Annotated in this window: 47 protein-coding genes and 1 riboswitch (2 of these 48 only partly in view); of the genes, 29 read left to right on the forward strand and 18 right to left on the reverse strand. The window is 38.3% G+C overall.

Translation table 11 applies throughout. The features are described 5' to 3' along the window. The 3 genes from LRP84_RS06675 to LRP84_RS06685 all read right to left on the reverse strand — a co-directional run. Positions 1–1,218 carry the 5' portion of a C40 family peptidase gene (locus LRP84_RS06675; protein ID WP_230574353.1) on the reverse strand. 291 nt of this gene lie to the left of the window's left edge, so 1,218 of the gene's 1,509 nt are visible here — the first part of the coding sequence; its start codon is at positions 1,216–1,218; its stop codon lies beyond the left edge, outside the window. A 210-nt stretch (positions 1,219–1,428) separates the two neighbouring features. Beyond that, positions 1,429–2,301 (reverse strand): D-amino-acid transaminase, encoded by an 873-nt coding sequence (locus LRP84_RS06680; protein WP_230574354.1) that lies wholly within the window; start codon positions 2,299–2,301, stop codon positions 1,429–1,431. Positions 2,302–2,606: 305 nt separating this feature from the next. Beyond that, complete coding sequence (locus LRP84_RS06685) at positions 2,607–4,541, reverse strand: LTA synthase family protein (RefSeq protein WP_230574355.1); 1,935 nt, start codon at positions 4,539–4,541, stop codon at positions 2,607–2,609. Between the two features lie 589 nt (positions 4,542–5,130). Here LRP84_RS06685 and LRP84_RS06690 point away from each other — a divergent pair. Then, a complete protein-coding gene (locus LRP84_RS06690) occupies positions 5,131–5,493 on the forward strand; it encodes a YkvA family protein (RefSeq protein ID WP_230574356.1) in 363 nt (120 codons plus the stop codon). 77 nt (positions 5,494–5,570) lie between these two features. Continuing rightward, positions 5,571–6,065: a metal-binding protein gene (locus LRP84_RS06695; protein ID WP_230574357.1), complete on the forward strand. Its 495-nt coding sequence runs from the start codon at positions 5,571–5,573 to the stop codon at positions 6,063–6,065. A gap of 361 nt (positions 6,066–6,426) precedes the next feature. Here LRP84_RS06695 and LRP84_RS06700 read toward each other — a convergent pair whose 3' ends face one another. Next, a complete protein-coding gene (locus LRP84_RS06700) occupies positions 6,427–6,960 on the reverse strand; it encodes a hypothetical protein (protein WP_230574358.1) in 534 nt (177 codons plus the stop codon). A gap of 336 nt (positions 6,961–7,296) precedes the next feature. Beyond that, the gene (locus tag LRP84_RS06705) at positions 7,297–7,470 is read right to left on the reverse strand and encodes a hypothetical protein (RefSeq protein WP_230574359.1); all 174 of its coding nucleotides are present in this window, start codon (positions 7,468–7,470) and stop codon (positions 7,297–7,299) included. 705 nt (positions 7,471–8,175) lie between these two features. Between LRP84_RS06705 and LRP84_RS06710 the strand changes: the two genes are divergently transcribed. Beyond that, a complete protein-coding gene (locus LRP84_RS06710) occupies positions 8,176–9,837 on the forward strand; it encodes a lactate permease LctP family transporter (RefSeq protein WP_230574360.1) in 1,662 nt (553 codons plus the stop codon). Positions 9,838–9,890: 53 nt separating this feature from the next. On the opposite strand, the gene LRP84_RS06715 is transcribed toward LRP84_RS06710, so the two are convergent. Both LRP84_RS06715 and LRP84_RS06720 read right to left on the reverse strand, forming a co-directional pair. Continuing rightward, positions 9,891–10,577, reverse strand: a complete 687-nt coding sequence (locus LRP84_RS06715) for a YwrJ family protein (protein ID WP_230574361.1) — start codon at positions 10,575–10,577, stop codon at positions 9,891–9,893. A 65-nt stretch (positions 10,578–10,642) separates the two neighbouring features. Continuing rightward, positions 10,643–12,001, reverse strand: coding sequence for an arsenic transporter (locus LRP84_RS06720; protein ID WP_230574407.1), 1,359 nt, complete (start codon positions 11,999–12,001; stop codon positions 10,643–10,645). 204 nt (positions 12,002–12,205) lie between these two features. Next, positions 12,206–12,321, forward strand: a riboswitch (TPP riboswitch). A 199-nt stretch (positions 12,322–12,520) separates the two neighbouring features. Here LRP84_RS06720 and thiC point away from each other — a divergent pair. Both thiC and LRP84_RS06730 read left to right on the forward strand, forming a co-directional pair. Beyond that, positions 12,521–14,281, forward strand: coding sequence for a phosphomethylpyrimidine synthase ThiC (thiC, locus tag LRP84_RS06725; RefSeq protein WP_230574362.1), 1,761 nt, complete (start codon positions 12,521–12,523; stop codon positions 14,279–14,281). 142 nt (positions 14,282–14,423) lie between these two features. Further along, on the forward strand, positions 14,424–14,732 hold the full coding sequence (locus LRP84_RS06730) for a hypothetical protein (protein WP_230574363.1): 309 nt from the start codon (positions 14,424–14,426) through the stop codon (positions 14,730–14,732). A gap of 60 nt (positions 14,733–14,792) precedes the next feature. On the opposite strand, the gene LRP84_RS06735 is transcribed toward LRP84_RS06730, so the two are convergent. The 3 genes from LRP84_RS06735 to LRP84_RS06745 all read right to left on the reverse strand — a co-directional run bounded on the left by LRP84_RS06735 (position 14,793) and on the right by LRP84_RS06745 (position 18,939). Beyond that, on the reverse strand, positions 14,793–16,151 hold the full coding sequence (locus tag LRP84_RS06735; protein ID WP_230574364.1) for an arsenic transporter: 1,359 nt from the start codon (positions 16,149–16,151) through the stop codon (positions 14,793–14,795). A 420-nt stretch (positions 16,152–16,571) separates the two neighbouring features. Next, positions 16,572–17,591 (reverse strand): cytochrome d ubiquinol oxidase subunit II, encoded by a 1,020-nt coding sequence (locus LRP84_RS06740; protein ID WP_230574365.1) that lies wholly within the window; start codon positions 17,589–17,591, stop codon positions 16,572–16,574. Then, positions 17,584–18,939, reverse strand: coding sequence for a cytochrome ubiquinol oxidase subunit I (locus LRP84_RS06745; RefSeq protein WP_230574366.1), 1,356 nt, complete (start codon positions 18,937–18,939; stop codon positions 17,584–17,586). Before LRP84_RS06745 ends, LRP84_RS06740 begins: the two co-directional genes overlap by 8 nt. Positions 18,940–19,228: 289 nt before the next feature. On the opposite strand from LRP84_RS06745, the gene LRP84_RS06750 reads away from it, so the two are divergent. Continuing rightward, positions 19,229–19,372, forward strand: a complete 144-nt coding sequence (locus LRP84_RS06750) for a hypothetical protein (protein WP_098310977.1) — start codon at positions 19,229–19,231, stop codon at positions 19,370–19,372. 193 nt (positions 19,373–19,565) lie between these two features. Here the strand turns inward: LRP84_RS06750 and speD are convergent, their stop codons facing one another. The 3 genes from speD to LRP84_RS06765 form a co-directional block, all read right to left on the reverse strand. Beyond that, positions 19,566–19,937, reverse strand: a complete 372-nt coding sequence (gene speD, locus LRP84_RS06755; protein WP_230574367.1) for an adenosylmethionine decarboxylase — start codon at positions 19,935–19,937, stop codon at positions 19,566–19,568. 24 nt (positions 19,938–19,961) lie between these two features. Beyond that, on the reverse strand, positions 19,962–20,969 hold the full coding sequence (locus tag LRP84_RS06760; protein ID WP_230574368.1) for a spermine/spermidine synthase domain-containing protein: 1,008 nt from the start codon (positions 20,967–20,969) through the stop codon (positions 19,962–19,964). A gap of 679 nt (positions 20,970–21,648) precedes the next feature. Next, positions 21,649–22,839 carry a chromate transporter gene (locus tag LRP84_RS06765; protein ID WP_230574369.1) on the reverse strand — a complete coding sequence of 397 codons (1,191 nt, stop codon included), beginning with the start codon at positions 22,837–22,839 and terminating at the stop codon, positions 21,649–21,651. Positions 22,840–23,076: 237 nt separating this feature from the next. On the opposite strand from LRP84_RS06765, the gene LRP84_RS06770 reads away from it, so the two are divergent. Then, positions 23,077–23,487, forward strand: coding sequence for a CHRD domain-containing protein (locus LRP84_RS06770; protein WP_230574370.1), 411 nt, complete (start codon positions 23,077–23,079; stop codon positions 23,485–23,487). 197 nt (positions 23,488–23,684) lie between these two features. On the opposite strand, the gene LRP84_RS06775 is transcribed toward LRP84_RS06770, so the two are convergent. Then, entirely contained in the window at positions 23,685–24,449 is a 765-nt protein-coding gene (locus tag LRP84_RS06775; RefSeq protein WP_230574371.1) for a polysaccharide deacetylase family protein, read from the reverse strand. Positions 24,450–24,601: 152 nt separating this feature from the next. After that, entirely contained in the window at positions 24,602–25,672 is a 1,071-nt protein-coding gene (gene tagO / locus LRP84_RS06780; protein WP_230574372.1) for a UDP-N-acetylglucosamine--undecaprenyl-phosphate N-acetylglucosaminephosphotransferase TagO, read from the reverse strand. Positions 25,673–26,150: 478 nt separating this feature from the next. On the opposite strand from tagO, the gene galE reads away from it, so the two are divergent. The 3 genes from galE to wecB all read left to right on the forward strand — a co-directional run bounded on the left by galE (position 26,151) and on the right by wecB (position 29,948). After that, positions 26,151–27,137 carry a UDP-glucose 4-epimerase GalE gene (gene galE / locus LRP84_RS06785; protein ID WP_230574373.1) on the forward strand — a complete coding sequence of 329 codons (987 nt, stop codon included), beginning with the start codon at positions 26,151–26,153 and terminating at the stop codon, positions 27,135–27,137. A gap of 295 nt (positions 27,138–27,432) precedes the next feature. Beyond that, positions 27,433–28,758: a UDP-glucose dehydrogenase family protein gene (locus LRP84_RS06790; RefSeq protein WP_230574374.1), complete on the forward strand. Its 1,326-nt coding sequence runs from the start codon at positions 27,433–27,435 to the stop codon at positions 28,756–28,758. Between the two features lie 74 nt (positions 28,759–28,832). After that, positions 28,833–29,948, forward strand: coding sequence for a non-hydrolyzing UDP-N-acetylglucosamine 2-epimerase (wecB, locus tag LRP84_RS06795; RefSeq protein WP_230574375.1), 1,116 nt, complete (start codon positions 28,833–28,835; stop codon positions 29,946–29,948). 160 nt (positions 29,949–30,108) lie between these two features. Here the strand turns inward: wecB and LRP84_RS06800 are convergent, their stop codons facing one another. Continuing rightward, on the reverse strand, positions 30,109–31,263 hold the full coding sequence (locus LRP84_RS06800; RefSeq protein WP_230574376.1) for an LCP family protein: 1,155 nt from the start codon (positions 31,261–31,263) through the stop codon (positions 30,109–30,111). A gap of 23 nt (positions 31,264–31,286) precedes the next feature. Continuing rightward, positions 31,287–31,928, reverse strand: coding sequence for a YigZ family protein (locus LRP84_RS06805; RefSeq protein ID WP_230574377.1), 642 nt, complete (start codon positions 31,926–31,928; stop codon positions 31,287–31,289). A gap of 484 nt (positions 31,929–32,412) precedes the next feature. On the opposite strand from LRP84_RS06805, the gene LRP84_RS06810 reads away from it, so the two are divergent. The 16 genes from LRP84_RS06810 (at position 32,413) to LRP84_RS06885 (ending at position 51,573) form a co-directional block, all read left to right on the forward strand. Continuing rightward, entirely contained in the window at positions 32,413–33,255 is an 843-nt protein-coding gene (locus tag LRP84_RS06810) for a DegV family protein (protein WP_230574378.1), read from the forward strand. A 114-nt stretch (positions 33,256–33,369) separates the two neighbouring features. After that, positions 33,370–33,684 carry a winged helix-turn-helix transcriptional regulator gene (locus LRP84_RS06815; RefSeq protein WP_230574379.1) on the forward strand — a complete coding sequence of 105 codons (315 nt, stop codon included), beginning with the start codon at positions 33,370–33,372 and terminating at the stop codon, positions 33,682–33,684. Between the two features lie 250 nt (positions 33,685–33,934). Further along, positions 33,935–34,204 carry a hypothetical protein gene (locus tag LRP84_RS06820; protein ID WP_230574380.1) on the forward strand — a complete coding sequence of 90 codons (270 nt, stop codon included), beginning with the start codon at positions 33,935–33,937 and terminating at the stop codon, positions 34,202–34,204. Positions 34,205–34,564: 360 nt separating this feature from the next. Beyond that, positions 34,565–35,782, forward strand: a complete 1,218-nt coding sequence (locus LRP84_RS06825; RefSeq protein WP_230574381.1) for a C40 family peptidase — start codon at positions 34,565–34,567, stop codon at positions 35,780–35,782. Positions 35,783–35,912: 130 nt separating this feature from the next. Beyond that, a complete protein-coding gene (locus LRP84_RS06830; RefSeq protein WP_230574382.1) occupies positions 35,913–37,259 on the forward strand; it encodes an ATP-dependent helicase ComFA in 1,347 nt (448 codons plus the stop codon). Continuing rightward, positions 37,259–37,966 carry a ComFC family protein gene (locus LRP84_RS06835; RefSeq protein WP_230574383.1) on the forward strand — a complete coding sequence of 236 codons (708 nt, stop codon included), beginning with the start codon at positions 37,259–37,261 and terminating at the stop codon, positions 37,964–37,966. The genes LRP84_RS06830 and LRP84_RS06835 overlap by 1 nt, the downstream gene beginning before the upstream one ends. Before the next feature lie 536 nt (positions 37,967–38,502). After that, positions 38,503–40,101 carry an esterase/lipase family protein gene (locus LRP84_RS06840; protein WP_230574384.1) on the forward strand — a complete coding sequence of 533 codons (1,599 nt, stop codon included), beginning with the start codon at positions 38,503–38,505 and terminating at the stop codon, positions 40,099–40,101. A gap of 122 nt (positions 40,102–40,223) precedes the next feature. Continuing rightward, complete coding sequence (cspD, locus tag LRP84_RS06845; RefSeq protein ID WP_230574385.1) at positions 40,224–40,421, forward strand: cold-shock protein CspD; 198 nt, start codon at positions 40,224–40,226, stop codon at positions 40,419–40,421. A gap of 362 nt (positions 40,422–40,783) precedes the next feature. Further along, positions 40,784–41,326: a ribosome hibernation-promoting factor, HPF/YfiA family gene (gene hpf / locus LRP84_RS06850; RefSeq protein ID WP_230574386.1), complete on the forward strand. Its 543-nt coding sequence runs from the start codon at positions 40,784–40,786 to the stop codon at positions 41,324–41,326. 388 nt (positions 41,327–41,714) lie between these two features. Continuing rightward, complete coding sequence (secA, locus tag LRP84_RS06855; RefSeq protein WP_230574387.1) at positions 41,715–44,231, forward strand: preprotein translocase subunit SecA; 2,517 nt, start codon at positions 41,715–41,717, stop codon at positions 44,229–44,231. A gap of 208 nt (positions 44,232–44,439) precedes the next feature. Next, a protein-coding gene (prfB, locus tag LRP84_RS06860; RefSeq protein ID WP_230574388.1) for a peptide chain release factor 2 occupies positions 44,440–45,541 on the forward strand; the annotation gives its coding sequence in 2 pieces (ribosomal slippage) (positions 44,440–44,511 and positions 44,513–45,541; 1,101 coding nt in all). Between the two features lie 576 nt (positions 45,542–46,117). After that, a complete protein-coding gene (gene cccB, locus LRP84_RS06865) occupies positions 46,118–46,447 on the forward strand; it encodes a cytochrome c551 (RefSeq protein WP_230574389.1) in 330 nt (109 codons plus the stop codon). 493 nt (positions 46,448–46,940) lie between these two features. Then, positions 46,941–47,627: a cell division ATP-binding protein FtsE gene (ftsE, locus tag LRP84_RS06870; protein WP_302850578.1), complete on the forward strand. Its 687-nt coding sequence runs from the start codon at positions 46,941–46,943 to the stop codon at positions 47,625–47,627. Next, on the forward strand, positions 47,617–48,510 hold the full coding sequence (gene ftsX / locus LRP84_RS06875) for a permease-like cell division protein FtsX (RefSeq protein WP_230574390.1): 894 nt from the start codon (positions 47,617–47,619) through the stop codon (positions 48,508–48,510). Before ftsE ends, ftsX begins: the two co-directional genes overlap by 11 nt. A 123-nt stretch (positions 48,511–48,633) precedes the next feature. Beyond that, entirely contained in the window at positions 48,634–50,067 is a 1,434-nt protein-coding gene (locus LRP84_RS06880; protein ID WP_230574391.1) for a S41 family peptidase, read from the forward strand. Positions 50,068–50,370: 303 nt separating this feature from the next. Continuing rightward, complete coding sequence (locus tag LRP84_RS06885; protein WP_230574392.1) at positions 50,371–51,573, forward strand: PDZ domain-containing protein; 1,203 nt, start codon at positions 50,371–50,373, stop codon at positions 51,571–51,573. A gap of 326 nt (positions 51,574–51,899) precedes the next feature. On the opposite strand, the gene LRP84_RS06890 is transcribed toward LRP84_RS06885, so the two are convergent. Continuing rightward, complete coding sequence (locus LRP84_RS06890; RefSeq protein WP_230574393.1) at positions 51,900–52,814, reverse strand: LysR family transcriptional regulator; 915 nt, start codon at positions 52,812–52,814, stop codon at positions 51,900–51,902. Positions 52,815–52,936: 122 nt separating this feature from the next. Here LRP84_RS06890 and LRP84_RS06895 point away from each other — a divergent pair, with 122 nt between their 5' ends. The 3 genes from LRP84_RS06895 to gnd all read left to right on the forward strand — a co-directional run. Continuing rightward, positions 52,937–53,683, forward strand: a complete 747-nt coding sequence (locus LRP84_RS06895; protein WP_230574394.1) for an SDR family NAD(P)-dependent oxidoreductase — start codon at positions 52,937–52,939, stop codon at positions 53,681–53,683. Positions 53,684–53,962: 279 nt separating this feature from the next. After that, positions 53,963–57,142 (forward strand): bifunctional cytochrome P450/NADPH--P450 reductase, encoded by a 3,180-nt coding sequence (locus LRP84_RS06900; RefSeq protein ID WP_230574395.1) that lies wholly within the window; start codon positions 53,963–53,965, stop codon positions 57,140–57,142. A gap of 314 nt (positions 57,143–57,456) precedes the next feature. After that, positions 57,457–57,671, forward strand: the 5' end (the start) of a protein-coding gene (gnd, locus tag LRP84_RS06905; protein ID WP_230574396.1) for an NADP-dependent phosphogluconate dehydrogenase. It continues 1,195 nt past the right edge of the window; the window shows 215 of its 1,410 coding nt (coding positions 1–215); it begins with the start codon at positions 57,457–57,459; its stop codon lies off the right edge, out of view.

Consider the following 57,671-nt stretch of genomic DNA (forward strand, 5'->3'; position numbering starts at 1 on the left):
AGAAGTGCCGCCCCATACGTATGGAACACCTTCCATTGATCTTGCGTATGAAAGTAGTGATGACATATCACCAGAGTTATTGCTTGTATTGTTGTTATTATTTCCATTATCCGGTTTTTCAGCTGGTTTATTTTCTTGTCCGCTGCTTACAGGTGTTTTAGATAAGTAGCGAGTGCCTACATATCCAGTGCGGCCATTATAGTTAATTTTGCTCCAGCCGTATTCGTCTGCAAGTACTTGTACTTTTTGTCCTTGTGGTAAGGCTCCGATTACACCGTAGTTTGAGCCAGCGCCGCTGCGTACATTTAGTGCGCTTGCATTAACGTAATATTCTCCGCTTCCTTGCGATGGAGTTTCATTGCTTGTTGCTGGCGGAGTAGGTGTAGAAGTGCCGTCTTTTACAAATTTCACAAATTCGCTGCTAACATAACCAATTTGTCCATTATGCTTCACTTTGAACCAGCCATTTTCAGCGCCAATAACGTTTAACTTTTGTCCGTTTAATACGCCGCCAATGATACTGTTGTATGTAGCTGGGCCTGTACGAACGCGTAAAGATGTTGCGTTTACAACGTAAGTACCGCCAGGTTGGACTGTAACATTGTTGTTATTATTTTGCTGTTGGTCATCCTGTGCAGCATCTGTATTAGAGCCGCCTTTTGTTACATAATCTTTGCTAATGTAAGCTGTTTGTCCGCTGTAGTTAATTTTGAACCAATCTTGTACTTCGCCAACGACTTGTACAACTTGTCCTTTATGTAGAGAACCTAACTGTGTATGTGATGTGCTAGGGCCTGTACGAACACGAAGGGAAGATACATTTACTGTATAGTTTCCACTTGCTGGTTGAACAGTTGTGTTATCGTTTGGTTTAGAAGGGGTATTCGTATTGCCCGCATTTACAAACTCACCGCTAACATAGCCGACTTTTCCATTGAGATTAATTTTATACCAGCCATTTTCTTGTCCAATTACGTTTAGTGTTTGTCCTTCGTATACGCGAGACATGATGTCATTAGAAGTGCCAGGACCCGTACGAACGCGTAATACATCCGCGTTTACTGTGTACTTTGTTGTGTTTTGTGATGTTGCTTGAGCCGTTTGAGCTGTTTTTGCTGCAGGTTGTTGTACGGTTTCAGCTGCCTGAACCGTATCCATTGTCGGTGCTACAGCACCTGCAACAGATACTGCAGCAAGACCGGCAAGATATTTTTTCATAGTTTGTCGATTCCTTTCTGCCTGTATTTTAAGGTAATGAAAAATTTACCAACTATAAAAATTCTAAAATGGTTGTCGATTGATGTCAATACTTATGAAGAAATCCGAATATCCTAAAAAGGGATAACAAAAAAAAGAAAGGTGCAAAAATACACCTTTTTTTGGTTTTGTATCCATATATTCTCATTTTTGAGGTGTAATTGTCCGCTTTTAAGGCCAAAGGACGTTGGAAGTAGAAAAACTTTGCATAAATGTTTTTTGTAACAATTTTGTGATAGGCCCGACTTGTCCGTTTTGAATAGCAGTCCCATCGAGGTGTGTCACTGGCATCACTTCAAAGGTTGTTCCTGTAAAGAAACATTCATCTGCTTTGTATACATCATGAACACTAAACAATTCTTCTTCCAGAGGAATATGTAATGTATGGGCAAGCGATATAATATATTGCCGAACAATACCGTTTAAAATGAGATGATTGGCAGGGTGTGTATATAGCGTTCCATTCTTCACAAGAAAGAAGTTAGAGTGGCTTCCTTCAGTGACGATGCCGTTACGAACGAGAAGAGCCTCTTTGCAGCCTTTTCGCTCTGCTTTTGTACTAGCTAATACATTGGGTAGTAAATTTAGTGACTTAATATCGCAGCGCAGCCAGCGGATATCAGGCTCCGTTATGGCGCGAATTCCATACTCAATCCATAAAGCAGGGCGTTCTTTTTTGCGAATGTATGCATAAATAGTTGGAGTTGCATCAAAGGAAAAGGCATGAACACGCGGCTTGACACCTCGTGAAATTTGGAGATAAATGATGCCGTCTTCTTGAAATTGATTTTTTTCCAGCAGTTCGTATAGGAATGCGATAAGCTCAGCTTTTGAGAGAGAAAGGGTGAGCTCCATTTCTTCCATAGAGCGGTATAATCTTGTTATATGTGGATCTAACAAATGCAAGGTCCCTTTATAAACACGAATTACTTCATATACGCCATCACCAAACTGTAGACCGCGCTCTTCTAAGTCAATATGAGGTTGTTCGTTTGTTGTATCAATCATTTTTCCATTCCATAATATAAAGCGTTCATATTTCATGTTTTTCTCCTTCCTTTCCCAATTATTGTCTGCACATACAAATTCGAAGGCCGGAAGAAAGAATCCTGCTTTGCAACAAAAAAACAACGTTCTATTACAGAACGTTGCATAAGGAGGGTAGCTTGTATAATAGGGACAAAGCTTACATGTTTTATTATAAAGATGTTTCATAAATTTTATGTAAAATTTTAGTGAAGGCTGTGTAATGATTAGTCAGCGTGTTTCTTGAAAGCTGTTTTTGCATAGTGTGTGTTCATGTCATATGATCGATATATTGATGTTATAAATAGAAAAAAAGACGCTAATTACTTAGCGCCTTTTTCTTTATTATTTTCTTTAATGGTTGTTTTGATTGTACCTGTTTTTACTTTGTTACCATCGTAGAAACGCAGTAAGTCACCTTCAATAATTTGATCTGACATGCGCAACTCATTTTGTGCGCGGTCAATCATTGCTTGTGCTTCGGCTTTTGGCACTTCTGCAACTGCACCTGTCGTACGGTTATAGAATGTATTATTTGTGTAAATGTATTGATCTGTAACGAAGCTTCCATCACGTAATACGACAAATGGTTTGCGCTCTGGTGCGAATAAATCATGACCAAAGTTAATGTCGTTCGTTGTATCAACACCTAGTAAATGAAGGATTGTTGGTTTTACATCAATTTCTCCAGCAGGTGCTGTAATTGTTTTTCCTTCTTTTTGACCAGGAACGTGAACGAAGAATGGTGTACGTTGTAAGTTCATACGATCAAATTCTGTAATTTCTTCTTTTCCTAAGAATTGTGCCATTGCACGGTTATGGTTGTCAGAAATACCGTAGTGGTCACCATAGAATACAATAACAGAGTTATCGTAAAGGCCCTCTGCTTTTAAATCTTCAATAAAGTGTTTTAACGCTTCATCTAAATAACGAGCTGTTACCATGTAATTGTCAAATACATCGTCACCAGAGTTATATGGCTCAATTAATTTCGTTGCTTCATCATAGTCAAATGGATAGTGGTTTGTTAACGTAAGGAAACGTGTATAGAACGGTTGCTTAATATTTTTTAACATATCCACTGATTGATCAAAGTACTCGATATCTTTTAAACCCCAACCTAGCTTTGTTTCAGGGGTAACCTTGTAATCTAATTCATTAAAGTAACGATCGTAACCAAGTGCTGGGTACACCATGTTACGGTTCCAGAATGTTGCGTTGTTTGCATGGAATACAGCTGTGTAATAGCCTTGCTCATGCAAGATTTCTGGCGTTGCAACAAATTCATTATTACCATGCGTAAAGAATACAGCGCCGCGATCTAATGGATATAAAGAGTTATCTACAAGAAACTCTGCATCAGATGTTTTACCTTGACCTGTTTGGTGATAGAAGTTTTCAAAGTAATAGCTTTCTTTCGCAAACTGGTTTAAGAATGGTGTCACTTCTTGTCCGTTTACTGTCGCACCAATTAAGAATTGCTGCATGGACTCAAGAGATACAACAATTACGTTTTTCCCTTCTGCTACGCCGAACATATTTGGATCTGGCTTTTCTTGCATTGTTTTCACATAGTTCTCTGCTTCTTGCAGCTTACTGCCATCTGCAAATGCTTTTTGTGAACTTGATTTTGCTTGTAGGCCAAGGTCGTACACTTGGTGTACGTATAAGCCTAAGTTTTTGACAAGCATTACGCGGTCAAATGAGCGTGTTAATAATTCAGGACGCTCTGCTTCTGCAAGTCCTAAGTTTGCAAAGAAAATGGCAATTGTTGATACGAAATATAGTGATCGCATTGGACGTGAAACACGCTCTGTTTTTGCATAGTCTTTCTTTTTCTTTAAAAGGACTGCGAAGAAGATAATATCGGCAAAAGCGACAACAATTTTGTAGTTAAGGAGTTCTTTCACACTGGAGCCAAGACTACCGAAGTTTGACGTTTGTCCAAGTACAGGTAATGTCACAAAGTCGTTATAGAAACCGTAGAACATTACGTTACCAACAAGAATGATGGTAAGGACAAAGTCAATTCCAAGTGCAATATAGTTTCGTTTTTTCCCTTTTGCAAATAATGCAAGACCCACTAGAAATAATGATGAAGCTAATGGGCTAATAAATAAAATGAATTCTTGCATGAAAGATTCTAGTTTTAAGTCAAAGCTAGTACGTGTAATAATGTACGTTTTTAGCCACACTGTGATGGCAATAAAGAATGTAAATCGCACGTTTTGAAATTGTAATTTCAAAGATTCCTTCATCCATTTCACCCTTTCTCTATCAGGCTTGGTCGATTTTTGAGAGAAACCTGCTAAAATAAAAAATACATAGTTTTCTTTGCCATGGATAGAGTTTTTTCTTTATACATCTATATATGACTTGAACTATGCATACCCTTTTGTTTTCCTGTCATTTTGTATTGTTCCATAAGAACAAAGCCATTTTGTATTATACAACAAAATTTGGCTATTAGGAACACACTCGCATCTTACATTTTTTGTCTTTTTTTCCATTATAGCTGACAGTGAAAACTTTAACATTGGTTTATATGCTCGTCAACTAGAAAATATAACAAATATGGGAAAGAGTCCGTAGAAACGAGGACTTTTTATATTGAGAAAAATTTAAAAATCAGCACCAAACACTTGTTCTTTTCCGCTTGTTTGTTATAATAAGAATGCATGATAAGTAACGTTGCCAAGCTAGAATCTACATTATATTGTATGTGTGTGAAGTTTGCTTATGTTGTAAAAGAATTCGGCATAATAGAAATAAAGTAAAATTTCCATCAGTGGGTGTCTTACTGCCCGCGAATAGCGGGATAAAAGAATAACAAGGGGAGATTTCATGATGAAGGAGAAATTTTCGGTCGAAGCGTTTTGGAATAAAGTAAAACATGCAGCAATTAAGGCGGGACATTCCGTTATTTATGCCAGTTTGTTGCTGTTTTATGTATTGCAGAAACCAGGTGTTCCAAAACGAGTGAAGCTTACGATTATTGGTGCTCTTGCGTATTTTATTGCACCGATTGATGCTATTCCGGATTTTGTAGCTGGACTCGGTTATACAGATGACTTAGGCGCATTAACGGCTGCGCTCGTACAAGCTGCCATGTATGTAGATGAAGAAGTGAAAGAACAAGCGCGTACAAAGCTGGGAGAATGGTTTGGTTCTGATGTGGATACGTCACTTATCGATCAAAAATTAGATTAATGCAGTAAGACGTCTATTGGTGTTTCTTTCATTAATGGACAGTCGGACGAGTTAGGATCGAACGGAAGGAATTGGATATGCCATCAGGAAAAACACACACGAAGATAAACTTAGTTTCTCTTCCCATTGTATTATTTATGCTCGGTTCTTACGGGCTAACGAATTTTGATTTTCTTCTTACGTTTGCGATTGGATTTATTGTTGGGACGTATTTTTTAACACCGGATTTGGATATTCATAGTTCTGCTTACCGCAAATGGGGGTTATTTCGCATCTTTTGGTATCCATATCAAGTTGTGATGCCGCATCGGTCACCGCTTACGCATACGATTATTATTGGTGATTTGATTCGTCTTCTTTATATGTTAATCGTTTTCTCACCGTTTTTATATATTTTAAATCAAACAGTGTTAGAGGGAAAACTGATAGAGATTGCAAAGGAGCATGAAGTGGCAATTGTTATGTTTGTACTGGGCGTGATAGCTGCTAGTGCATTACACATTATCGCGGACGGTGTAAATACAAGGCGTAAAAAAATGATGCGCCGCAAACGAAGAAAAAGAAGATGGTAAAGGTACTCGCAGCGTGCGAGTACTTTTTTCTTATATATATAAAGATGGTGAGATTTTCCTTTATCCCGCATTAACGGGCAGTAAGACCCTCACCTCAAGATGCAGAGAGAACTAAGAAGGTAGGTGGGGGATAACTGCCCGTGCCCGATTGGTTCAACTAACCTTCTGGGAAAAAAAACGCTCCCAGAAGGAAGTTTCACTTTACCCCGCCCAAACAGCCGGTAAGAAGTTAGGCAAGGAAGAGAGCCAAACCGTCTGTAAGGGCCCGATTGGTTCAACTAACCTTCTGGGAAAAAAACGTTCCCAGAAGGAAGTTTCACTTTATAGTTTTTGCACTGAAAACTACAATCAAAAGCTCTTCTTAAGAAACCTTTGATAAATTATAATGTATGGTTTGTTTGAATTTTTGCCTGTTTGAGTTAAAGCATTTTTCAATTCCAAGGTAGCGGTCTAAACTTAAAACGTAACTGCGTTTTAAAAAGAATAATATTCCAAATGCACTTGTATACAGTGTAAGACTTGTTAAATTCATATTACCTGAGAGAATAAAATTAATATGCATAAAAAGACAAATACAAACAGAAGGAATAATCATTAATCCTACTATCATACATATACCAACTACAATCTGGACGATAGGAATCGTATAGTTAAAGAACATAATATGTTTTAGGGCTATGTATTGAATGAAATCATGATAAAATTCTGGAACATTTGGTTTTTCTAGTGCCATTATTAAGTAATTTTTAAGAAAAATCCCAGGTTCACTAAACCAATGTTTTTCTGTAATCTTTGTTATTCCTGCCAAAAGCCATCCAATCCCAAAAAAAACGCGCATTAAAGTAACTAATAATTGAAATAATTGCTTTTCCAGACGCCTTGATAATACATTCATAACATTAAACATCTCCAATCTTGTAAGGGGAAAAGAAGTACCCTTAAATATTGATAACGATTATCATTATCGAAATTAAATTTAACAATTATGATAACTATTTTCAACGGAAAATGTAGGATAATTTGCAAAAGGTTAGGAAGTGAATTCCCGCTTCAAGATTCGAGAGAGAAGTGAAGGGAATTTTCATACATGTAATGTCATTCCAGTTCTATCAATTAAGCTTAGATCGGGCGAATTGTAATGGAATGAAAGCAAGACCGTCAAAAGACGGTCTTGCTTCTTATTTTTCTTTAATTAATGATGCCAACAAATACCCAAACAAATTATCTCGTATTATCTAGCTGTGACATCTTTAGCTGCTTCAGAAATACGGTCAACTGTTGCTTTTCCAGCATCTTCAACAGCATCAACTGCATTTTGTACTGCATCGCTTGCTACTTCAATTCCACGTTTTGTTTTATTACGCCCTTCATCAATAGCAGATTGATTTCGATTTTGTTCAGCCATTTGTTACCCTCCTAAAATTGGTTTTCGATCTTAGTATAAGAAAATGTCATTTTACTATTCATACATTAGAAATATTTCTAATCATTCGGGTTGTGTGAACAAAAAACCTCTTCAGAATACGTTTATCCCGCTATTTGTAGGCAGTAAGACTCCCACCTCAAGATGCAGAGAAAAGCAAAGAAGATAGGTGAGGGATGAAGAAAATCCCACTGATGAAAGTTTTACTTTATCCCGCCCAAACAGCCGGTAAGAAGTTAGGCAAGGAAGAGAGCCAAACCGTCTGTAAGGACCCGATTGGTTCAACTAACCCTCTGGGGAAAAACGCTCCCAGAAGGAAGTTTCACTTTATCCCGCCCAAACAGCCGGTAAGAAGTTAGGCAAGGAAGAGAGCCAAACCGTCTGTAAGGGCCCGATTGGTTCAACTAATCCTCAACGAGAAAACCATTCGTTGATGAGAGTTTCACTTTATTTTAGAAACTTGTAATCATATCACATTTTGTGAAAGAATGAACAAAGAAAATGTGAAAAAAATTCGAAAATAGGATTGTAAATAGGGAAAAATATGATAAAGTAGAATTATCAAATATTTATGAAAACGTTTTCTGTAAACGTTTTATTTTTTGGACCTAAAGGTCTGATGACCTGGTTGTCCACTTATAGGATTATAAGTACATGAAAAAGAGACATTAGAAGGGAAGAGAAACTATGAGCACATGGACACAAGTTTATGATCCGCTAGGTAACATTTGGCTTTCGGCAGCAGTTGCAATGATTCCAATTGTATTTTTCTTCTTAGCGCTAACAGTTTTTCGTATGAAAGGCTACGTTGCAGGGTTCATTACAGTTTTATTAACAGTTATAATTGCACTTTTTGTTTATAAAATGCCATTTACGATGGCGATAGCAGCAACGGGCTATGGGTTTGCTTATGGATTATGGCCAATTGCGTGGATTATTATCATGTCAGTATTTTTATACAAAATCTCAGTAAAAACGGGACAGTTCGATGTCATTCGTGCATCTGTTCTTTCTATTACAAATGATCATCGTCTACTTGTCATTTTAATCGGCTTCTCATTCGGTGCATTTTTGGAAGGAGCAGCTGGATTTGGAGCACCAGTAGCAATTACAGCAGCGCTTCTTGCAGGACTTGGTTTAAACCCGTTATACGCAGCGGGGCTTTGCTTAATTGCAAATACAGCACCGGTAGCATTCGGAGCGATGGGTATTCCAATTTTAGTAGCGGGTCAAGTAACAGGTATTGATCCTCATAAAATAGGAGAAATGGCTGGACATCAATTACCGCTTCTATCATTATTTGTTCCATTCTTTATTGTATTCTTAATGGATGGATTAAAAGGTGTAAAACAAACGTGGCCTGCATTACTTGTAGCAGGCGGTTCGTTCGGGATTACGCAGTTTATTACAGCAACATATCTTGGACCTGAACTCCCGGATATTACATCAGCACTAGTGAGCTTAGTGAGTTTAGCGCTATTCTTAAAAGTATGGCAGCCAAAAGAAATTTACCGTTCTGGAAAAGGACAAGCAGAAGCAGCGGCGACGGTAGATGCTGGTTCTACAATGAATTTAACAGCAGGAAAAGTTTTGAAAGCGTGGTCACCTTTTATTATCTTAACGATAATGGTTGTAATCTGGAGCCAAAAGTTCTTTAAAGCTTTATTTGCTCCAGGCGGTGCACTTGAAAGCTTAGTGTTTAAAATTCAAATTCCGGGTCTGCATAATTTAGTGATGAAGGCAGAGCCAATTGTTAATAAACCAACACCATATGAAGCTATATTAAAGATTGATATTTTATCGGCAACAGGCACAGCAATTTTGATTGCATGTATTATCACAATGTTTGTTTTGAAAATGAGTCCAAAACAAGCAGTGGTCACATTTAAAGAAACATTGCAAGAATTGAAAATGCCAATTTTATCGATTGGATTAGTACTTGGTTTTGCTTTTATGGCAAATTACTCAGGACTTTCATCGACATTGGCATTAGCGTTAGCAGGAACGGGGAAATTCTTCCCATTCTTCTCGCCATTCCTTGGATGGCTCGGGGTATTCTTAACAGGATCAGATACATCTGCAAACGCATTGTTCTCAAATCTACAAGCAATTACAGCGCAGCAAGTAGGCGTAAGCGAAGTATTGCTTGTTGCGGCGAATACAACGGGCGGTGTAACTGCTAAAATGATTTCACCGCAGTCCATTGCAATCGCATGTGCGGCAGTTGGACTTGCTGGGAAAGAATCGGACTTATTCCGTTTTACAGTGAAGCATAGTTTATTCTTCGTAACAATCATCGGTATTATCACATACATTCAAGCTTATTATTTAACTTGGATGATTCCTTAATAGAAAAAGGGGTGTCTCTTATGATGAGATACCCCTTTTTGTTATTTTTGATTTTAGCATGGAAGATGTACGGTTTTAACGTGATGTAAATTAAAATGAAAACGCTGATTACGTGCTGTAATGAGTTCAATTTGGTTGTCGGTTACTTCAGCTAATTTGCCAATTTTAAAATTCTGTATGCCTAAATCAAGTAAAACGATATGTTGTTTTAGTTTTTTCATTTGCTCAGAAAATGTACGTGCAAGTGTAATCTTTGAAGCTGGTGATAAGAGTTTTTCATTTTCTAGTCCGTAAGGCGTTTCTGCTTCCTTATACGGAACGATATATTTTACGTGATGAAATGGGATGTATAACATTTGATAGACAGGTGAGAGGAAGATAAAATAGTCATTCATAATATGGGTAACATATCCATGTAAGAAGTGTTCATGTGATAGCGCAAGTTCAATAAATTGTCCTTTTGCCACTTGCAATGTTTTTCGTAGTGAAATAGTGGATTCACTTGATATTATGTCTGGCGGTAGTAAAGATTCTGGAATTGTTAGGTTATCAAATAATGAAGAATCGATGTTTGGGGTTAAATGTTGAATGTGTAAACTGGAGATATACATGTACTTTTCTCCATCATACAATACAATAATGTCTGAGCCTTTATCAATCATAATCCCTTCAAATGGAAGAAGGTCCCCGGATAGTGTCACTTGTATGGGATGATTAATATATTTTTGTAAATGAAGCATAATAATCACCTTTCTTGTAATTACATAATCTCCTCCTTCTAACATAGTGGAAGGAGGGAGATGTTTTAGGGTGCGAAGATTAATTTAACCCAATAATATAAACATAGTAGTGTAAAAATGACGGTTGGCGGAATGACAAGGAATGTAGTTTTTATATAGGTACCCCAACCGATAGTTACTTTTCCTTTTTTCACAATATACATCCACATTAAGCTTGCTAGTGTACCAATCGGGAGTAATAATGAACCCATGTCACTACCGATGATGTTTGCAAGATAAATGGTTTTCAATGTAATAGGATCTAGTCCCATTTCGGTGAGTTCAATTGTGCCAATCATTAAGGCAGGATGGTTATTAAAAATGTTAGAGAGGATAGAGATTAGGCCCCCCATAACAAAAGTGGCATGAAATAAACTATCAGCGACGAGTGGTTGAAATGTAGTGACGAGCAGTTTGGTTAAACCGATGTTATTAAGTCCATACACAATCACATACATAGAAAATGCGAAAATTAAGACGTACCAAGGGGTTTTTTTAATCATATCATGAGGTGGGATGCGCAGTTTGTACCATCTCCACCCGAGTAAAATAACGGAGCCAATGACTGCTACAATGGCGATAGAAAACTGAAAGAAAGATGCGATAAATAAGCTGATGCGAACGCACAAAACAAATAATAGAATTCTAAGCATAAACTTTGTTCGCTTACGATTTTCATCAATTGCGGGACGTGGTTGCAGTGGGTGAAAGGATTTTTTAACGAAATTTTCATCTAAGTATGTCGACAAGACCGGGAGTTTTTCAGGGATTTTTTTCCGAAAAACAAGGAATAATAGAAACGACATAAAAAGGAGCCCTAACGTAGCGGGAACAAACATCATGGCTGTGTGCATGTATAAATCCATATCAATAATTCTCAGGGCGATTAAATTCACAATATTGCTTACACCAATCGGCGCGCTTGAGGCAGTGGCGATGAGTGCACCACTTAATAAGTAAGGTATTTTTTGATCATTTTTGAGTCGCAAATGGTGTAATAAAAGCAGTAAAATGGGAGTTGTAATTAAGATGCTACCATCGTTATTGAAGAATAATGTCATGAGAAAACAAAGAAGATTTGTATACCAAAAGAGGCGAATACCAGAGCTTTTTGCTTTTTTAGCAAGTTGAACGGCGTACCAATAAAAAAAACCGAAACTCTCTAATACGATCGCCATAACAATGGTAGCCATAATTGTTATGGCGGCGCCCATAATCTTTGAGCTAATATCACCCAAGTCGGCAAGAGAAACTGTACCGCTTAAAATGACAATCACTGCACCAACTGTTGCTGGAATTGCTTCATTCATTCCTTTGGGACGCCAAAAGATGATGAGCGTGGTTCCGAGAAAAGCGAGTATGGTTATTGTATATTGTAGGTTTATCAACTCTTTCACCCCTGTTCTTATAGTGAAAAGTTCGCATAAGACATACGTCCTGCACTGGCTTATATTCTATATGTATGAAGTGTGGGTTCGGCTTGTACTAAGTGAAATACCCATTTTTTGAATAAGGAAAAGAAATGATATAAATACCTTTGCATTTTTTAGACAATGATGTATGATAAGAGCGTAGTGAAAATTTAATCAGTGATAAACTAGGGGTGCCCAAGAGAGCTGGGCTGAGAGGGAAGCGTGTTGAAGCTTCTTAACCCTTTGGACCTGATCTGGTTCGTACCAGCGGAGGGAAGTTAACGGCTTTACATAACAATGCCTTATGTTGCCAGGTCCTATTCTTTATTATGGACCTGGCTTTTTTATTTGAGCATATGCTAGCCGCTAGTTCTCATCCTGGTCATAAGAAAAGTGGAGCCGACTGTTTAGACGCAAGGGTCTAGGCGGCGAAACTGAATCTAAAGAAAAGCGGGGGTTACTTCGCTAAGACACAGGGGAGGAAACACAATTATGAAACAATCTGTTTCAGCTGAGCAAATTGAGTTGAAGTCAAGTTTACCGGGAAGCAAGAAGGTATATGTAGAAGGTACGCGTGAAGATATGAAAGTACCAATGCGCGAGATTGCACAAAGCGATACAAACGGTGTATCAAATCCATCTATTCGTGTGTATGATACGAGTGGTCCTTATACTGATCCTGATTACAAAGTGGAATTAGAAAAGGGGATTCCAACGCCGCGCCGTTCATGGATTGTGGAACGCGGAGATGTAGAAGAGTATGAAGGCCGTGAAGTGAAACCGGAAGATGATGGTGTGAAAGTAACAGCTAAACATACGCCTGTATTCCCGCAAATGGGACGTAAGCCGCTTTGCGCAAAAGCTGGGGAAAATGTTACGCAAATGCATTATGCGCGTAAAGGTATTATCACATCAGAGATGGAATATGTGGCGATTCGTGAAGGTGTGGAACCAGAATTTGTGCGTAAGGAAATTGCTGAAGGTCGTGCCATTTTACCAGCAAATATTAATCACCCGGAAGCAGAGCCAATGATTATCGGACGTAACTTCCATGTGAAAGTAAATGCGAATATTGGGAATTCAGCTGTATCATCGTCGATTGCAGAAGAAGTAGAAAAGATGACATGGGCAACACGCTGGGGTGCAGATACAATTATGGACCTTTCTACTGGGAAAAACATTCATACAACGCGTGAATGGATTATTCGTAATGCGCCTGTACCAGTTGGAACAGTGCCGATTTACCAAGCGCTTGAAAAAGTAAACGGGATCGCAGAAGATTTAACGTGGGAAGTATACCGTGATACGCTAATTGAACAAGCAGAGCAAGGCGTAGATTACTTTACAATTCATGCTGGCGTACTGCTTCGTTACATTCCGCTTACAGCAAAGCGTGTAACAGGAATTGTATCACGCGGCGGTTCGATTATGGCCCAGTGGTGTTTATATCACCATCAAGAAAACTTCTTATATACACATTTTGAAGAGATTTGTGAAATTATGAAGAAGTACGATGTTTCCTTCTCTCTTGGAGATGGATTACGCCCTGGTTCAATTGCGGATGCAAACGATGAAGCTCAATTTTCTGAGCTGGAAACATTAGGAGAACTTACGCAAATTGCTTGGAAGCATGACGTACAAGTGATGATTGAAGGGCCAGGACATGTACCGATGCATTTGATTAAAGAGAATATGGATAAAGAGCTCGACATTTGTCATGGTGCTCCGTTCTATACGCTTGGACCGTTAACGACAGACATTGCACCGGGTTATGACCATATTACTTCTGCGATTGGAGCAGCGATGATTGGTTGGTTTGGTACAGCAATGCTTTGCTATGTAACACCAAAAGAACATCTTGGCTTACCAAACAAAGATGATGTTCGTGAAGGGGTTATTACGTACAAAATTGCCGCGCATGCTGCTGACCTTGCAAAAGGTCATAAAACAGCACATCAGCGTGATGACGCTCTTTCTAAAGCGCGTTTTGAATTCCGCTGGCGTGATCAATTTAATTTATCATTAGACCCTGAGCGTGCAATGGAATATCACGATGAAACTTTACCAGCAGAAGGAGCAAAGACAGCGCATTTCTGTTCAATGTGTGGTCCGAAGTTTTGCAGTATGAGAATTTCGCATGATATTCGTGAGTATACAAAGGATAATGATCTAGAAACAACAGAAGCAATCTCGAAAGGTATGAAAGAAAAAGCAGAAGAGTTTAAAGAAGCAGGCAGTCAATTATATCGATAATTAGAAAGCATCTTTCTGAACACCTCTTAATCTATGATCATGTGTACCTAACCTAATATAGATAATAGTCCCCCTGCTGAGCGAGAGCAGGGGGATTTTGTTATAATTTACATAAAAAGCAAGATGGATCGGAGGGGTAAAAATGAAGCAGAAAATTGTTCCTGCTATTTCATTTATATTACAGATTCTTTTTGTCGTTACATTTGTTTTTTTATTGTCACCAAATTATGAGAAACAAATGGATATTATCATAACAGCTGTCAGTACGTTGTTTTTTGTGTTTGGTAGTTTTGGCCTTTCTGTATATTCATTTGCGAAGAAGTGGTACCCGAAATTATCGTTTTTCTTCATCATTACATCATGCATGTTGCTTGCTTATTTCATTTTGGTTTTTGTTCTTCCCGAGGCGGGAATTCCGCCTTACCTCTGTCACCGATTTACGGAGCATTAATATTAATAGAAATAGGAACCTTCCGTATATATTTTGGAGGGTCCCTATAAGGTGTTTTATTTAACGAGCAAAAACGAGCTGCACCCAGTAGAATAGGAGGAAGAGTGTTACGATTGTTGTAAGGGGAATGACAATTAAGGAGACATTCAAGTAATCTTTCCATTTTACTTTGATTTTATTTTGCTTTAGGATATGCATCCAAATAAGAGAAGCAAGTGTACCGATTGGTAGTAACAATGATCCCATATCGCTGCCAATAATGTTTGCGAGGTAGATTGTTTTGAGGGTAATAGGGTCTAATCCCATTTCTGTTAAGGTAATGGTTCCAATCATTAAGGCAGGATGGTTGTTAAAGAAGTTTGATAGAAGTGAAACGAGTCCACCCATGATAAAGCTTGCATGTAATAAACTTTGATTTACGATTGGCTCACATATTTGTACAAGCCAAGCTGTTAATCCAGCATTATGAAGCCCGTAAATAATGACGTACATGGAAAAAGCGAATATGAGAATGTGCCACGGTGTCTTTTTTAATATATCGACTGGATTTGTTCGTAAATAATACCATCTCCATACGAGCAGAACGAGGGAGCCAAGTACGGCAACGATTTCAATCGGAATTGCAAAGAATGAGGCAACGAAAAGAAGACAACGCATAAGGAAGACGAACAGTAACACTTTTAACATAAATTTTGTGCGTTTGCTTTTCGTATCAATAGAATCTTTCCCTTTTAAGGGGTGAAAGTGTTTTGTGAAAAAGACTTCTTCAATATCATAAGCGGATGTTGGTAGTGTTTTCGGTAATTTCTTTTTCACAACTAGATACATGAGCCATGACATAAAGATAAGCCCTAACGTTGCAGGTACGAACATCATTGCTGTATGCATATAGAGTGTCATATGAACGATGTTTAATGCGATTAAATTTACGATATTACTAACGCCAATTGGGGCACTAGAAGCAGTTGCAATTAATGCACCGCTTAATAAATATGGAATTTGTTGATGTGGCTTTAATTGAAGGTTTTTCAAAAGTAAAATTAAAATTGGTGTGGTAATTAAAATACTACCATCGTTATTAAATAATAGCGTCATGAGAAAGCAGAGTAATTGAATGTACCAATATAGACGGTGTCCGGAGCCTTTTGCTAAGTTCGCGAGCCGGGCTGCTGCCCAGTGGAAGAAACCAAAACTTTCTAATATAACAGCCATAACGATTGTCGCGATGATGGTGATAGAGGCGCCGCCAATTTTACTAATAATATCGGCAATGTCGCTGCGTGATACAAGACCGGTAATAATGATAATCCCCGCTCCAATTGCAGCTGGCCATGCTTCGTTTACTCCTCCTGGCCGCCAAAATATAACGACCATGGTGATAAAAAAAACAAAAAGTGTAATCCAAATTTCAATACCCATAGCTAGCCTGCCCTTCTTGATTCTTGAATTTGAACAAGAATATTTCGACTTGTCCACGACTTTCTAATTAATCATATTCATATTCTTAAAAGAAGGTATGGGACATTACACTAACTATTGTAAATATGTGCGTTTGGTGCTTTGAGGAAAAGACATAGTATATAGGGAATTCTAAATGAAAATAGGCACATATCCAGTATGTGCCTATTAGGTATTTATAATAGAAAGGTTGTTACATGCATCTACCTAGTTTTCTTTTGGTAGGTAGATGTGGATGAAAATATGCTACTTATTTCGTGGTAGATGATGTTTGACTAAGAATTTTGTTATCAGTATGGGTATTTGTAATGCTGTCTGTAAGAGCCCGATTGGTTCAACTAATCCTCAACGAGAAAATCGTTCGTTGGGGAAAGTTTCACTTTACTTTAAAAAAGTTCTATCTTTCAAGAATAAGTTCCAGAAGAAGATGAAGCCTGGTAATAGTATTGCGATACCGACTGCATAGAGAATGAGTAGCGCATAAAACGTTTCTTTCGTTGTAAAACTTGTGAATACAGTTACTTCTGGATAAATAATATACGGAAGGTGTGCAACGCCGTAAGCGTAGCTTGCAAATCCATACTGGGCAACGACAGAAAGAACAGCAATGCGTGGCCAGCCAAGTGTTTCATGTTTTTGACTTGTCCACCAAAGGGAAGAATAGCCAATGATAAAAAAGATGATCGAGATTGTAAACCATTTGAATTGTTTAATTAATCCTTCCATGAGCCAATGTGTTTCAGGTTCCATTACGACAAGTGCAATGATGGCGGTGACAAGCGTTGCAGGACCGAGCACGATGGCGTTTCTCCGGTAGACACGATATGTATCTTCGGACCCTTGTTCTCTAGCAAAATCAGCCAGAAAGAGTGCTGATAAAAAGAGTTCTGATGTTAAACCAAAGAGCATGTACCAGTATACGACTGGACTTGATAATAATTTTCCATATAATAACGTTTCTTTGCCGCCGGCAGTGGTAATGAAGGCTCCTTCTGTTACAGGAAGAACTGTAATTAAGAGAGCTGGAATTAATAGACCAGTAATGCCCGAAATAACACGCATTAGATACTGGTACTTTGGCAAGGAATAAGAAAACACCATAAAAGTACTACGAATTGTAACGAGTATGAGAATTAAGGTAACAGGTAAAAACATTGCGGTTGCGAGTGTAAATGCAGCTTTTGGAAAGAAGCCGAGAAACGCAACAACGACAAAGACTAGAAATGTATTCGTAACTTCCCATGTTGGGGATAAATAGCGATTAGCGAGTTTTCCAGCAAGTGTTGGGTGCTTTGCATACACCATTCCCCAAAAGCCGGCACCGAAATCAATTGAGCCTAAAATACTGTATACAAAGACGACAGCCCAGAGAATGATAATAGCAATGCTTGCTTCAGGCATGTGAGTCCCCCCCGTTCGGTTGTAAGTCTTGCTTCAATGGATGGCGCCTAAAGAATGTTCGTAATACGAAGACAGTTAAGATGCCAAGTGCAATGTAAAGTACGACAAATACGACAAATAATGGCCCAACAAAGTCGGCGCGCGTTGCAGCATCTGTTGTACGTTGAAAGCCGTAAATCGTCCAAGGCTGCCGTCCGCTACAGCTGAAAATCCAGCCACATTCAATGCCAAGAAGCATAATCGGACCGCCCGCAGCGATTGCTCCCAGTAGCCATTTTGGCAATTGTCCGCCTTTTTTTCGGTAAATGAAGTACCAATATCCAAGTGAAATTGCAGCGACGGCGAATGAAAATGTAGCTGCTCCGACCATTAAGTCAAAGAATAAATGGGTGTAAAAAGGAGGCCACGTTTCTGGTGGAAATTCATTTAATCCTTTTACAACTGTATTTGGAGAAAAACCGACTAACATACTTAACATGTTTGGGAATTCAATGGCGTATTTTAATTCGTGTGTTTCTGGATCGAGAACGCCTCCAACGGCTAGTGGTGCATGTGACTGTGTATGAAATAATGCTTCAGCTGCTGCCAGTTTCTCTGGTGAGTGCTCATGAAGTCCAATCGCAGATTCATGTCCAGAAACCCACATAATCGCGCCTGTAATGAATGTGACCATAAGACCTAAGTATAATCCTTTTTTATGATAAGCAATCTCCCGTGCGCTTTTATTTCGTTTTAATAATTTAAAGCCAGCGATAGAAGCGATGACAGCAGCTCCTGTTGCATAAGCGGTAATGACAACATGAACGGAGCTTGTGAAAAAGCTTGGATTAAAAAAGGCTTTCCACGGATTAACATTATAGACTGATCCGTCCGCGGCCATTGAAAATCCGGCTGGTGTATTCATCCATGTATTTGCTGATGTAATGAGTACAGCGGATGCAGTTGCGCCGAGCATAACAAAAAAGAGCGATATTAATCGCATGAATGGTGGCAACTTGTCTGCAGCATAGACGTAAATGGACATGAACAATGCTTCTAGGAAGAAGGCGAAAATTTCAATTTGAAATGGAACGGAAATAACTTGTCCAACAATCTTCGCAAAGCCAGGCCAAAGCAAGGAAATTTGGACGCCTACAATTGTTCCTGTTGGAATGGCAACACCAAGAAGAATCGCAAATGCTTTCGTCCATCTTTTTGCCATCACAGAGTAATCGGAGTCCTTCTTCCAGTGATATAACACTTCACTTATAAAAATCATTAAGGAAAGTCCAATTCCCAGTGTTGCAAAGATAATATGGAAGGCTAACGATGATCCAAAGAAAGCGCGCGATAGTGTAACAGTATCCATGTTTCTACTCCTCTTCGTTTTTGCCATTATTTTCTTACTGATATGGAAATTTTATTCAAAAAAATGACAAAAAATATATATGTATTTTAGGAGAGATTATGATATTATAATGTTGAAATCTTCTGAAAATAAAAATTTTTATTTTAGAATTGTGCTTTGAGGGGAAATATTTTATAATGCTTTATGCGAACGCAAGTTCTGTTTTGCAGAATTTCTTTACAAACTGTAAGGGAAAAATGCGGATGTGCACTGGATTTAGTCGTATTCATGAAACGGAGGGAAAGTTTTCATGTATCCAGAAGTCATTAAAAAAATGGCATTTTCGAAAGAGCATAAAGATTTATTGTTGAAGCTATACAATAAGGAAATTACGCGACGTGAATATGATCGTCTCGTACAAGCACTATATCGACCAGCGAAAGAAAGTGTGTAAATACCCATTTATAGTGATTGGATAACTGAATCTCATATTAGTGAAGAGGGCAATCTGAAAAGATTGCTTTTTTATTATGATGGCTAGTGAACCAATCGGGCTTTTACGGGCAGTTATCCCCCACCTCAAAATTCGGAGAAAAGCAAAGAAAACCCCCACTGATGGAGGTTTCACTTTATATGAATTTGATTGTTTAGTTAATAGCGGTGATTTCGCCTAAGCCGCGAGTCAACCGTTTTATATATAATTGCTTCGGATTGAGTATAGGCAATATATAATCGATAGCTTGTTGCGGGTCTACCTTTGTTCCACACGTATAGCAGTCAATAGCTGCAAACTGTTTTTCTGGATACGTATGAATAGAGATGTGGCTTTCCGATAGTAAAACTAATATTGTAACTCCAGATGGTTCGAATGTTTTGGAGTCTACTGATAATACAGTTGCACCGCACATATTGGCTGCCATGACTAAATGTTGTTGTAAGAATTCACGATCATTTAATAAGGAAGTGTCTACCTCCCACATATCTACTATTATATGTCTTCCAAATGTTGAATACTCCATGGTACCTCCTGTTTATATATAAGATTAATATTCCATATCTTCTTGATAGCAACGGTGTAGAATAAGTTGGTTCTCTGTGTTGATTACTGCGTTTTGTCGTTCCTCTAAGAGGTCTTCTCTAAAGCGAAATAATAAAGCGAGGTTTTTCGGAAGTGTTCGATGAGGAACGGTTACGGGTAATGGGTTTCTATTGCGCATAATGGAGGAAGAATTGGTCGCGATATGAAAGCCCCAATCGTTTCCGAAAGAAGGAACGATTGTATGATAGCTTGCAACTGTTAATCCAGTGCTGCGAATTGTTCGGCCGATGCTCCAATAGGTAAGCGGTGCATCTTCTGGTGAGTTGGATTGACAGACGAACGCTCCACCTTTCGTAAGGAAGCTAGATACCACAGAAAATAATTCTTTCGTATATAGCTGACTCAATGTCTCGGTTGCTGGGTCTGGGAAGTCGATAATAATCACGTCATATTTACGAGATTTCGTACGTAAAAATTTTCGAGCATCGTATGCATGGATATTTACACGCTTATCGAAAAAAGCACCTTCATTTAACGCGACAATTTCAGGCACATTAGTCGCAACTTTGATAACTTCTTCATCCAAATCGACAAGATCGACGCGGCGAACCGTTTGATATTTTAAAACTTCTCTTAATGCAAGACCATCCCCGCCTCCTAAAATAAGAACAGATTTTGGGGAATCTACTAATGCCATTGCAGGGTGAACAAGTGCTTCATGATACAGTCGCTCGTCTACAGAGCTAAATTGTAATTGTTCATCAAGATACATTCTGACATCATTCACCTTTAGCACATCAATCTTCTGGTATTGGCTCTTTCCTCGAAATAGAGCAGTATGCTTGTCTGCTAATATTTCTCCTAAACTCAGTTTGTCCCATATATCCCCGTGGCTGTAACTTTGAGATGATGTTGAGTTTGAGTTGTTGCTGTTAGATTTTTTATTATAATATTTTTTACAATCTGCAGTAGATTCTTCCTTTTGGTCATGCTTCCGACAGTTTCTCGGCATGTTGAGCTCCTTTCTTTTATATAAAATAGATTTTGAAAGTTCATGTTAGTATATGTACATTACTAGGGAAGGCTTGGACGATTCTTTATATTGAGGCAAAGATTTTTTAAATAGAATAGGTTCATATAGAATTTTGTTCGAAAAAACTTTTTTTCTACATGTATACGGCTAGACAACTAATCATTTTGTAAATTTCATGTAAATGTGTGTCAATAGCGTGTGCAGGATGGGACAACAGTTGCAACTATGGTACATCCAGTTTATGTAGATGCAGAGCTGGTGGAGTTTTAGGAGTAAAAGGGGCTGCCAAAGATATCGGCGGAAGTGGTGCATTTATCGGCGCTATTTGAGATATATCGGCGGAAGTGGTGCATTTATCGGCGTTATTTGTAATATATCGGCGCTTCGACAGAATATAAAGACCCTTCGACGATGTTCGACATGCGAGTGGTCGGGCTGCTGGAACTGGGTAATATCGAAAAGTAAAAGGAGCTAATCTAAATGTCCGCTTTTAGATTAGCTCCTTTCTTATCCCGCATTAACGGGCAGTAAGACCCCCACCTCAAGATTCAGAGAAAAGCGAAGAAGATAGGTGGGGGAAACTGCCCGTAAAAGCCCGATTGGTTCAACTAATCATCAGTGGGGGATAAAAAAAACCCCCACTGATGGAAGTTTCACTTTATAGTACCGATAAAATGATCCCGCTTATCGCACCTACTACAACAATTACCCACGGCGGCAGCTTCCAAAAGGCAAGCATTGCAAATAAGAGTAATGCGACAACGAAATCAGCAGGTTTCCCAACCGAGCTCGTCCAAATCGGATGATAGAAGGCGGCAAGTAAAATACCGACAACAGCTGCATTTATACCAAGCAGAGCACCTTGTACGTATGATTTGCGGCGCAGTGCATCCCAAAAAGGTAACACGCCTACTACGAGTAAGAAAGCTGGAAGGAAAATTGCAATCGTTGCAATTGTTGCCCCGAGGGCCCCGTTCATAATTGCACCGATATAAGCGGCAAATGTAAATAATGGTCCAGGGACAGCTTGCGCCATTCCATAGCCAGCGAGAAATTGCTCTTTCGTTATACTACCGTTTGACACAAACTCATTTTCTAGGAGAGGAAGAACGACATGACCGCCGCCAAAGACGAGAGAGCCTGATCGGTAGAAGCTATCAAACATGGCAATCCAGTGCGAGAGAGGGCGTAATATTGGTAATAGTATCAATAAGAGAAAGAACAGAGATAAGCATAGCGCTGCGACTTTTCGTGAAATCGGAATGGATATTTTTGTTTCAGTTGTTATTGTGTGCTCTCTGTATAAGAGCCACCCAATTCCACCAGCGAATAAAATAACTACGATTTGTATCCAAGCTGCTTGGAATAATAGAACGGCAGCTGCAGCGATGACTGCAATCGTTGCGCGGCCGCGGTCTGGTGTTAACTTCTGTGCCATTCCCCATAATGCATGAGCGACAATTGCTACGGCTACAAGTTTTAAGCCGTGAATCCATCCGGCATGGGCAATGTCTATTTGCTGTAATGCGGAAGCAAACAACACGAGCGCAAGAACGGAAGGTAACGTAAATCCAAGCCAAGAAACAATCGCCCCAAGTATGCCGCCTCGAGATAAGCCAATGCCCATGCCGACTTGGCTACTAGCAGGGCCGGGAAGAAATTGACAAAGCGCTACTAAATCAGCATAGCTTTTTTCGTCCATCCACTTTCGCCTTTGGACGTACTCGTTATGAAAATAGCCAAGATGTGCAACAGGCCCCCCAAAGGAAGTGAGTCCAAGTTTCGTGGAAACGAGAAAGATTTCTACTAATACTTGTAAGTAATTTGTAATGGTTTGTTTTGTTTTCAAAATGACGTAAATTCCCCTTCTTTTTTGATGAACGTTTTCTTCTATCATATCGAATGTATGTAAATAAGAACATCGATAGAGTGTAATAAATGTGTAAATTTGCATACACTGCGAGTATCGTTTTATGGAAGTTGTAATCTATTAAAAATTCGGGTGAGGTAGTCAAAGAAACAAGCGTATTTAGAATGGAGTGAGTATTGTATCATATCAGCTTTATAGAAGGAGGTGATTAAAAGAGTGACAAAACATTTTTTTGCTAGATTAAAAGGACGTAATGAAGTTCCTCCTGTAGAAACCGATGCTTGTGGTAAGGTGAAATTCATGTTTAATGAAGACCTTACAAAGCTATATTATAAATTAACTGTGAAGCATATAGAGAAGATGACTGTCGCCCACATTCATTTAGGGAAGGAAGGACAAAATGGACCAGTGGTTACATTCTTATTTGGTCCAGTGAATCCTGGGATTAGTGTTGATAAAGGCGTTGTAAAGGGTGTATTGACAAAAGATAATCTTGTTGGACCACTCCAAGGAAAGACTTTAGCAGATCTTATGAAAGAAATGCAGGAGGGAAATGCGTATGTCAATGTGCATACAGAGCAAAATCCTCAAGGTGAAATTCGCGGACAAATTCAAGAGGTATGCTAACAAGGAAAAGGAGCTGACCTAACTTGGTCGACTCCTTTTTGTATTGTTTTATAAAGTGAAACTTCCATCAGTGGGGGGGGGAAACGAGGTCCATTCTTTTCATTTGCATTCACCTCGGCTCTTGATCACTATTTTAAAGTTTACACAAAAATAGGAATTGGGGAAAGAGTGGACAGATTTAGCAGAGGCTAAAGCTGTTACAATCTCGTATCCTTCCAAAAATTAACTTCTAAATGAGAAGAAGGGTTGTAAGGAAGAAGTGTATACCCTTGTGAACGAAGATAGTCAATTATTTTTGGTAAAACTTGCACGGTGACACTTGAGTCATGCATTAAAATGACTTCGACTGGTTTATTACTTTGATTCATTATCCGTTCCAATACAACAGAAGGATTATGATCACTTTTCCAATCATATGTATCGACTGTCCAATCCCACATTTTATAGTGAGCTACAACAAGAGCATCACGATAGTTTTTCTTTAAATAGGGCATACTGCCATAAGGAACGCGAACGAGATGCGTATCAAGTCCGGTGATAGTTTGAACGATTGCCCGAGCTTGTTCCATTTCAGAAACTAAAATAGAGGGATCACCGTTATAAAGGTATTTTGCATTATGAGACATACTATGTAATCCTAGGTAATGACCTTCTTGAATCAATCGCTTTGTTGTTTGAGGATAACGAGAGACACGTCCGCCAATAACGAAGAAGGTTGCTTTTTCATTTTTTTGCTTTAAGATATTTAAAATTTGTGATGTATATTTGTTTGGTCCATCATCGAATGTTAAATAAGCCACTTTTCTTTGCGGAGTAGCTGTATGCTGATGAGGCAGTTGTGTTTCAAGATGAGCGATAGAGCGATTCTCATGTGAAGATACAACTGCAGCCTGCTTAGATGATAGAAAACATGAGATGATAGTATAAAACAAACAAATCAGTAGAAGCGTTCGCTTAATCATGATGCTCACCCTAATTTGAAAATTGTACCTTTATTTTGCTCCAATAGTGGTATTCTCAAACGAACTATATTTTGGAAAACAAAAAACCGGATGATTTCTTTAAAGAAATCATCCGGTTTGTATATTTTTATATTGAATGGGTTATACTACTGTTATTCTTCACGTTTTTTTACTTTTTTATAGACTGAAATAATTGGTTTATAGCGATCGTGTACAAGACCAATAATCTCTGCGACAATTTCAGTAACTAAAATAAGAACGAATAGAAGAAAAATGGATAACCATAATGTTGCGCTTGAAAAAATAATTGCGTTGACACTAAAGAAAATCCCGAAGGCATAAATGATAAGCACCGTTGTTCGATGAGAGAATCCTAGTGCAAGTAAGCGGTGATGTAAATGTGATTTATCTGGTGCCGAAATTGGTTTTTTATTTACAATACGGCGAATGATCGCAAATGTTGTATCAAATATTGGTACTCCTAAAATAATGACTGGAACGATAAAGCTAAACAGTGTTACGCTTTTGTACAGTCCAAGTAGTGATAGTACAGCAATACAATATCCTAAGAACAGTGCCCCTGTATCTCCCATAAAGATTTTCGCTGGATGGAAGTTATAGAATAGAAATCCAATTGTACTTGCCAGTGCAATTAACGCAAGCGGCAAAATGATAGCACTCCCAGCGCCAGTAACGCTAGTAGCAGCCATGTAAGCTAACGTTGCAAGAACAATGGACGAAATTCCAGCTGATAATCCGTCAAGACCGTCAATTAAATTAATGGCATTTGTAATACCGACAATCCAAAATACTGTAATCGGATAAGATAACCATCCAAGTTCAGTTTCTCCTAAAATTGGAATATAAAGCACCGATATTTGTAAATTTTTCACGATTAGCAATGCCACTGCAAGTTGTCCGCCGAATTTTACTTTTGCAGATAATTCATACATATCATCTAATATACCAATGATAATGATTATGACAGCACCTACACTAATCGATAGGATACGCTGTTCATACAAGCCGCTAACGAAGCATCCTACAGCAACTCCGATAAAAATTGCCAGTCCGCCAAGACGAGGCATAATCTGTTGATGTACTTTACGAGCATTTGGCTTGTCTGTTGCCCCGATCTTAAAAGCTAACTTAATCACGAAAGGGGTAGCAATTAGTACGGTAATGAAAGATGCCAATACTGCATAAATAGTTCGTGAGTCCATTAATACCCCACCCTTTATATTTTAACGTATGCAAATCTTTCTTTTACTTAAAAGTTCGATATGTGTTTTTGGCTCATAACATATGGTATCATAAAAAGAATAGAATTCAATCTTTTTTTCCCTTGACTTTGATGAATAATGGCCAAAATATGTGACATTTTTTAGTGAATTATAGATGCAAATTAATCTTAATATGGATGTTTTACAAGAAAATATGTATGGTTCCTACTTCAGGAGTATATGGTAAATATCGGTTATTAATTATGATAGAATCGCTTTGGTTGTATACATAAATATATTGAAGTGTGATTTTTAATTATTTTTGTCATACGTGTGTCATGCATAAATGTTGAGGGAAATGTATAATAAAGGAAAACTTCCATTTGTGGAGAATGAAAACCTCTCAACTGATGGCAGTTTCACTTTATAATATGGAGCAAAGGTATCTGATGATAAATTTTTTTCAGGGGGAGAAAGCATGATTTTAGTAGTTGGCGGTGCAGGATATATTGGAAGTCATACAGTGAAACAATTGTTAGACAAAAATTTTGAAGTGGTCGTATTAGATAACTTATCGACTGGTCATCGTGAGAGCGTTGATAAAAGAGCACTTCTAGAAATAGGAGATTTAAGTAATGCAGCGGATTTAGATCGTGTATTTGGCAAATATTCTATTGATGCTGTTATGCATTTTGCGGCAAATAGCCTTGTCGGAGAATCTGTTTTGAATCCATTGAAATATTATAAAAACAACGTAACGGCAACGATTACGTTACTTGAAAAAATGATGGAGCATGATGTGAAATCGTTTATTTTCTCTTCAACAGCAGCCACGTACGGAATTCCAGATACAGATATCATTACAGAAGACACTGTAACAAATCCAATCAATCCATACGGTCGCTCTAAATTAATGATTGAGCATATTTTACAAGATTTTCATGCAGCATATGGGATGAAATATGTTGTGCTTCGCTACTTTAATGCAGCAGGTGCTCACGTATCCGGAACAATTGGAGAAGATCATACACCGGAGACACATTTAATTCCGCTTGTGCTGCAGCACTTATTAGGAAAACGTGAAACAATTTCTGTATTTGGCACAGATTATGAAACAAATGATGGCACTTGTATTCGTGATTATATTCATGTAACAGACTTAGCAGAGGCGCACATTTTAGCACTGCAAAGTTTACAAAATGAACAAAAAACAAATGAAGTGTATAACTTAGGAAATGGCAAAGGTTTTTCTGTAAAAGAAGTGATTGAAACGTGTGAGCGTGTAACTGGGAAGAAGGCGAATGTCGTTTACACGGAACGCCGCGCTGGAGATCCAGCACAACTGATCGCTTCTTCAGCAAAAATCTATGACGAATTAGGCTGGAAGGCAAAATATTTACTTGAAGAAATGATTCAAACGGCTTGGGAATGGCATACAGCTCATCCGAACGGATATAGTAAGTAAAAACAAGTCAGCTGCGGATAAAGCAGCTGACTTGTTTTTTTACAAGATATTTTGGTAGTAGGACTCCCACCTCAAGATTGTGAGAAATGAAAGAAGATAGGTGGGGGATAGCTGCTGGCATGTGCCTGATTAATTCAACTAATAATCAGTGGGAGATGAAGAAAACTTACACTGATTAAAGTTTCACTTTCGAGAATTTCAGCGCTTTTCTTTACAAAAGCTTAAAAAATGAGGCTAAAGATGTCTCATATAATAAAAGTAAAGTGAAACAAACCATAAGTAGGAGGTGTTGTTTATGAAAATTACAGTAGTAGGTACTGGATATGTCGGGTTAGTGACAGGGGTTGGATTAGCGACACTTGGGCACTCTGTGATTTGTTTTGATATTGATGAACAAAAAATACGGTTGTTAGAGAAAAATGAATTGCCGATATATGAACCAGGCTTACAAGAATTATTGGAAGAGGCTGTTTTGAAACGGAGATTATCGTTTACTTCAAAGCGAGAAGAAGCTTACGAGGCAGCTGATTTTATTTTTGTGGCGGTTGGTACACCGTCTTACTCAGATGGATCTGCAAACTTAACACATATTGTAAATGTGTGCCGTGACATTGGCATGTACGCAAAGCGTGATGTGACTGTAGTGACGAAAAGTACGGTTCCAGTTGGGACAAATGATGCTATGAAAGAATGGATTCGAGAGTCAGTGCGAACAGATATAAGTATACATCTTGTATCAAACCCGGAGTTTTTGCGAGAAGGCTCTGGCGTGCATGATTTCTTTCATGGTGATCGAATTATAATTGGAGCAGAAACAGCAGAGATTGCAAAGAGAGTTGGTGAGCTGTATAAATCGCTCCCAATTGAAATATTTACAACAGATGTGCGCAGTGCAGAGATGATTAAGTATGCATCGAATGCTTTTTTAGCGACAAAAATTAGCTTTATCAATGAAATTTCAAATATATGTGAAAAAGTACAGGCTGATGTGACGGAAGTGGCAGCTGGTATGGGAATCGATAAAAGAATTGGCCCGCATTTTCTGCATGCGGGTATTGGATACGGCGGCTCGTGTTTTCCGAAAGACACAAACGCACTTGTGCAAATTGCTGGGAATGTGGCGCATGATTTCAGGTTATTAAAAGCAGTCATCGAAGTAAATAATAAGCAACAAGCTTCACTCGTGGAGAAGGCAGAAAAGGTGATGAATTTACGAGGGAAACGAGTTGCTGTTCTCGGTCTTTCGTTTAAGCCCAATACAGATGATATAAGGGAAGCGCCGTCTCTTATGATTATTGAACAGTTACTGGCTTTAGGAGCTAATATTATTGTTTACGATCCAAAGGCAATTTTACATGCGAAGCGTATATTGGCAAATCGAGTGCAATATACGGCAGATATAGATACAGCTCTTATGAAAGCAGATGCAGCCTTTATTGTAACGGAGTGGGAAAGTATTCGAACGTATCCTATTGCGAAGTATGTACAGCTTATGAATGAACCAATTTTATTTGATGGAAGAAATTGTTATGATTTGGAAGAAGTGCAGCGACATGCTGTTGATTACTATTCTATTGGCAGAAGACCAATTCGAAAGCGTGATGTTTCACATGTGTTCTAGAAAATATTTCCTTTTGTCACTTGGAATTCTCATATATAATGAATTGGAACACTGAAAGAAAAGAGGAACTGAATATGACAGAACGCATTAAAGTAATGACGATTTTTGGAACGCGTCCCGAAGCTATTAAAATGGCCCCTCTTGTGTTAGAGCTACAAAAACATTCAGAACAAATTGAGTCGATTGTGACAGTAACAGCACAACACCGTCAAATGCTAGATCAAGTGTTAGATATTTTCGGTATTACACCGAATTATGATTTAAATATTATGAAAGACCGCCAAACGTTAATTGATATTACAACGCGCGGTTTAGAAGGCCTAGATAAGATCATGAAAGAAGCAAAGCCAGATATCGTTCTTGTACATGGTGATACAACGACGACATTTATTGCAAGCCTTGCTGCGTTTTATAATCAAATTCCAATCGGTCATGTGGAAGCTGGTCTTCGTACGTGGGATAAATATTCTCCATACCCAGAAGAGATGAACCGTCAATTAACAGGCGTCATGGCAGATCTTCATTTCGCACCGACAGCGAAATCTGCAACAAACCTGCAGCAAGAGAACAAAAAAGAGGCAAATATTTTTATTACAGGAAATACAGCAATTGATGCGTTAAAAACAACAGTAAAAGAATCATATACGCATCCTGTTTTAGAGAAGATTGGAGATGACCGTCTTATCCTTATGACAGCACATCGCCGTGAAAATCTAGGTGAACCGATGCGCAATATGTTCCGTGCAATTAAGCGTCTTGTCGAAACACATGAAGATGTGCAAGTTGTATATCCAGTACATATGAATCCTGTTGTTCGTGAAATTGCAGGAGAAATTTTAGGAGATCATAATCGCATTCATTTAATTGAGCCACTTGATGTAATTGATTTCCATAACTTTGCATCACGTTCATACTTAATGTTAACGGATTCTGGCGGGGTACAAGAAGAAGCACCATCACTTGGTGTGCCAGTTCTTGTTCTTCGTGATACAACAGAGCGCCCAGAAGGTATTGAAGCTGGTACATTAAAGCTTGCTGGTACAGATGAAGAAACAATCTTCACTTTAGCAAATGAGCTATTATCAGATAAAGAAGCACACAGTGCAATGGCAAAAGCATCGAATCCATATGGTGACGGGCATGCGTCAGAGCGTATTGTAAAAGCGATTGTGGAGTATTTTAATAAATAATAAAGTGAAACTTCCATCAGTGAGCGATTTTTTCACTGATGGAAAGCTCTCACCAATTGGGCTCATACGGGCAGTTTGATCTTGCAACAATGAATAACATTCTACTGCCCGTTAGAGCGGGATAAAAAACAGCTATCTCCATTTACGGAGATAGCTGTTTTTAATGTGCAGACATTTGCCATTCTGTATTTGATTCATGAGTGTCTGAATTTGTCTTTTGTTCATGCGATTTAGACGATGGTGTAGATTGTTCCTGTTTTCCAGGTTGATGTTGTATATTCGAGCCATGAGACGGTTGAGCCGGTTCTTGTGTTTCAGGCTGCTCTTGTGTATCCGACGCAGGAGTTGAATCTTCAAGTTCTAAGTTTTGCATAAAGGTATGGTGAATTTCTTGGATATTTGATTCGTCTGGAATGAAATAGTAAATTCCATCTATTTTTGCATCCTTGCCTTCCATTTTTACTGTTTGAATGGTAGATGCATCAAAGCCAGAGAATTCTTTATAGAGTGCAAGACCATCTGATACAGGTATATCTGTTTTTATATACTTTCCGATCACTTTTGCAATGTCATTGATTTTAAATACAGTAGAAGGTGAGTTTAATTCCTGTAACACCGCCTCAAGTACTTGACGTTGACGTGCAGCGCGGCCAAAGTCCCCATTCGGATCTTGCTTTCTCATCCGAACATAAGCCAAGGCTTCTTCCCCATTTAAATGCTGTGGTCCTTTTTTAAACTCAATCTTTTTGTAATAGTCAACATCAGAGCGTTCCCAGAAATCGAATGGAACATCGACTGTAACGCCGCCAACTGCATCGACTATGCCTTTAAATCCTTTAAAATCTAATTTAATATAATGATCGACAGGTACTTTTAAAAAGTTTTCCACTGTGTCCATTGCCATTTTTTCTCCGCCATAGGCATGAGCTGCATTTATCTTATCTTTTTTGTCACGCCCAGCGATTGTTACGCGTGAATCACGCGGGATACTCATTAAAGATACTTTCTTGGATTTTGGATTAATAGTTGCAAACATTAAGGAATCCGTTCGTCCGTTTTGGCCGTCTGTGGCATAATCTTCAATTCCCATGATTAAAAGACTAAATGGTTTTTTCGTAATTTCTACATCCTCTGTGCGGAGTTTAGATTTATCATGCTTCGAGCCGCTATAAATTCCCATTAAAGAGGAATAAGAATTATAAGCATAAACTACTCCGCTTCCGATAAGGAGAGCAAAAATAAGGAATATGGACCATTTGCGTCTTCTTTTCTTTTTCGTCCTTCTATTCTGGAGATGATGATAACGATCTTCCATAAAAAATCTCCTTTAAGTATAAATTAGTGTTGTACTATATCTTGTTCTAGATATAGCATCTCATCTTCATTAATTGTACATTTCCCATTTGTGATTTCAATCATCCATTCTGTGAATAATTGTTTTTTGTTTTCCTCCACATATGTATCAAACGTGACATGATCTAAGTAATGTATATCTTTAATCGCATATATGGAGTTGCGTAGTTCATTTTCAATTTTTCCGAGTAATGTATAATCAATTTCAGTTTTCATAACGCGCATCAGCTTTCGTTCAACGATGCCGACATGATTTAGACCTTCACTTGTACATTTTCCGTATGCACGAATTAAACCGCCCGCTCCTAGTTTAATGCCACCGAAATAACGTGTTACAACAACGACAGTATCTTTTAAGTGACGCTTCTTTAATACTTCTAGGATCGGGACACCAGCTGTACCACTAGGTTCTCCGTCGTCGTTTGCTTTTTGAATTTGGTCATGTTCGCCAATTAAGTAGGCAGAGCAGTTATGGGTTGCATTCCAATGTTGTTTTTTAATCTTTTGGATAAATTCCTGTGCTTCTTCTTCTGTTGTTGCGCGGCTTACATGACAAATAAAGCGAGATTTTTGAATCACTATTTCATGTTCGCCGCACCCTTTTATGGTGAAATATTGTAGTAGCAATGATATACGCCCCTATCTTTGTAAAGTGAAACTTCCATCAGTGAGCAATTTATTCACGGATGGTTAGTTGAACCAATCGGGCTCTAACGGGCAGTTTGATTTTAGATCGATGTACTATATTCTACTGCCCGTTAGAGATAAATTATAACTTCTATCAGTGGACAGCTCTATTCCAAGCTGATGGTTAGCTTTATGAAATCGGGTTCTTATGAAACATGATTCTATCTTCAGTTTCTTGCGTTTCTCAGAAGGTGAAGAACTAGAGATAAATTATCAATACTTTTTATTTTAAAAGGGCTAGTGTGGAGTTTCAAATCTTTTTTTGCAGAAATTTAGCCCTTTCTATTATAATTTGAAATTTTTTGTTGTAAATTGTTGAAATAATATTTATAATCTTAACCTCTCATTTTTTCAGCAGTTAATGCACCTTTTTCCATTTTCATGTACAATAAATAATAAATTTGTTCATAAGGCAGGTACAAAAATGAAAACAGCTATTGTAACTGATAGTACGGCATATTTACCAAAACATGTTCGTGAAGAATTAAATATACATATAATCCCATTGAATGTTATTTTTGAAAATGAGTCTTATCAAGAAGAAGTTGAGATTACAGCTGAAGATTTTTATGTGAAAGTTCGTGAACAGGAAGAGCTGCCGAAGACATCTCAACCAGCTATCGGAAAGTTTATTGAGTTATTTGAAGAGCTAGGGAAAGAATATGATGCAGTAATTAGCGTTCATCTTTCTAGCGGTATTAGTGGTACATACCAGACTGCGACGACAGCTGGTCAAATGGTAGACGGAGTAAAGGTATATACATACGACTCCGAAATTAGTTGTGAAGTACAAGGATTTTATGTACGTGAAGGCGTAAAAATGGCGAGTGAAGGGAAAAGTCCAGAAGAGATTATTGCTCGTTTTGATGAAATGAAGAAAACAATAGATGGGTACTTTGTTGTAGACGATTTACATCATTTACAGCGCGGCGGTCGTTTAAATAGTGCTCAGGCATTTATTGGAAGCTTATTGCAAGTGAAGCCGGTACTATATTTCCGTGATAAAGTTATTATTCCGTTTGAAAAAATTCGTACGCGTAAAAAAGCATTAAAACGTATTGTTGAAATTTTTGATGAACAAGCAAGTAAAGGTATGCCAATGGAAGCAGTTATCATTCATGCTAATCGGGAAGAAGAAGCAAAAGAATGGCAACAAGAATTGAAAGAAGCATACCCGCATGTAGAAATTCGAATTGGTTATTTCGGACCGGTAATTGGGACACACTTAGGTGAAGGTGCTCTTGGTTTAGGGTGGTATACGAAATAAAAAAAGCTCTCTTTCATGTAGAGAGCTTTTTTGGTAAAAATATAACAAACAAAATAAGTTTAATTACTTACTTTTTATAAGAAACTATTTTATAATAGAGAAGAGGTGAAACATATGGAACATAATCCGTGTTTATGTCCGAAGTTCGAGTCTGCTTTTACACTTCTTAGTAAAAAGTGGACAGGATTAATTATTAAATCACTGTTAGAAGAACCGAAACGATTTCGAGAAATTGCTGATATTATTCCAAATATGAGCGATCGTATGCTATCAGAACGCTTAAAGGAATTAGAAAGTGAAGGAATTGTTGTACGTGCCGTTTATCCGGAAGTGCCAGTTCGTATTGAATATGGTTTGACAGATAAAGGAAAAGCATTAGAGAGTGTAATGGAAGAAGTACAAAAATGGGCAGAGAAATGGGTTCATTAATAAAGTGAAACTTTCATCAGTGGGGGGCTTCATCTCCACTGATGGAAAGCTCTCACCAATCGGGCTCTTACTACCTAAAAGTAGTGGAATAAAAAAGTGCAGGGAGATATTCCTGCACTTTTTTATTTCATAACTGAGGAAAAATACGATGAAAATATTTCTTTTTCATAAAGATTATTACAGTAATATTACAAGGTAGTTATGTATGCGTTTTAGGTGTAATATAACCCTTCTTGTGGAGATATGTAAAATGAAGAAAATTACTTTACCAATTTTAATGTTTGCGGTGTTCATAGTTCCTGCAGCTTCTCATGCGGAGGAGACTGTAGTTTTAAAAAATGATACGAATAAAGAAGAGCAAGTTATAACACAAACGAGGTGGATAAAAGAAGGTAGTATATGGTCTTACTATGGCCAACATGGTGTGAAGAAGACGAGTTGGTTACATGATGGTGGAAAATGGTATTATTTCAATTCAGATGGTAAAAGGGAATTATCAAATCAATGGCAAATAGAATAAATTCAATGAAAGTGGTGTTTGGTTAGAGGAAGTAAAAGCTTAATAGATTAGTAAATTCCCTTGTGTGATAGCGAGAGAGTTTTTTTATTATAACAGATGACACAGATAGTTTTTTTGTTATACATCGCATAACTATAAAGTGAATAAAATCGTGCGACAAAAGAGAAAAAAGTATCGTCCTCATTCTCCATTTTTCTACAAAAAGGCACAATATTAGAACAAAAATGTCAAGATATTACAAACGTAATATTACATTTCTTTTACAAAAGCGTAACATTGCTAAAAAACATTGGTAATTATGGTATAAATTTTATTAGACAAATTCGGAAAAACAAGAAAAAGAAAGCGGTGTAAAACAGAATGAAAAAATTTAAAATCGCATCTTGCGCATTAGCAGCAGGATTTATGATGTTTTCAGTAGTAACACCAAATGCCTTTGCTGAAAAAAACGACGACGTAAAAACACAAATTCAACAACAAAATGACACTTTACATAACCAACAACAAGAACGTGATGGAATTCAAAAACAAATGGATGAACTTAACAAGAAAATTACAGACATGGATAAGTCTGTCCAAGAAAACGAAGCTAAAATTGCTGAAACAAAGAAGCAAATTGAAGAAACACAAAAGTTAATTGACCAAAAAGATAAAGAGATTGCAGATTTACAAACAAAAATTGCACAACGTGAAGAACTATTGAAGAAGCGTTTAGTTGCTCTTCAAGAGAAACCAAATACGAATGTTGTAACGGAAGTAGTTGTAAATTCTACAAGCTTTGCTGATTTACTTGATCGTTTAACTTCTGTTTCACAAATTCTTCAGTCTGACCAAGACATTATGAAAATGCAGCAACAAGACCAAGATAAAGTGAAAAAAGATGTGGATCTTGTAAAAGCAAAACAAGCAGAATTAAAAGATGCACAAGCAAAAATTGAGGCTACACAGAAAGATTTAGATGCACAAAAAGCACAGCAACAAACAGCTGCAAATGATTTAAGTGCAAAAATGCAAACTGTTGTAAGCAGCATGACGAGCACAGAAGGTCAATTAAAGGATTTAGAACAACAAGCATTAGTTCTGCAACGTATATCTGAACAACAAGCAGCTGCAGCGGCTCCAGCACAAGCTCCAGCTCCAGCGCAAGCGCAAGCGAAAGCTCCTCAAAGTGGTGGCAATGGCGGTGGACAAACTGCGCAACCGAAACAACAACCAGAGAATACTGGTGGCGTAGTTGAAAAAGCAAAAAGCCTAGTTGGTATGAAATACGTATGGGGAAGTTCTTCTCCATCAAATGGCGGTTTTGACTGCAGTGGACTTGTATCTTATGTATATGGTTTAGGTCATCAAACTACAAGTAGTTTATGGGCTTCTGTACAAAAAATTAGTCCATCAGAAGCGCAGCCAGGCGATCTTATCTTCTTACAAGGTACATATAGACCAGGTGTATCTCACGTTGGAATTTACATTGGCAATGGCCAAATGATTCATGCTGCTGATGAAAGCACGGGTGTTACTTACGGTAACGTAAATAGTTCGTATAACCAAGCACATTTCTTAGGGTACGGTAGATTATAAGATTTGTGATGAATTAAAATAAGTGTATAAAGTCGATAGCTTACTATTTTAAGAGTAGGCTATCGGCTTTTTTGATTTTTTACAAACTCTTTCAATCTTTTTATAGTGAAAATAGAAAGGGGGAGAGAGGATGCTAGAAGGCCGACAGTTATTACTAGAGGAAGTATCCGTATCAGAGGAAGAACTTTATCAACTGGAACGAGATGGCTATATTTGTTATGAGCAAGGCGTTATAAAGAAAAACGCTCGTTATATGTGTCAGCGCTGCGGAAATGAAGAGCAGCGATTATTTTGTTCATTTCTATGTTATCGCTGCAATAAGGTGTGTGCGTATTGCCGGAAGTGCATCGTGATGGGAAGAGTGAGTGAATGTACGCAGCTCGTTCGCTGGATTGGTCCTATACAAAATAAAATCATAGCGAATTGTCTTGAGTGGAACGGTCAGTTATCAGAAGGACAACAAAAGGCTGCAGACGGAATTGTAAGGGCAGTGCAAAGAAAAGAATCCTTTTTCGTCTGGGCTGTATGCGGTGCAGGGAAAACAGAGATGTTATTTCATGGTGTACAAGAAGCCTTAAGTAAAGGAGAACGCGTTTGTATTGCGACGCCGCGGACGGATGTTGTCCTCGAACTTTATCCGCGTTTGCAGGAGGTATTCCCATCTGTTTCAGTGTGCGCATTATATGGTGGAAGTGAAGACTTATATAAAGAGGGGCAGCTCGTTATTTCGACAACTCATCAACTTCTTCGTTATTACAGAGCATTTGATGTCATGATTGTTGATGAGATTGATGCCTTTCCTTATTCAATGGATGAAACGCTGCAATACGCAGTCGTCTCTGCTAGTAAAGAAAATGCTGCGTTTATTTATTTAACAGCCACTCCATCTAAAGACTGGCAGCGAAAGCTTCGTAATGAAAAACAAAAAGGAGTGATTATTCCTGCACGCTACCATCGATATCCCCTACCTACCCCTATTTTTCGCTGGTGCGGGAATTGGCGGAAATCCATCCAAAAGAAAACCTTACCTTCAATTATTTTGCGGTGGCTTCATGTATATCTCGAAAAGCAATATCCTATTTTTTTATTTGTTCCTCATGTTTGTTATGTAGAAGAAATTGTTTCTATTTTAAAATGTATTGATAATCGTATAGAGGGCGTGCATTCGGAAGATCTGAAGCGAAAAGAAAAGGTGGCTTCATTCCGAAAGGGAGAGATTCCGTTATTAGTGACGACGACGATTTTAGAAAGAGGCGTTACCGTTTCGAATTTGCAAGTGGCAGTGTTAGGGGCAGAAGAGCATGTGTTTTCAGAAAGTGCGCTCGTTCAAATTGCAGGACGAGCGGGGCGTAGTAGTCATGCTCCTTATGGCGATGTCATCTATTTTCATTATGGAAAGACGGAGGCAATGGTTGCGGCAAAAAAACAAATTCAATCAATGAACAAACGAGCAAAGCAGGAAGGGTTGGTAGACTAATGCATTGCCTTCTTTGTGATGATATTATCTCTGTTTTGCCGAGCTGGTTTTCTTTTTTTATTGAACAAGAAAAGGGATACGTATGCACATACTGTGAACAAAAATTTTCTTATATTATAGGAGACATTTGTGCAGATTGCGGAAGATCCTTTCAGTATCTATCGGATGAATATAAGCAAGGTGAATATTGTAAGGACTGTTTACACTGGAAGCAAGATCCGCATTTTCAGCATGTATATGTAAAAAATCGATCTGTCTATGTATATAATGATTGGATGAAAGAAGTATTAGCCCGTTTTAAGTTTCGCGGCGACGCCGCTCTTGTTCAAGTATTTGCTTCTTCTTTTGCGAATGTTTTTCGGCAGTATTTTCCCCATTGTGATTGCATTGTTCCTATTCCCCTTAGTCTGTCTCGTAAATATGAACGAGGATTTAATCAAGCAGAATTGTTAGCGGCATGCTTATCTATTCCAATTGTGAAAACATCACTTATGCGAAGCGATGCAGAGAAGCAAAGTAAGAAAACAAGAACAGAGCGATTGCAGCGTCCGCGGCCCTTTTATTTTGCAGAGGAAGAATCCTTTCACGGAAAAGATATTCTCTTAATTGATGACGTATACACAACTGGGATTACGGTGCGTCAAGCGGCGCAATGCTTCTATGAACGAGGAGCACGGAATGTTTCATCATTGACGCTTTGCCGCTGAATTCTTGTTTGGTGTCCTCTTTGCTAATACAGTGCAGCTCAAATATTCTGGAATTTTTTTCACTTTTGGATACACACGAAATCCTTTCGGCCACTCTAACTACAATAAAGTGAAACTTCCATCAGTGGGGGTTTTCTTCCTCCCCCACTGATGGAAAGCTCTCACCAATCGGGCTTTTACGGGCAGTTATCCCCCGCCTATCTTCTTCGCTTTTCTCTGAATTTTAAGGTGGGGGCTTACGGCCCGTTGATGCGGGATAAATCTTAAGTGCATTTTCTCAACGTGGATTGTAAATTTTTTAGAAGGTTTTTAAGAAATTAAGAAAGAATACGTTCATCACCATTAAGTGCAATTGGAAAATTGATGATTATGTAGGTAGAAAAATAATACGTTAATAAGTCGGGAAATTCAGATAAACATGAAGGTAGATTTTCTATTACATGTTCATCATTCCATCAACTACAAATTATAGGATGGATTGAAGAATAACATATTTGCATGAAAATGGTAATTGAAAATTAAAAAGGGGGCCTGTTATGTTGCATAAGTTCAAACGGTTTCTCGCATTATTGACTGTTTTTATTTTTATTTCTTGTTCTTTTAGTATTTCGTCTGCTTCAGCTAGTTCTATGCAAATGTCTGGGGGGATTTTTCCGCCATCAGAATCGTTTACTCCCGGGGATTGGTTTCTAGGAGCGACTCCTGAGCATGATTCGAATAAACCACCTATCGTTTTCGTCCAAGGTAAGAATGGAAATGCTAAGGACTGGTACGGTGAAACGGTCTATCACGGTATGAACGATATGTATAATTATGCTTACAATGCAGGTTATCAAACCGTTTTCGTTCAGCTGTATGATGCGGCTGGAAAGGGCTCAGCAAGTGAGTGGGACAATGGGCGTATGCTCGCTTCTATGCTGGAGCAAATCTATAATCATTTTGGTAAGAAGGTCAATATTGTCGCACACAGCAAAGGCGGACCTGACACGCAAGCAGCGCTCGTTCACTACGGTGCAAGTCGCTTTGTTGGAAACGTAGTGACGCTCGCTTCCCCTCACTATGGCTCTAACTTAGCGGACTTGGCGTACAGTTGGTGGGCAGGCTGGCTCGCTTCCTTGTTAGGACAACGGGATGACGGCACGTACTCTTTGCAGACAGGGGAAATGGCGCAGTTTCGTAATATAACGGATAACAATCCAAACGCAAAGTTGAACCGTTATTATACGGCCGCGGGTACAAGCTGGGGACCTGCCTTCTCTGCGCTGTCTATGGGCGGACTTTATCTTTCTTGGTATGGTTCTAATGATGGGTTAGTTAATGAATGGAGCACGAAGCTTCCTTATGGAACGCATTTGTTTACGGATTCTAGTCTGGATCATGACAGCATTCGAAAAGGATCAGCTGTATTTTCACGGATTGAGCCTTATTTGCGCAATACTTCTTCGTTTGCCTCTATTGCAAACGAAAATATATTTGAAGAATCACAAAAAAATCTGGCTGTTAATGCTAATCAAACGGTGTTAGGAGGACCGCTCACACCAAACAGTTGGGTGGAACAAACCTTTGCGATGGATACTGTAACAGATGGAAATATTTCTGTGTTGACTGCATCTCCAGACGTACAGATGCAGCTTATCGCTCCATCTGGCAAGGTGTACACCAATCAAAACAGCAAAGCAGCGACGGGAGAAGAATATGTGTATTTTAGCGGAGCGACAATCCGAACATTCCAGGTTGATCAAATGGAAGTAGGTGAGTGGCGCTTAAAGATGATGTCACAAGCACAAAAAGATGCATATCTTATGCTAGCTAATTATAAACAGGTTGCACCGTTTACGTTAGAAATGCCGGGTAAAGTCAAGAAAAGTAAAGCGGAATTTAAGTTAAAGCAATCTACAAAACGTTCCCTACAGCAGGGGGATCTTTCCTTTGATGTACGCGTTGTAGATCGGGATGGGAATTTAGTATCGCACTCCAGTAAGCTGCAAAAGACAGATACAGTCACATTCACCGGGAATTTGCCAGATGTCGCAAAATCAGGTGTGTATAACGTAACGATTGATATTAGGGGGAAGAATAAAGAGGGAAAGGCATATACTCGGACGATTGTGCGTTCTGTGTATATTGAGAAATAAGATATGTCGAAAGGTACAATAAAAAGGCGACAAGTCTTCTTTGACTTTGTACTTTTCCATTCGTTATATTCAAAGTATGGGGCAGGTACCCTTATTTTACAATTGAAGGGAATGGAAAGAACATGCAAGGAAAAGTAAAATGGTTTAATGCAGAAAAAGGTTTTGGGTTTATTGAGCGCGATGGCGGTGACGATGTTTTTGTTCATTTTTCAGCCATTCAGCATGACGGATATAAAGCGTTAGAAGAAGGACAAAAAGTTGAATTTGATATTGTAGAAGGTGCGCGTGGTCCGCAGGCAGCAAATGTTGTGAAGTTATAATTGAAACATGGTGCAGCTTCAAAGACCAGCGTTTCACATAGGAGAGCCTCCGTTACATAGGTAACGGAGGCTTTATCATAAAGTGAAACTTCCATCAGTGGGGGGTCTTACTGCCCGTTAATGCGGGATAAACAAAGAGTTGTCAAAAAGTTGTAGTATTTTTGTAACTGATTCTTCACACTTATATATGATAACTACGATATGAATAGGATAAAATAATAATAGAAAAGAGATCATAGCTCTTTTTCTACAAAATTCGATAAAAAAATATCAATTTTGTCAAAAAATTTAAAAATGTAAGAAGGGTTTTTGATGTCTTTGTCGAAAACCTATACATAGGCTTGAAAGGAGGAGTTCATCTTATGAAATTTAATATTCGTGGTGAAAATATTGAAGTAACTCCAGCATTAAAGGAATATGTAGAGAAAAAGCTAAGTAAATTAGAGCGCTATTTCGACGCTTTTCCAGAAATTAAGGTAAACTTAAAAGTGTACTCTGACAAGCAACGAGTGGAAGTAACAATTCCGTTTCCGGATTTCTTACTTCGCGCTGAAGAAACAAATAGCGATATGTATGCTGCTATTGATTTAGTCGTAGATAAACTTGAACGACAAATCCGTAAACATAAAACAAAAGTAAATCGTAAGTTACGCGAGAAAGGCACTACAAAAACAATGTTGATTCTTCCAGATCAACCAACTGTGCAAGAAGAGGTTGCTGAAGATGAATTAGAACTTGTTCGTACAAAACGATTTGACTTAAAACCAATGGATGTAGAAGAAGCAATTTTACAAATGGACATGTTAGGCCATAACTTCTTCGTCTTTACAAATTCAGAAACAAATGAAACAAATGTTGTATATGGACGTAAGGATGGAAAATACGGTTTAATTGAAACTAAATAATAATATAAGAAAAACGCAGCTGTAATGGCTGCGTTTTTTTAGGTTATCGGGAACTTTCTGATAGCCGTTTTTGAGTCGTATATTGTAAACTCGCCAATAAATTGATGTTATCCCGCTATTCGTGGACAGTAAGACCCCCGCCTTAAGATTTAGAGAAAAGCGAAGAAGATGAGTGGGGGCGTTTTCATGAGGACGCGTTTGGCCGATTGTTGTCATAGATATAAAACAAGTGTTACAATTGTCAGTAGGTTTATCCTTTTTTAAGGAAAAGAATCCTATTTTTTAGCAAGGAAATGAGATTGAGTATTATAGCGACCAATCAGTGAAAAGAGCAATAACGAATAACACTGATGGAAGTTTTATTTTAATAAAAGAGGAGCGTATTCCCATGATCGGTATTTTAAAAAAGGTGTTTGATGTAAATGAACGTCAAGTAAAACGTATGCAGAAAACCGTGGATCAGATCGAAGCATTAGCACCTCAAATGTCACCACTGACAGATGAACAATTAAAAGGAAAAACAGTAGAGTTTAAAGAGCGATTAACAAAAGGTGAAACAGTGGATGATTTATTGCCAGAAGCTTTTGCAGTTGTACGTGAAGCGGCAACACGTGTACTTGGCCTGCGTCCATATCCTGTTCAGTTAATGGGTGGTATTGCCCTGCATGAAGGGAATATCTCTGAGATGAAGACAGGGGAAGGTAAAACGTTAACTTCTACATTACCAGTATATTTAAATGCCCTTACAGGAAAAGGTGTTCACGTTGTTACAGTGAATGAATACTTAGCGCAGCGTGACGCAAGTGAGATGGGACAATTACATGAGTTTCTTGGCTTAACAGTCGGTATCAATTTAAATCATATGTCACGAGAAGAGAAGCAAGCTGCGTATGCTGCTGATATTACGTACAGTACGAATAATGAGCTTGGATTCGACTATTTACGTGATAACATGGTGCTTTATAAAGAACAGCGCGTACAGCGTCCATTACATTTTGCCATCATCGATGAAGTAGACTCGATTTTAATTGATGAAGCACGTACACCGCTTATTATTTCTGGACAAGCGCAAAAGTCTACGGAATTATATTTATTTGCGAATGCATTTGTCCGTACATTAACGAATGAAAAAGAATATACATTCGATGTGAAAACGAAAAATGTTATGTTGACAGAAGAAGGGATCAACAAAGCAGAGAAATCATTCCACATTGAAAATTTATTTGATTTAAAACATGTAGCGCTTCTTCACCATATTAACCAAGCGTTGCGTGCTCATGTTGTGATGCAGCGTGATACAGATTATGTTGTGCAAGAAGGCGAAATCGTAATTGTTGACCAATTTACAGGTCGTCTTATGAAAGGGCGCCGTTACAGCGAAGGATTGCACCAAGCGATTGAGGCGAAAGAGGGCGTAGAAATTCAAAATGAAAGTATGACGCTTGCGACGATTACATTCCAAAACTACTTCCGTATGTATGCGAAGCTTTCTGGGATGACAGGAACAGCGAAAACAGAGGAAGAAGAATTCCGTAACATCTATAATATGCAAGTTATTGTTATTCCGACGAATAGACCGATTGTTCGTGATGACCGTGCAGATTTAATTTTCAAAACGATGGAAGGGAAATTTAATGCGGTTGTAAATGATATTGTTGCTCGTCATAAAAAAGGGCAGCCAGTTCTTGTTGGTACAGTAGCGATTGAAACGTCCGAGTTAATTTCGAAGATGTTAACGAGAAAAGGTGTGCGCCATAATGTCTTAAATGCGAAAAACCATGCACGCGAGGCAGAAATTATCACTGAAGCAGGTCATCCGGGTACAGTGACAATTGCAACGAACATGGCTGGACGTGGTACGGATATTAAACTTGCAGAAGGCGTACGTGAAAACGGTGGTTTATCTGTTATCGGTACAGAGCGTCATGAAAGCCGACGCATTGATAATCAGCTGCGCGGTCGTTCAGGACGTCAAGGAGATCCTGGTGTGACGCAGTTCTACTTATCAATGGAAGATGAACTGATGCGCCGCTTCGGTTCTGATAATATGAAAGCGATGATGGATCGTCTTGGTATGGATGATTCTCAGCCAATCGAAAGTAAAATGGTATCTCGCGCTGTTGAATCTGCACAAAAACGAGTAGAAGGTAATAACTACGATGCTCGTAAGCAGCTTCTTCAATACGACGATGTACTTCGTCAGCAGCGTGAAGTTATTTACAAGCAGCGTCAAGATGTAATGGAATCAGATAATCTGCGCGGCATTATTGAAGGAATGATGCATTCTACAGTAGAACGTGTTGTAGCTCTTCATACGCAAGAGGAATTAGAAGAAGAATGGAACATTGCTGGTCTTGTTGAATACTTAAATACAACTCTTCTACAAGACGGTGATGTGAAAGAAGAAGAATTACGCCGTTTAGCGCCAGAAGAAATGATTGATAGCATTTTTGCGAAAGTGAAAGAGCGTTACGACGAGAAGGAAGCACAAATGCCGGAAGCACAAATACGTGAATTCGAAAAAGTAGTTGTATTCCGCGTTGTAGACTCGAAATGGATGGATCATATCGATGCGATGGATCACTTACGTGAAGGTATTCATTTACGTGCATATGGTCAAATTGATCCGCTTCGTGAATATCAAATGGAAGGCTTTGCGATGTTTGAAGCAATGATTGCTTCTATTGAAGAAGAGATTTCTCGTTATATTATGAGAGCGGAAATCGAACAAAACTTAGAGCGTCAAGAAGTAGCGCAAGGAGAAGCGGTTCATCCAAAAGACGGAGATGGAGCTGGAGTTGCAAAAAAGAAACCAGTCGTAAAAGGTGAGCAAACAGGCCGTAACGATTTATGCACATGTGGCAGCGGGAAAAAATACAAAAACTGCTGTGGAATTGGGAAATAAAGAAAAGCGGAAGCGACTCGTTCAGGAGGTTTTACCTCATGGATGGAAAATTTCCGTGAACATTCATATAATAACAAGAGATGAACTCTCTCTCGCAAAAGCAGAGAGAGTTTGCCTTGTTGTTCGTATAAAGTGAAGTGGGTTCTTACTGCCCGCAAATAGCGGGATAAATGGGGAAGGTAATAGTAATTACATAGAGGTGACCAAAATGGAATTAGTAGAAATTAGGCAAGAACTAGAGAAAATGGCTAAGAGATTAGCGGCTTTTAGGGGGTCTCTTTGACCTCGCTGGAAAAGAAAAGCGAATTGCAGAATTAGAAGAAATTATGATGGGTGCAAGCTTTTGGGATGATCAAAAAAGTGCACAAACAGTCATCAATGAAGCAAATGCATTAAAAGACATGGCTGGTAAGTTTAATACGCTTAACGAAACGTTTGAAAATCTAGAAGTAACGCATGAACTTGTGAAAGAAGAATACGATGAAGAATTACATGCGGAGCTTGAAGCTGAAGTGAAAATTTTATCTGCAGATATGAACGAATACGAACTTCAATTATTACTAAATGAAGAACACGACAAGAATAATGCTATTTTAGAGTTGCATCCAGGTGCAGGTGGAACAGAATCACAGGATTGGGGTTCTATGCTGCTTCGTATGTATACACGCTGGGCAGAAAAACGCGGCTTTAAAGTAGAAACGTTAGATTATCTTCCTGGAGATGAAGCTGGGATTAAAAGCGTTACGTTATTAATTAAAGGACATAATGCTTACGGTTATTTAAAAGCAGAAAAAGGCGTGCATCGTCTTGTTCGTATTTCGCCATTCGATTCATCTGGCCGTCGTCATACATCGTTCGTATCTTGTGAAGTTGTACCAGAGTTTAACGATGATATTGAAATTGAAATACGTACAGAGGATTTAAAAATAGATACGTACCGTGCAAGTGGTGCGGGTGGACAGCATATTAATACGACTGACTCAGCTGTACGTATTACACATATTCCAACAAATGTTGTGGTAACATGTCAATCTGAGCGTTCACAAATTAAAAACCGTGAGCATGCAATGAAAATGTTGAAAGCGAAACTGTACCAACAAAAATTAGAAGAACAACAAGCGGAGCTTGATGAAATTCGCGGTGAACAAAAAGAAATTGGCTGGGGAAGCCAAATTCGTTCATACGTATTCCATCCATACTCCCTTGTAAAAGATCACCGTACAAATACAGAGGTCGGGAATGTTCAAGCGGTTATGGACGGAGAGATTGACGCATTTATTGATGCGTATTTACGTTCTCGTATTTCATAAAGTGAAACTTCCATCAGTGGGAGGGGCTTATTCCCCACTGATGGTTAGTCGAACCAATCGGGCTCTTATGGGCAGTTATCTCTCGCCTATCTTCTTTGATTTCTTAAAATCTTGAGGTGGGAGTCTTATTGCCCGTTAGGGCGGGATAAAGTGAAACTTCCATCAGTATGAAAAAATGCCAACAGGTTGTTGGCACATGCGTGAGGCGATGAGGAGTATACCTTCTGTCTAGAGGGAGAGAAAGAGGAGAGAAGTTGCGAGGCAACTTCTCTTTTTGGTGGATGTAGTTGTAGCATACAAGCTTGTATATTGTTTTGTAAAAAGTAGAAAATAACAAAATGTTGGAAGTAATTGATCAGAAGAATGGGATGATTTTCGTATTCTGTATGCTAGGAAAATTCGTTGTTTTGCATCATATCATTCGTTCACAAAATTGAAACAATTACTGAAAAGCATTACGCCTGTAAGTGTCCCTTCTTGTTTAGGGTAATATTGGTTATGCAGGTAAGTTTTGAAATTGCAGGGAAATCATTATAATGCTATTGAGGGATTAATTAACAGCAGGGAGCGATATAGATGAAAAAGAAATTATTTATGATCGTATTAGGTACATCATTAGCTCTTACATTAGGAGCATGCGGGAAAAAGGAAGAAGCTAAACCTTCTAGTCCTAGTCAAGAAGCAAGCACAGATAGCGCTGAGAAAATATTCCAAAAAAGCTGTGCAGGATGCCATGGTAATGATCTAAAAGGATTATCTGGACCATCGTTAGAAAAAGTGGGCGGAAAATACGGAGAAGAAGATATTGAAAAAATTATCGCTAAAGGCCGCGGCGTTATGCCAGCTGGTGTAATCCAAGGCGAAGATGCGAAAAAAGTTGCAGAATGGCTAGCTGAGAAGAAATAAGAAAGAAAAGCGGAGCCGACTGTTTAGGCCTGTTGGCTAAGGTTCTTTCACACAGAAGGTGCTTTTTACCTTCTCGTGTGGAAGGTTCTTAGACATGAGGGCCTAGGAGGCAGAGCTGGACAGTAAAGAAAAGCGGAAGCGGTTGTTCAAGCATTCTTATGCGGCAGCCTCCAGCCATCGCTGTATGAAATTCAAACAAATAAGACCTTTTTACTTGATGACAGAAGGTCTTATTTGTTTGTGTCATGTCATATATTCTGCGCTATGTAACACAACTGTAACAAAGTTGTATCCGAATTGGAAACCGAATAATGGTACAATGTAGGGCGTAGTATCTTTTGTAGAATTTTGAAGAAAAAGTTTTACATACATGAGAAGCTGAAATAGCGATTGTTTAGAGACGCAGCGAAAGATTGAATATTGCGATCGCTATGGTTAAACAACGAAGAGTATAAAGTGTCGAAAAAAAATCATTAATATTGGGTGATAAATAATGATAACAATGACGAATGTTTATAAGGAGTATCCAAACGGCATGAAAGCTGCTAATGGACTCACAGTTAAAATTAAGCAAGGTGAATTTGTATATGTAGTAGGACCGAGTGGAGCCGGGAAGTCTACATTTATTAAAATGATGTATCGTGAAGAGAAACCGACTACAGGTTCTATTAATGTAAATGGTTTAGTAATTGAATCTTTAGCAGAGCGCGATGTACCGTATTTCCGTCGCCAGCTAGGCGTGATTTTCCAAGATTTCAAGTTACTTCCGAGGTTAACTGTATATGAAAATGTTGCATTTGCTTTAGAGGTAATTGAAGAAGAGCCAGACGTGATTCGTGAGCGTGTTATGGAAGTGTTAAGTCTTGTAGGTCTTGACGATCGTGCTGATGCATTGCCAAGTGAACTTTCTGGTGGGGAACAACAACGTGTTGCAATTGCAAGAGCGATTGTGAATCGCCCGAAAGTTGTAATTGCCGATGAACCAACAGGTAACCTTGATATGGATACAGCGATGGATATTATGAATATTTTCAAACGCATTAATGAGCGTAATACAACAATTATTATGGCAACGCATAATGCGGATATTGTAAATACAATTCGTCACCGTGTAATTGCGATAGAAGACGGAAAGATTGCTCGAGACGAGATTGAGGGAGGATACGGATATGAAGACTAAAACCCTTAGTCGACATTTACGAGAAGGTGTCAAAAATTTATCCCGTAACGGATGGATGACATTTGCTTCTGTAAGTGCAGTAACAGTTACATTACTGCTTGTAGGTGTCTTTTTAACAGCAATTATGAATATGAACCATTTTGCAACGAACGTAGAGCAAGATGTAGAGATTCGTGTACACATTGATCCAGCGGCTAAGAAAGAAGATCAACAGAAATTAAAAGAAGATATTTCAAAGATTTCGCAAGTCGATTCTATTAAATATTCTTCTAAAGATGAAGAGCTAAAAAGATTGATTAAAAGTTTAGGAGATAGCGGGAAATCCTTTGAGCTATTTGAGCAAGATAACCCATTAAAAGACGTATATATTGTAAAAGCAAAAGAACCAACTGATACAGCAAGTATTGCAAAGAAAATTGAGAAAATGCAATTTGTAAATCAAGTACAATACGGACAAGGTGAAGTAGAAAAACTATTTGATACAGTAAAAGCTGGTCGTAATATTGGTATTGTATTAATTGCTGGTCTTTTATTTACAGCAATGTTCTTAATCTCTAATACAATTAAAATTACAATTTATGCACGAAGCACAGAAATCGAAATTATGAAACTTGTTGGAGCGACAAACTGGTTTATTCGTTGGCCGTTCTTATTAGAAGGGTTATTCCTAGGCATACTAGGGTCGATCATTCCAATTATTGTAATCTTAACTTCGTATAATTCGCTTCAAGCTATGTTTAATGAGAAATTTAGCGGAACAATTTTTGAATTGCTTTCATATAGCCCATTCGTTTTCGAGCTATCTGCATTATTAATGCTAATCGGTGGATTAATCGGTATGTGGGGAAGCGTTATGTCTATCCGTCGTTTCTTAAAAATATAAGTGTAAAAAGTTGCAAACATATTTCGTACAAGCTTATCATATAGTAGAAATAGATAAAGGCATCGCACAATGTGTGATGCCTTTTCATACACCATTGTGTGTTCCGGAAAGGGGAATTCCGCATTGAAACGTAGAGTTGCGATTATTGGAATGATTGTTGCGTTTTTAGTTGGCGCTGGCGGAATGTTTGCAGGTATGTATTGGCTTGAAAATGGCTCTTACACAGTGCAATCAATTACAGGGAATAATGCCAATGTAAAACAAGCGGATTTGGATAAAATTCGCGAAGCGTATGCACTAATTGATTCACGTTATGTTGAGGATGTGAAAGATGACAAGCTTGTTGAAGGAGCTATTCAAGGGATGCTTGCAACACTGAAAGATCCATACTCTACATACATGGATAAGAAAACAGCAACGCAATTTGAGCAATCGCTTGATCCAGAGTTAGAAGGAATTGGTGCTGAAGTAAATAAAACGGATGATAAGTTAATGATTGTTTCGCCGATTAAAGATTCTCCAGCAGAAAAGGCTGGTCTTAAACCGAACGATCAAATTTTAACAGTCGATGGAAATAGTGTGAAAGACTTATCCCGCGAAGAAGCAGTTATGAAAATTCGAGGAAAGAAAGGAACAACGGTTACGCTTGAGGTAAAACGTTCCGGAGTTAGTGATCCGTTAACATTTAAAATTAAGCGTGATAAAATTCCGATTTTCACTGTATTTAGCTCTGTGAAGCAAGAGAATGGGAAAGATATTGGATATATGCAAATCACATCATTCTCTGAAAAAACAGCGAACGAGTTTAAAGATCAATTGAAAGATCTTGAAAAGAAAAATATACAAGGACTTGTTATTGATGTGCGTGGAAATCCAGGTGGTTATTTAACGAGTGTTGAAGATATTTTAAAAGTGCTGATGACAGACCAAAAGCCAATGCTTCAAATAGAACAACGTAATGGTGAAAAGCAAAAGTTCTACACATCATTAAAAGAGAAGAAACCATATCCGATTTCTGTATTAGTCGATAAAGGCAGCGCATCTGCTTCTGAAATTTTAGCAGGGGCTTTAAATGAAGGAGAAGGTTATCCTCTTATTGGTGAGAAAACGTTTGGTAAAGGTACTGTTCAGCAAGCTGTACCGTTTACGGATGGTAGTAATATTAAACTGACGATGTTTAAATGGTTAACACCGGACGGCAATTGGATTCATAAAAAAGGAATTGAACCGACGGTCGAGGTGAAGCAGCCTGATTACTACTATGCAACGCCAATTCAAATTGAAAAAACGTTGTCTTACAATGATAATGATGAGCAAGTGAAGCATGCGCAAGAGATGTTGAAGAGTCTTGGATATGAGCCAGGACGTGAAGATGGCTATTTTAGTAAAGAAACAGAAGCAGCTGTGAAAGCATTCCAAAATGCAAACGATATGGATGCAACGGGTCAGCTTGATAAAAAGACAGCAGAAGCAATCCAAAACAAAATCGTTGAAAAAATTCGTTCTGGTGAAAACGATCTGCAGCTACAAACAGCCTTAAAATTAATGGCGAAATAAAGTGAAACTTCCATTTGGAGATGCTTTTTCTCCAAATGGTTAGTTGAACCAATCGGGCATTTACGGACAGTTTTCAGTTGTCTCTATCTATCTTCGAATGGGACTTTATTTCACTGGTGAAAGGTAAAAAAATATACAGGCTTACGTAGCCTGTATATTTTTTTTATGTGTTAAACAAACGTTTGATTAATTGTGATAAGATAAAATAAAACTGGGGGTATATCCTACATAATGGCAATTAAGTTCTTGTAGGCAGGAAATCGTACTGCTCATTAAGTGCGGCAGAAATGAAATATATTACAAATGGTGGTGAATCGTTTCGTGGAGGTTTGGTCGTTAGAAGTTGTGAAGGCAATTGTGCGTTTCTTCGCACATCCTGCTTTGTATATTTTCTTTATAAGTAGCTTTTTTGTTGGATATTTACGAGTACTACGAGAACGGAAAGATTTTTCCTTTAAGGTGTATGATATTTTGTATGAATTACGTACATCTGCATTCGCAGGAATTGGTTTTGGACTCATTCTATCATTGATTACAGTTGGAATGGGGCTTGTTATTTCACAAGCAAGTGTGTTTATGATAGCAATCTGGACAGTATTCTTTGCTCTTATTGCTCAATATAGATACTTATCTCCTGCATACACATTCGGAATTGCGATTGCAGCGACGTTATTATCTTCAAAACTTCCAGTCTCTTTCTTACAGCTTCGTGAGGGAGAAGAGAGCAGTGTCGTGTCGTTAGCGATTTTACTTGGACTTATGTTAGTTGTGGAAGGTTTGCTTATTTCTAAGAACGCAGCGAACTATTCGACACCGAAATTACGAAAAGGAAAACGTGGTTTAAATATTGGACTGCATGAATCAAAAAGATTATGGTTAGTACCGATATTTGTTCTTGTACCAGGTGACGCTATAACGCAGTTTGTGTCTTGGTGGCCGGTTGTATCTGTCGGATCGCAAAAGTTTTCTTTATTCTTAATTCCATTTTTAATTGGGTTTATGAGAACAATTAAAAGTTTTGAGCCAAAAGGAGCATTGTTATTTACAGGTCGTCGTGTGTTTGGATTAGCTGCAGTTGTTCTTCTATTAGGAATAGCAAGTTACTGGTGGCATACACTAGCAATTGTAGCTATGGGAGCAGCAATGCTTGGTCGTCTTACGATTACTGTGCAAGAACGTTTAGAGGATGAAAAGCGCCCTGCATATTTTTCCTCACGTGACCATGGCTTAGTTGTATTAGATACAATTCCAGGTACAGCTGGAACAACGATGGACTTGAAACCAGGGGAAATGATTGTGAAAGTGAATGGAATCAGTCCGACCAATGTGGACGAGTTTTACAATGCCCTGCAATCAAAAACAACAGGCGCTTTTTGTAAAATGGAAGTTATTGATACGAATGGTGAACTTCGTCTTGTACAACATGCGATTTATGAAGGAGAGCATCACGAACTGGGAATTGTTTTTGTAGAACAAGAGCATCAGTGGGATACGGAAGTTGTGTGATGTGAGTTTTCATAATTAACCGGAATTGTTTCAAAACGAACCGAATCTTTTTCATAATTGATTGATTATGTAAGGGTTCTGGTGTGAAAAATATATGGATTAAAAATATCAGTGTATGTTTTTTGGGGACAGACTTCTCATTTTGAAAAGTCTGTCCTTTTTTAATCCTTCTCATCGCTTCTAGTCCCGCAAGCATTCATTTCTCTGTTTGAAGCGATTTCAACTTTAATTTAATAGATTTTTTGCAAGGGTCTTGAGATTTTGCACCAGAACTAATATAGAGGTATGGTATCTATTATTAGATTAATAATGTATCAATTTCTTCATCATTCCCGTCTAATTCTACGTTCAAGTTCATGTTTCAATCTAGTAATGAGGTTCTTACAAATTTGAGAATAATGTTTTCCTTCTGAACGTACCCAGGCAAAATAGACATCCTGTTGCTGAGGAATTTCAAGTTCAATGATTACAATGTCTTTTTTTTGTAAAGTAGACTCACTAGCAAAAGAATAATCAGGACCAACAGTGATAGCTAATCCGTCTTTAATCGTTTTTTGGATGGCATCTGTATTGTTAGTGGTAAAAAGAATATCAGCAGGGCCGTATGCAGTTGTAAACTGGTTCATAAACCATTCGACGTAATCATCTTTGTATAAAACTAAAGAATGAGCTAACAGCTCTTCTGGAGTAATTGATTTGTTAAATGCTAAAGGTGAATTACGGCTGACCCCAATAACCATTTTTCCTTTTAACAATGGTTCAAACAATAATCCACTACTTTTATGAACAATATCTTCAAATTGAATAATTAGACCCATATCAATCTTATGTTGGCGAATATCATCTAGTATTTCCTGTGAACCTTTTTCAAATATCTCTATTTTTACATTTGGATAATCCTTTTTAAAATTTGTTACTGTATTAACCAATAAGGGCATAGGGCCAGGAATTGTTGCAATTCTTAATTCACCACGTACGGTATTTGAGAACCCGTTAGCCTCATCTTTTAACTCCTGGAGTTTCTTTAGTGCTTCAGCAGCTTTTTTAATAATAACTTTTCCTTCAGCAGTAGGGATTGTACCCAATCGAGAACGTGTAAACAATAATACCCCTAATTCTGCTTCCAAGGCTGAGATAGATTGACTGATAGCAGATAATGTGACATGCATATTTTGTGCTGCAATGGTTAAAGAACCTGCATTTGTAACCTCAACTGCATATTCTAATTGTTCAATGTTCATATAAACACGACCTCTTTTATTAAGTCTTACTTAAGCAATGATAAGTATATTTTAATAATATTTAATGTATAGAAGTGTTACAATTATTGCAAGAAATCCGATAGCGTATAGGAGGACTAGTTATGATGACAAGAAGAGTTGCAGTCATTACAGGTGGAGGAAGTGGAATTGGTCGACAAACATGTATCAAATTTGCAAGAAAAGGAGATCAAGTAGTAGTCGCTGATGTTAATGAAACAGGTGGAAAAGAAACTGTGGAAATCATTAAAGCTGAAGGTGGAGCAGCTATTTTTGTTAAGACAGATGTTTCACAGTACGAGCAAGTAGAAAATCTAGTTAATATTGCAGTAGAAACGTATGGCCGAATTGATATTATGTTTAACAATGCTGGAATTGGCGGTGCAGGTCCAGTGCTTAATCAAAATATGGATCGCTACGAAAAAGTAATTGGGGTTAATCAACATGGTGTTGCCTATGGAATCATAGCAGCAGGAAAGAAGATGAAAGAATTAAATATAAAAGGTGTAATTATAAATACGGCTTCTGTTTTTGGCTTCTTAGCTTCTCCAGGTACATTTGCATATCATGCAACAAAAGGTGCTGTTATTATGATGACAAAATCTGCAGCGCTTGAATTAGCTGAATATGGAATTCGTGTAGTAGCGGTAGCACCAGGAGTTGTCGATACACCTATTCTTCATGGATATAACGATAGTATGATCGAATCTATGAAAACGAAAGTTATGGGTAATGAGTTAACGAATCCAGAAGCGCTTGCTGATGTTGTTTATCTTCTTTCATTAGAAGAAGCAGATGCCATTAATGGGAGTGTAGTAATGGCTGACCACGGATATGCTTCATTTAAATAATGAAATATAAATGTGATTTTTCTAGTTTTTAAATATAAATATACGTAATATTTTTGGAATCTTCCGTTGATTTTTTGATTTATCCCGCTATTCGCGGGCAGTAAGACCCCCACCTCAAGATTGAGAGAGAAGCGAAGAAGCTAGGTGGGGGATAACAGCTGGCATGCGCCCGATTGGTGAGAGCTTTCCATCAGTGGGGGATGAAGGAACCCCACTAATGGAAGTTTCACTTTATAAAAATGAATATGAATGAATTTACTTAGGAAAGGATTTTTTTATATGAAAGGGACTAGCAATATTCCGCAGCCTAAAACTTTCGGGCCACTTCGCAATTTACCATTGTTAAATGGAGAGGAACCTATACAATCAATTTTAAAGCTTTCGTATGAGTATGGACCAATTTTTCAACTTGAATTGCCTGGAAGGACTCGCACCATTGTTTCTAACCATGAATTAGCGGCAGAAGTATGTGATGAATCTCGCTTTGAAAAGAGCGTTGGAACCGCTTTACAAAATGTTCGTGCATTTACTGGCGACGGGTTATTTACGAGCTGGACAAACGAACCAAACTGGCATAAGGCACATAACATTCTGCTTCCTAGTTTTAGTCAGCAAGCTATGAAGGGATATCACTCTATGATGGTTGACCTTGCTATGCAGTTAGTTCAAAAGTGGGAGCGTCTCAACCCTAATGAAAGTATTGATGTACCAGAAGACATGACACGCCTTACGCTAGATACTATTGGGTTATGTGGATTTAATTATCGTTTTAATAGCTTTTATCGTGATACACCGCACCCTTTTATTACTAGCATGGTTCGTTCGCTTGAAGAGGCAATGAACCAATCTCAACGCTTAGGTATACAAGATAAACTAATGGTTATGAAAAAACGTCAGTTTAAGCAAGATATTCAATCTATGTTTGATTTGGTAGATAATATTATTGCAGAGCGTAAAGAAAGTGATAATCAAGATGGAAATGACTTGCTAGCTCATATGCTGAATGGGAAAGATCCGCAAACAGGTGAGATGTTGGACGATGAAAATATTCGTTTCCAAATCATTACTTTTTTAATAGCCGGACATGAGACGACTAGTGGTCTATTGTCATTTGCACTATATTTCCTTTTGAAAAATCCTGATAAGCTTAAGAAGGCATATGAAGAAGTAGATCGAGTTTTAACAGAGCCGATTCCTACATATGAGCAGGTTCAAAAACTTAAATATACTCGTATGATTCTCAATGAGACGTTACGTTTATGGCCAACAGCGCCAGCCATTTCACTTTATGCAAAAGAAGCTACACTTCTTGGCGGAAAGTACCATATAGAAAAGGGAAGAGAGGTTACAGTTCTCATACCAAAGCTTCACCGTGATACGGATGTATGGGGGGATGCTGTTGAAGATTTCCAACCTGAGAGATTTGAAAGTATTGCACAAATTGCCACGCATGCATATAAGCCATTTGGGAATGGTCAAAGAGCTTGTATTGGACAACAATTTGCACTTCAGGAAGCTACTTTAGTATTAGGTATGATTCTTCAATATTTTGAAATTATCGACCATACAGACTATCAATTAAAAGTTAAGGAAACATTAACTTTGAAACCAGATGGATTTACTATGTGTGTCAAACCGCGAACTAAAAAAGTTACCTTCGCTGTTTCTGATTCAAAAGTTACAGTGCCAACAGAGCAGGAAGTAAAGCATAACTTTAAAACTGTTGTCGATTCGCATCATACACCGCTACTAGTACTTTATGGATCAAACCTTGGAACAGCGGAAGGACTCGCACGAAAACTTGCTGACACTGCTCGCTTTCAAGGATTTGAGAGTGAAGTGGCGCCACTTGATGAGTATACTGAAAAGCTTCCTAGAGATGGAGTCGTGTGTATTATTACTTCTTCATATAATGGTAATCCACCTGATAATGCAAAGGAATTTGTGCATTGGATAAGTGAGTTAGAAGACGAAACCCTTAAAGGAGTAAATTATGCTGTTTTTGGATGCGGCGACCGTAATTGGGCTAGCACATATCAACGTATTCCAAGATTGATTGACGAACAATTGGCCTTAAAGGGTGCGACTCGTCTCACTATACGTGGCGAGGGTGACGTGAATGAAGACTTTGAGTTCCAGTTTGATGAGTGGCAAAATCAGCTATGGGAAGATGTAGCAAAAGCTTTGAATTTAGAAGTTAATAAAAATGAAAAACGTTCGGAAAATAAACTTAAATTACAATTTGTTAGCGAATTGACAAGTACGCCTCTAGCGAAAACGTATAATGCACTTTCGGCGTATGTTATAGAAAATCGTGAGCTTCAAACAGAGAAAAGTGTACACAGTACGCGCCATATTGAAATTACTTTGCCTGAAGGTATTCAATACCGAGAGGGTGATCATCTAGGAGTCTTACCACAGAATAGAAAAGATCTTGTAGAACGTGTTTTACAACGATATGGATTAAATGGGAAAGATGTTCTTCTTCTGAGCGGAAATGATCACAGTATTGCACATCTTCCTTTAGAGCAGTCTATATGTGTTTATGAACTGCTTGCAAATTATGTTGAATTACAAGAGCCGGTGACACGGACGCAACTTCGTGAATTAGCGGCATATACGGTTTGTCCGCCTCATAAACGAGAGTTAGAAGCTCTTTTAGAGGAAGAGGCATACAAAACAAATATTCTTCAAAAACGTACGACTATGCTTGATTTACTTGAGAAATATCCGGCTTGTGAATTGCCATTTGAAAGATTTTTAGAACTTCTTCCACCGCTAAAAGTTCGATACTATTCAATTTCTAGTTCACCGCAAATTGTTTCGAATCGTGCGAGTATTACAGTTGGTGTTGTACGAGGGCCATCATGGAGCGGGCGTGGTGAATACTTGGGAGTTGCTTCAAACTATTTGGCCGAGCGACAAGTAGGAGATGCTATCGCATGTTTTATCCGTAATCCACAATCAGGGTTTCACTTGCCAGAAAATCCTGAGAAGCCAATTATTATGGTTGGACCTGGAACAGGAGTTGCCCCATTCTTAGGATTTTTGCAAGCACGTCGTGTTCAAAAGCAAGAAGGACATAAATTGGGAGAAGCGCATTTGTACTTTGGCTGTCGTCATCCTGAACAGGATTATCTTTACCGTGAAGAGTTAGAGCGTGCGCAAGAGGATGGACTAGTAATGCTTCACACAGCGTTCTCTCGTTTAGAAGGGCAATCCAAAACATATGTACAACATCTGATGAAACAGGATGCAAACGAATTAATTCGTTTACTTGATGAGGGTGGTCAACTTTATGTATGTGGAGATGGAAGTCGAATGGCTCCAGATGTAGAGAGAGTTTTATGTGAAAACTACCAAATTCATCATGGTGTTGATGAGCAGAAAGCGAAAGACTGGCTTGATCATTTGCAATCCGAAGGAAGATATGCAAAGGATGTTTGGGCAGGTATATAAATTTTATTTTTTAATTTGATGGTGATGTGGCGGTAGCTCATTAATTGGGATAAGATAAATATCGTAAAAAACCTAGTTATTCATTTATGTGTTCTTCATATTGGATAGCTAGGTTTTTTATTTGTTTCCTTAAGTTGATAGCGATACTCCAAAAAGAAAAAATCGGTGCCGTGTCCCTACAACCTGGCTTTGCACACATCTATGCTGAACTCCATGTTAAAATTAACAAGCAGGATTACTTGATTAAAGTTTTACTTTAGGTTTATATACTATAGTATAGACAAAGTAACATACATAGAAAGGAACGATGAAATATGCCAAAGCAACAAATTGGAGTTGTTGGTGTGGGCGTTATGGGAAAAAGCCTCGCACTTAACTTTGAGAGTAAAGGGTATTCTGTTGCCCTATATGATATTTCAAAGGAAAAAGTAAATGAAATCATTGAGGAAAACCGTGGTAAAAACTTAGTTGGTACTCATATGGTTGAAGAGTTTGTTAACTCACTTGAATCACCTAGAAAGATTTTATT

This window comes from Bacillus rhizoplanae (assembly GCF_917563915.1).
Taxonomy (GTDB): Bacteria; Bacillota; Bacilli; order Bacillales; family Bacillaceae_G; genus Bacillus_A; species Bacillus_A rhizoplanae.

What these genes read in the sequence shown, in the direction of transcription:
- LRP84_RS06840 (WP_230574384.1), top strand. Translation starts at nt 38,503, where the DNA reads ATGTTGCATAAGTTCAAACGGTTTCTCGCATTATTGACTGTTTTTATT.
- LRP84_RS06890 (WP_230574393.1), bottom strand. Translation starts at nt 52,814, where the DNA reads ATGAACATTGAACAATTAGAATATGCAGTTGAGGTTACAAATGCAGGT.
- LRP84_RS06750 (WP_098310977.1), top strand. Translation starts at nt 19,229, where the DNA reads ATGTATCCAGAAGTCATTAAAAAAATGGCATTTTCGAAAGAGCATAAA.
- cspD (WP_230574385.1), top strand. Translation starts at nt 40,224, where the DNA reads ATGCAAGGAAAAGTAAAATGGTTTAATGCAGAAAAAGGTTTTGGGTTT.
- LRP84_RS06810 (WP_230574378.1), top strand. Translation starts at nt 32,413, where the DNA reads ATGAAAACAGCTATTGTAACTGATAGTACGGCATATTTACCAAAACAT.
- LRP84_RS06740 (WP_230574365.1), bottom strand. Translation starts at nt 17,591, where the DNA reads ATGCCTGAAGCAAGCATTGCTATTATCATTCTCTGGGCTGTCGTCTTT.
- thiC (WP_230574362.1), top strand. Translation starts at nt 12,521, where the DNA reads ATGAAACAATCTGTTTCAGCTGAGCAAATTGAGTTGAAGTCAAGTTTA.
- LRP84_RS06900 (WP_230574395.1), top strand. Translation starts at nt 53,963, where the DNA reads ATGAAAGGGACTAGCAATATTCCGCAGCCTAAAACTTTCGGGCCACTT.
- LRP84_RS06835 (WP_230574383.1), top strand. Translation starts at nt 37,259, where the DNA reads ATGCATTGCCTTCTTTGTGATGATATTATCTCTGTTTTGCCGAGCTGG.
- LRP84_RS06690 (WP_230574356.1), top strand. Translation starts at nt 5,131, where the DNA reads ATGAAGGAGAAATTTTCGGTCGAAGCGTTTTGGAATAAAGTAAAACAT.
- LRP84_RS06820 (WP_230574380.1), top strand. Translation starts at nt 33,935, where the DNA reads ATGAAGAAAATTACTTTACCAATTTTAATGTTTGCGGTGTTCATAGTT.
- galE (WP_230574373.1), top strand. Translation starts at nt 26,151, where the DNA reads ATGATTTTAGTAGTTGGCGGTGCAGGATATATTGGAAGTCATACAGTG.
- LRP84_RS06700 (WP_230574358.1), bottom strand. Translation starts at nt 6,960, where the DNA reads ATGAATGTATTATCAAGGCGTCTGGAAAAGCAATTATTTCAATTATTA.
- LRP84_RS06685 (WP_230574355.1), bottom strand. Translation starts at nt 4,541, where the DNA reads ATGAAGGAATCTTTGAAATTACAATTTCAAAACGTGCGATTTACATTC.
- tagO (WP_230574372.1), bottom strand. Translation starts at nt 25,672, where the DNA reads ATGGACTCACGAACTATTTATGCAGTATTGGCATCTTTCATTACCGTA.
- LRP84_RS06830 (WP_230574382.1), top strand. Translation starts at nt 35,913, where the DNA reads ATGCTAGAAGGCCGACAGTTATTACTAGAGGAAGTATCCGTATCAGAG.
- LRP84_RS06745 (WP_230574366.1), bottom strand. Translation starts at nt 18,939, where the DNA reads ATGGATACTGTTACACTATCGCGCGCTTTCTTTGGATCATCGTTAGCC.
- LRP84_RS06735 (WP_230574364.1), bottom strand. Translation starts at nt 16,151, where the DNA reads ATGGGTATTGAAATTTGGATTACACTTTTTGTTTTTTTTATCACCATG.
- LRP84_RS06825 (WP_230574381.1), top strand. Translation starts at nt 34,565, where the DNA reads ATGAAAAAATTTAAAATCGCATCTTGCGCATTAGCAGCAGGATTTATG.
- wecB (WP_230574375.1), top strand. Translation starts at nt 28,833, where the DNA reads ATGACAGAACGCATTAAAGTAATGACGATTTTTGGAACGCGTCCCGAA.
- cccB (WP_230574389.1), top strand. Translation starts at nt 46,118, where the DNA reads ATGAAAAAGAAATTATTTATGATCGTATTAGGTACATCATTAGCTCTT.
- LRP84_RS06680 (WP_230574354.1), bottom strand. Translation starts at nt 2,301, where the DNA reads ATGAAATATGAACGCTTTATATTATGGAATGGAAAAATGATTGATACA.
- LRP84_RS06695 (WP_230574357.1), top strand. Translation starts at nt 5,571, where the DNA reads ATGCCATCAGGAAAAACACACACGAAGATAAACTTAGTTTCTCTTCCC.
- LRP84_RS06715 (WP_230574361.1), bottom strand. Translation starts at nt 10,577, where the DNA reads ATGCTTCATTTACAAAAATATATTAATCATCCCATACAAGTGACACTA.
- hpf (WP_230574386.1), top strand. Translation starts at nt 40,784, where the DNA reads ATGAAATTTAATATTCGTGGTGAAAATATTGAAGTAACTCCAGCATTA.
- LRP84_RS06790 (WP_230574374.1), top strand. Translation starts at nt 27,433, where the DNA reads ATGAAAATTACAGTAGTAGGTACTGGATATGTCGGGTTAGTGACAGGG.
- LRP84_RS06885 (WP_230574392.1), top strand. Translation starts at nt 50,371, where the DNA reads ATGGTGGTGAATCGTTTCGTGGAGGTTTGGTCGTTAGAAGTTGTGAAG.
- speD (WP_230574367.1), bottom strand. Translation starts at nt 19,937, where the DNA reads ATGGAGTATTCAACATTTGGAAGACATATAATAGTAGATATGTGGGAG.
- LRP84_RS06760 (WP_230574368.1), bottom strand. Translation starts at nt 20,969, where the DNA reads ATGCCGAGAAACTGTCGGAAGCATGACCAAAAGGAAGAATCTACTGCA.
- LRP84_RS06705 (WP_230574359.1), bottom strand. Translation starts at nt 7,470, where the DNA reads ATGGCTGAACAAAATCGAAATCAATCTGCTATTGATGAAGGGCGTAAT.
- LRP84_RS06895 (WP_230574394.1), top strand. Translation starts at nt 52,937, where the DNA reads ATGATGACAAGAAGAGTTGCAGTCATTACAGGTGGAGGAAGTGGAATT.
- LRP84_RS06800 (WP_230574376.1), bottom strand. Translation starts at nt 31,263, where the DNA reads ATGGAAGATCGTTATCATCATCTCCAGAATAGAAGGACGAAAAAGAAA.
- LRP84_RS06775 (WP_230574371.1), bottom strand. Translation starts at nt 24,449, where the DNA reads ATGATTAAGCGAACGCTTCTACTGATTTGTTTGTTTTATACTATCATC.
- secA (WP_230574387.1), top strand. Translation starts at nt 41,715, where the DNA reads ATGATCGGTATTTTAAAAAAGGTGTTTGATGTAAATGAACGTCAAGTA.
- ftsX (WP_230574390.1), top strand. Translation starts at nt 47,617, where the DNA reads ATGAAGACTAAAACCCTTAGTCGACATTTACGAGAAGGTGTCAAAAAT.
- LRP84_RS06815 (WP_230574379.1), top strand. Translation starts at nt 33,370, where the DNA reads ATGGAACATAATCCGTGTTTATGTCCGAAGTTCGAGTCTGCTTTTACA.
- ftsE (WP_302850578.1), top strand. Translation starts at nt 46,941, where the DNA reads ATGATAACAATGACGAATGTTTATAAGGAGTATCCAAACGGCATGAAA.
- LRP84_RS06710 (WP_230574360.1), top strand. Translation starts at nt 8,176, where the DNA reads ATGAGCACATGGACACAAGTTTATGATCCGCTAGGTAACATTTGGCTT.
- LRP84_RS06730 (WP_230574363.1), top strand. Translation starts at nt 14,424, where the DNA reads ATGAAGCAGAAAATTGTTCCTGCTATTTCATTTATATTACAGATTCTT.